The organism is Pseudarthrobacter arbutini (assembly GCF_054510915.1).
In genome coordinates, this window is the sequence record NZ_JBTNDQ010000001.1 from 57,363 (window position 1) to 114,327 (window position 56,965).

The following is a 56,965-nucleotide window of genomic DNA, read 5'->3' on the forward strand; positions in this document are numbered from 1 at the left end:
GCCCTCGAGCTGCTGGAGGCGGCGGCCTCAGACCCGCTGCAGGGACTGGTCCCACTGGCCGTTGTCAAAGACAAGATCGCCAAGATCACCGCTGGAGCCCACAGGCTCGACGCCGGGGCCCAGCAACTGCAGGCTGGCGCGGGGAAGCTCAATGACGGAGCGGCACAGTTGCACACTGGAACAGGGCGCCTCACCGCCGGCTTCGCCACCCTGGGTGAAAAGCTCAACAGCCGCGATCCCAACAACCCCGGCGTTGTGCTGGGTACCGAACTGCTGGCCGCCGGAACGTCCCAGATCCGCACCGGTATGGACGGCGTGCCTGGCAATGCCGACCGCCCGGGCCTGATCAATGCCGTCGCCAAGATCACGGAGGGCAGCTCACGGATGGCGGACGGCACGGTGGCGTTGAATGCAGGGATCAAGGGCGATCCGGCCGATCCCTCAAACCCCGGCCTGCTCCACGGCTCCCAGGCACTGGCTGCGGGCGCTTCGGAGCTGGCCACAGGCAACACCAAGCTGGCCTCGGGATCGACAGAGCTGGCCACCGGTGCCGAGAAACTTGCTGACGGCAATGCCCGGATTGCGGATGGTACGGACACCCTGTACACCAGCGCAGCGGCCATCTCGCCCACCAGTATGGTGGGGAAGTCGGATACCACCGTTGCCCTCTGCCTGGTTGCTGTGCTTGTGCTCGGATCCGTGAGCATCTACCTGGTGCTGTGGAACAGGCGAAGGCTGCAGTCTGCGGAGTAAGCGGCCGGTCAGCCCAGCAGCTGTGACAGCGAGGTGATTTTGTGACCGGTGAAATCCGGCGCAGGCTCCCCCACCCTGTTGAGCCAGACGCCTATCAGGCCCGCCGCCGTCGAACCGTCTGCGTCCAGCATTCTGTTGTCCCCAACGTAGAGCGTCTCCTCCGGGGCAGTCCCCAGCAGGCGGACTCCTTCGAGGTAGATGGCCGGCTCGGGCTTGGCAACGCCTACCGTGTCCGTGCCAACCAGGCGGCGGACGCGTTCCAGGCCGGCGCCGTCGAGCTTGGCCCGCTGGTAGTCGTGCACGTTGTTACTGACGGCACCGTAGGGGATGCCGGCAGCGTCCAGCAGGTCCAGGAGCGGCAGTACGTCCTCAAAAGCACGCACATACGTGGGCTGCAGCCGGCCGTAGGCCGAGAGCCACCCGTGCGCTTCTTCGCCGTCGGCAAGATCCACACCGAAGTGCCCCAGGGCGGCGCGTCCCCGCAGGAGGCGCTGGTCGTTGAAGGTCAGCTCCCCCGCCAGGTACCGGTCGTAGTAGTGCGTGGTCTCGTGCGTGAAGATCCTGCCGAAACGCTCCCACCCGGACTGGTCCAGACCGGGCAGGAGGTGCTCGCTGACCTCACGCAGGGCGGTGGTCATGGCGTATTCGAGGTCCACCAGGGTGTCGTCGATGTCGAAGAGGACGCCCCGGATGGACCCGAAGCGTGTGCTCAGGACTCCGTCAGCCGTGGTGCCGGTGGTAGACATCAGCCGCGGAAGGTGCGGAGCCGGCTCAGGGACGAGCCCTTGCCCAGGATCACCATGGATTCGAAGAGCGGCGGCGAGATCCGGCGCCCGGAGATGGCCGTGCGGACAGGACCGAAGGCCAGCCGCGGCTTCAGGCCGAGGTCCTCCACGAGTGCCTGCTTCAGGGCCGTCTGGATCTCCTCCGGGTTCCAGTCCTGAATGGGCTCAAGGGCGGCAAGGGCGGCGTCGAGGACTTCGGTCAGGTTGGCGGGCAGGCCCTTACGGGCGTCGTCTGCGACGTCGATCGCGTCGTCGGCCTTGAACAGGAAGGCGAGCATTTCCGGGGCTTCCCCCAGCAGGGTGATCCGCTCCTGGACGAGGGGTGCGGCCTCGGTGAGGATCTCTTCCTCCCGGCCCGTGAGGATCTCTCCGACCAGGTCCGCGGCCCTGAGGTACGGCACCAGGCGCGCACGGAAATCGGCCGCCTCAAGCAGCCGGACGTGCGTGCCGTTGATGGCCTCTGCCTTTTTCAGGTCAAAACGTGCCGGGTTGGCCAGCACATCGTGGATGTCGAAGTGCTCCACGAGCTGATTGACGGTGAAAATGTCCTCGTCGGCGCTCAGGGACCAGCCCAGGAGGGACAGGTAGTTCAGCAGGCCTTCGGGAATGAAGCCGCGTTCGCGGTGCAGGAACAGGCTGGATTCGGGGTCGCGCTTGGAGAGCTTCTTGTTGCCCTGGCCCATGACGTAGGGAAGGTGGCCGAACTCCGGCATGTACTCGGCCACGCCGATGGCGTAGAGGGCACGGTACAGGGCGATCTGGCGGGGCGTGGAGCTGAGCAGGTCTTCGCCGCGCAGCACGTGCGTGATTCCCATCAGGGCATCGTCCACCGGATTTACCAGCGTGTACAACGGCGCGCCGTTGGCACGGACCACCGCGAAGTCCGGCACGGAGCCGGCCTTGAACGTGATCTCGCCGCGGACGAGGTCCTTGAACGTGAGGTCCTCGTCCGGCATCCGCAAGCGCAGCACGGCCTGGCGGCCTTCTGCCTTGTACTGGGCCAGCTGTTCCTCGGTGATGTGACGGTCAAACCCGTCATAACCCAGCTTGGGGTCGCGGGAAGCCGCACGGTGGCGGGCTTCGATTTCGGCCGGCGTGGAGTAGGACTCGTAGATGTGGCCGCCGGCCTTCAGCCGGGCGATGACATCCTGGTACATGTCGCTGCGCTGGGACTGGCGGTACGGCTCGTGCGGGCCGCCCACCTCGACACCTTCGTCCCACGTGATGCCCAGCCACTTCAGCGCATCCAGCAGCTGGTGGTAGCTTTCCTCGCTGTCCCGCGCCGAGTCCGTGTCCTCGATGCGGAAGACCAGGGTTCCCTTGGTGTGCCGGGCATAGGCCCAGTTGAACAGCGCCGTCCGGATCAGGCCCACGTGCGGGGTGCCCGTGGGTGACGGGCAGAACCGCACCCGGACCGGGGTTTCGGCAGTGACGGACGGGATGGCGGCAGGGTTCAGCGCGGAGGCAGTAGTCATAGTGGTTCCAACTTTACCCGTCAGCGGCGGACCACCGGGTTGGACAGGCGGCCGATGCCCTCGATCTCCACGTCGTAGCGGTCCCCCGCGGTGACGAGGTCGACGCCGGCAGGGGTGCCGGTCATGATGACGTCCCCGGGGAGCAGGGTGAAGGCCTGGGACACGATGGAGACGATTTCCCGGACGCCGCGGATCATCTGGCTGGTGCTGCCGTCCTGGCGCAGTTCGCCGTTGAGCCAGCCCTTGATGGCCAGGTCTTCGGTGTCCAGCTCGGTCTCGATCCACGGTCCGAGGGGTGCCGACGTGTCGAACCCCTTGGCCCTGGCCCATTGCAGGTCCGTTTTCTGGACATCGCGGGCGGTGAGGTCGTTGCCGCAGGTGTAGCCGAAGATGACGTCGTCGACGCGGTCTTCCGGGACGTCCTTGCAGATCCGGCCGATGACCACACACAGTTCGGCCTCGAACGAAACCTCGTCTGAGAATTCCGGCAGCACAATGGGGTCGCCGGGGCCGATGACAGAGGTGTTCGGCTTCAGGAACAGCAGCGGCTGCTGCGGGACCTCATTGCCCAGCTCGGCGGCGTGCTCGGCGAAGTTGCGGCCCACGCCGATCACCTTGCTGCGGGGAATGATCGGGGCCAGGAGCCGGACGTCTTCAAGCTTGTGCTTGACGTGGGTGCGCTCCACGCCGTTGAAGAAGGGGTCGCCGTTGATGACAGTGATTTCCTCACTGCCGGGCTCACCTTCAACAACGCCGTAGAGGGGATCAGAATCGACTACAAACCTGGCAATACGCATGGTTGTTAGCCTACAGTCTTGACCGGCGGCACCTGCCCTTGCGTCACGCCGTACTGTCAGGCACCGGGGAGCCCACGCAGGTAGTCAAGCTGCGCGGCCACCGACATTTCGGCCGCCCGCCGGACGGAAGGTCCGACGTCGGCGTACACGTCGTCTGCCACATCAACCACCGTCGCGTCCCCGCCAAGCCGGACAAGTGCCGCGCGGATCTGCGCCAGCCTCTCGTGCCGGTGCTCGCGGTAGGCACGGGCAATGGCCGCTAGGGAGGGAAGCGCCGGCCCGTGGGCCGGCAGGACGGTGGCCGGGCCAAGGGCTTCGAGCCGGTCCAAGGACCGCAGGTAATCCCCCAGCCTGCCGTCCGGGTAGTCCAGCATGGTGGTGCCCCGGCCCAGGATGGTGTCGCCGGTCAGCACTGAGCCGTGCGGGCCGTCGTCGGGAAGGTGGAAGCAGGCGGAATCGGAGGTGTGGCCCGGCGTGGCCAGGACCCGGATGGAAACACCCGCCGCGTGGATGGTTTCGCCGTCCTGCAGTGGCTCGCCGCCGCCGTGGCAGTGCCGGGGATCGGCCGCGCGGACGGGGGCGCCGGTGAGCTCATGGAGGCGCTGTGAGCCTGCGGTGTGGTCGGCATGCCGATGCGTCACCAGAATGAGTTCCACGGGGCCCACATCCGCGAGGCGGCGGAGGTGGCCTTCGTCCGCAGGACCCGGATCCACCACCACGGATGTACTGGCGCCGGGGGCGGAGATGACGTACGAATTGGTGCCGTCCAGGCTCATGGGCCCGGGGTTGGGTGCCAGGAAGAAAGCCGTCAGTGGGCTGGCAGCGACTGGAATGCCGCTCGAGGTGGAGTTCACTGCACCATCTTCGCATCAGGACGGCACGGAATAACTGCACCCCCGGGGCGGGTTATGGCTGGTGAAACCACCGTCCAGAGAGAGCAGCCAGGCACCACCATGAGCACTTCACCCACCATCTCGCTGTCGGAACTGTTGTCCGGCGCCGACGCCGCGGGACACGACCACGCACTGACGGAGAAGAACAGCGGCCTGCAGCACATCCACAACCACGCGACGGGCGCAATCGTCTGGTTTCCCACGTGGCAGAAGTTCCGCGAAACCACGGACTGGCGCGAGGAAGTCGATGCTTTCGCCGAGGACCTCAAGTCGGGTTCACAGTTGGTGGAAAAAGTGGCGTCCCGTTCCGTAGCCGGAGAGTTGGAGTCACTCCTGAAGCGCGCCGCGGCGGCGAGTGATGCGAACGCCTTTGTCCAGGACAACCTGACCAGGCACCTGACCCGGACCTGGGCTATTGCCGACGCCGTGGCCGAGGTAACAGGGAAGGACCTGCCCACCGGCAGCACCACGCCGTCCATCTTTGCTGACTATCCCTATAACGTTTACGCGCAGGACGGCGGCGCCTTCGCCACCGCACTCTGGAACGACGTCATCGATGCCCGCCGCAACCGTGCCCTGGCCGACGAAGCGGCGCGGAAGGCCCTGAAGCCGGTCTCCCGCAAGGCCCTCAAGAACGCTGCGCGGAAGGCTACCCGCCGCGGAGGGTGCCTGGAAACAACAACGCGGGGTCACTTAACGCCCATTCCGATGGAGATATCGGGCGTTAAGTGACCCCGCGTTGTGGTGGCCGGGGCGCGAACGTGGTGCTTAGGCCAGGCGGGTCAGCCAGCCGTGGGTATCCGGCACGGTTCCGGTCTGGATGCCGAGGAGCTGTTCGCGGATGGCCATGGTGGTCTCCCCCGCCTTCGCGTCCTCGGAGCCGATGAATTCGGTGGTGTCCTTGAGGACACCGATCGGGGTGATCACCGCTGCTGTGCCGCAGGCGAAGACCTCGGCGATCTCACCGGAGGCCACGCCGTCGCGCCATTCATCAAGGGTGATCTTGCGCTCCGCCACCTCACGGCCCATGTCCTTGGCAACCTGCATCACGGAGGAGCGGGTCACGCCTTCCAGGATGGTCCCGCTCAGCGCGGGAGTGGCCAGTGAGCCGTCCTTCATCACGAAGAAAACGTTCATGCCGCCGAGCTCTTCCACGGCGTCATCGTTGAAGTGGTCCAGGAACAGCACCTGCTTGCAGCCGTTGGCTTCGGCTTCCTGCTGGGCGATCAGGGAGGCGGCGTAGTTGCCGCCGCACTTGGCCGCACCGGTGCCGCCGCGTCCGGCGCGGGCGTACTCGCGGGAGATCCAGATGGACACGGGCTTGAGTTCGCCGCCGAAGTAGTTGCCGGCTGGCGATGCGATCACCCGGAAGGACACCTCCCGCGCTGCGCGGACACCCAGGAACGCCTCGGTGGCGATCATGAACGGGCGCAGGTACAGGGCCTCGCCGTCACCGGCGGGAACCCATTCCTTGTCCGCCTGCACCAGTTCCCGGATGGCGCCGAGGAAGTATTCCTCAGGCAGTTCCGGAAGGGCCAGGCGTCGGGCCGACTTGTTCAGGCGGGCCGCGTTGGCCTCCGGACGGAACGTCCAGATTGAGCCGTCAGCGTGGCGGTATGCCTTGAGGCCTTCGAAGATCTCCTGGCCGTAGTGCAGCACCGCGGCAGACGGGTCCAGGGAGATGGGTCCGTAGGCCTCAACGCGGGCGTTGTGCCAGCCACCCTCGCCTTGCTCGTCCACGCTGTAGTCGACGACGGCGGTGTGGTCGGTGAAGTAATTGCCAAATCCCGGGTTGGCCAGGATGGCTGCACGCTCTTCAGCTGGCTTCGGGGTTGCCGAGAGCTGCTGCTTAAATTCGACGCCATGGGCGGTCTGAGTCATGGTTCCTCCACGATCGGCTGCCTTCTGAATGTGGTTCAGCACTGAACCGCAGGGCAGCATTTGGTGATTCGAAACTAGCTTACGCCGGTTAACCGAGTCTCAAGAGCAGGGCCTAGAGCGCTGCGGCGATGGCGTCCCCGACGGCGCTGGTACTGCGGGCGCCGCCGTCGCGGGTTTCGACGTCGGCGATCACCGCAGCTTCGATCCTGCGGGCCGCGGCCGTGTAGCCGAGGTGGTCCAGCAGGAGCACCGCCGACAGGATGGCCGCGGTGGGATCTGCCTTCTGCTGTCCGGCGATGTCCGGGGCCGAACCGTGGACCGGTTCAAACATGGACGGGGCGGTGCGGTCCATGTTGATGTTGCCCGACGCCGCCAGCCCGATGCCGCCGGTGATGGCTGCAGCGAGGTCAGTGAGGATGTCGCCGAAGAGGTTGTCGGTGACAATGACATCGAAGCGTGAGGGGTCGGTGACCATAAAGATGGTGGCCGCATCAACGTGCAGGTAATCGTGGGTGACCTCCGGGAATTCCTGGGCCACCGCCTCGACGGTGCGCTTCCACAGGTGGCCGGCGTAGACCAGGACGTTGTGCTTGTGCACCAGGGTCACATGCTTGCGTTCCCGGGCGCTGGCGCGGCGGAAGGCATCGCGGACAACGCGCTCCACGCCATATGCCGTGTTCAGTGAGACCTCGGTGGCCACCTCGTGGGGTGTGCCGGTGCGAAGCGAGCCGCCGTTGCCCACATATGGACCCTCGGTTCCCTCACGGACGACGATAAAATCGATGGTGCCGGGATTGGCCAGCGGGCTCCCGACTGTTCCGTACAGCCGCGACGGCCGCAGGTTGACGTAGTGGTCCAGGCTGAAGCGGAGCTTGAGCAGCATCTCCCGCTCGATGATGCCGGACGGAATCCGGGTGTCGCCGGGGGCGGCACCGACAGCACCGAAGAGGATCGCGTCCCGTGTACGCAGGTCGGCAAGGACCTCATCCGGAAGGGTCTCGCCGGTGGCCAGCCAGTGCTCGGCACCGAGCTGGTAGTGGGTCTGCTCGAGGACAACGCCTTCAGCGGCGACAGCCTTTTCAAGGACCTTCAGTGCCTCGGCAATGACCTCTGGGCCAATGCCGTCACCGGGAATGACAGCGAGATTGATCGTGGATACGCTCATGCTCCAAGAATATTTAGATCATCCGCATGCCGGACAATCAGTCTCATTTACTGAGACGGAGGAGTGGGTTCTCCGGTGAGGCCACCACCACCACGTTGGTGCCCCAGGCATCACCCGTATAGCAGGAAATCAGGACCAGCCTGTTGGGTGCCACCTGCCAGATGTGGCTGTCTTTGAGCCCGGATTTTTCGTAGGTAGTCACTGAATCCACCAGGTAGGCCACTTCGCCCGTGGCTGTGGCCACGGTCAGCCTGTCACCTGCCGCCGCGTGTGTACTCAGCCGGTTGAACGGCGCATCCCGGTCCGTCCAGCTATGCCCGGCAATATAGGTGGTATTGACCGAGCCCGCGCCGGGGGCACCGTAAGGCGACAGCCAGTAGCCGTCCATGGTGGGGGGCGGCACGATGGTCTGGGTGGCCTGGTCCTCGCCGGTGGGTTCGAGTGGATGGACCACCACATCGATGTCAGCGGCCGGGTACACCAGCCGCTGCGGCGGCGACGCTGCCGGACCGGCCGGGAGGGGCGTGCCGGTATCCACCGAGGGCGTGGGGGTGGACGGCGCTGGGGCCTGGGTGGTCGGCTGCACGGCAACCCCGGTCACGGTCGGCGACGCTCCCGGCCCGGCCAGGAAGGGCAGAAATGCGAACGCCAGGTAGGCCAGCACGCCGCACAGCACCACGAAGACGATGCTTTTGGTGGTAAAGGGCCTTCGATCGCTGTCCATGGTTACCCCGCTTGTGAGTCGATTTGCCCGGTTTGCCGGCAGGCGCCGTGCCCTTTGTGGCCACGGCGCCTGCCTGTGATTCAAACAGCGCCCCTGCGGGCGCCAGTAGCCGGCGTCATTCCTTCCGGGGCCGGGATACGGTACCGCTGGCTGCCAGGGTCCTGCGGGCAGCCACTCCCGCTGCAGCGAGCATCATCACGACGATGCCAGCGGCCCAGGGGGCGATGGAAACGTCAGTCGAACCTGCCACTGCAGTCTGGACATTGAAGCCAGGGTTGTTGGCCGCTACGGCACCTTGACCCGCCGGCGCACCCACAACAGCACCTCTGGGAGTTTCGCCCGGAGTCACCGGCGTAACAGCAGGCGGGACCACCGGAGGAACAACAGGCGGCACTACTGGCGGGACCGTTGTGGGCTTGCAATCGTTGTTAAAGGTTGCCTGCCCGTTAGCCGTCCAGTTCTGGCCTGCAGGCAGCACCTTGCCGTTGTTCGGCGGGATGATGTCTTCAGTGTGCTGGTGGTTGGCGTTGGCGTGGCCGTTGAGCCCCTGCAGGGCGATCGTAATCGACTCGTACGGGTTCTTGTCCGAGCCGGTGGCGTGGCAGATGGTGATCTTGTGATCGCCGTTGCCGTTACCGTTGCCGTTACCCTCGCCTGGTGCGGCGCAGCCTGCATTCCAGATACTGGCCTTGTCAAGGTTCTGGCCGCCGGGAAGAACTTTCCCGTCGTTGGCCGGAATGATGTCCTCATGGTGCTGGTGGCCCACGTGGGCGTTGAGCGCGTTGAGGCTGATGGTCTCCGACACGTAGGGATTGCTTTCCGAGCCGGTGGCGTGGCAAATGGTGATCTTTTTCTCGTCCTCAGAAGGCGACGCGGTGGCCGGCGCAGTGGCACCCAATAGCGCAAGACCCGCGACACCAAAAGCGGCAAGGATCCGTTTCATTTCCGTCTCCATCCATTGTCTGGTCCAAACTGATCAGACAGGTGGAAGAACGGCGCCATCCCCGACACGGAGGGCTAAAGGCAAACGGACAGCATCGGGGCGACGGTTCTCCCAGATGCGAATCATCAGTTTGCTAACCAGATAAGGCTAGACAGACGGACACCAGGATGTCTCCAGTACTCAGTACGCGCCTTACAGGGCGGGCCCTACTGACCGGCCCCGGAACCGTACTCAGTCCGCGTACCAGCAAGTAGCCAGCAGGGACATACCTAGGCTTCGGCCGGTTCCTCATACTTGGGGAAGACGGGCGCCGGAGCCGGCAGCGGAGTTCCGGCGACAATAGGTGTGGTGAGCGCGGAGAACTGGCGGGATCCGCCGTCGGGCTGTCCCAGGGTGTCCAACAGCGCGGCGGTGGCGGTGGGCATCACTGGCTGGGCCAGGATAGCCACGATGCGCAGCACTTCCAGCGTCACGTACAGCACGGTGTTCATGCGTTCGACGTCGGTCTTCCGCAGTACCCAGGGAGCCTGCTCGGCAAAGTAGGCGTTGGTGTCCCCCAGGACGCCCCAGATGGCCTCGAGTGCGCGGCTGAATTCCTGCTTTTCGAAGGCGGCCCGGGCAGTCTCCAGGAGTCCGTTGGCCTGTGCCAGGATCGCGGTGTCTTCAGCCGTGAAGGCACCCGGAACCGGGACCCGGCCCTCGCAGTTCTTGGCCACCATGGACAGCGAACGCTGCGCCAGGTTGCCGAAGTTGTTGGCCAGGTCCGAGTTCATGCGGCCCACGATGGCTTCGTGGTTGTAGCTGCCGTCGGCGCCGAACGGGACCTCTCGGAGGAAGAAGAACCGTACCTGGTCCAGCCCGTACTGCGCCACGAAGTCTGCCGGTGCCACCACGTTGCCGAGCGACTTGGACATCTTCACACCGTTGTTGTGCAGGAAGCCGTGGATCATGACGCGCTTGGGCAGCTCAATGCCGGCGCTCATCAGGAACGCCGGCCAGTAGATGGCGTGGAACCGTGAGATGTCCTTGCCGATCACATGCACATCGGCGGGCCAGAACTTCCTGAACGATTCCGAATCGACGTCCGGGTAGCCGACGCCGGTCAGGTAGTTGGTGAGCGCGTCCACCCAGACGTACATCACGTGCTTGTCGTTGCCGGGGACGGGGACACCCCAGTCGAACGTGGTGCGGCTGATCGACAGGTCTTCGAGGCCGCGCTTGACGAAGCTGATGACCTCGTTGAATCGGGACTGCGGTGCCCCGAACTCCGGCTGGGCCTCGTACAGCGCCAGCAGGCGGTCCTGGTAGGAGGACAGCCGGAAGAAGTAGCTCTCCTCAGCCGTCCACGTCACCTCGGTGTCCGTCTCCTTGGAGTACCGCACGCCGTCGTCCTTGACCAGGGTGTCGTCCTCCACGTAGAAGGCCTCGTCCCGGACGGAGTACCAGCCCTCGTACTTGGACAGGTAGATATCGCCGTTGGCTTCCATCTTCTTCCAGATGGCCTGCGACGCGGCGTAGTGGTCAGCGTCCGTGGTCCGGATGAAGCGGTCGTAGGTGATCCCCAGCGCGGCGTGGGCAGACTTGTAAATTTCCGCGTTGCGGTCCACCAGCTCCTTGGGCGTGAGGCCTTCCTTCTCGGCCGCCTGCGCAATCTTCATGCCGTGCTCATCCGTCCCCGTCAGGAACATCACGTCAAAGCCGTCCAGCCGCTTGAAGCGCGCCATGGCGTCGGTGGCGATGTACTCGTAGGCATGTCCGATGTGCGGAACACCGTTCGGGTAGGTGATGGCCGTGGTGATGTAGAACGGGGTTTTGGCTGTTGCGCTCACGTGCGGACGTTACCTTTGGTGCGAAGGGGCAGGGCTAGATCAGTTCAGTCAGCGTATCGCTCAGGCGGACCAGTTCGTGGTCGTGTGAAGCGACCAGTACTGCGATGCCGTCCGAGGTGGTGTCCTTGAGGATGCTGATGATGCGGTTGGCTGAGGCCCTGTCCAGGCTGGCCGTGGGCTCATCAACCACCAGGACGCGCGTACCCAGGATCAGGGCGCGGGCGATCGCCACACGCTGGCGTTCACCACCGGACAGCTGGGCCGGACGGTGCCGCATCCGGCGGCCCAGGCCCACCAGGTCCAGGAGGTCCTTGGCCATGTCGCGGCGCTGGTCCACCTCGCCGTCGGGCACGGCCGGCAGGAGGACGTTCTCGAGGGCGCTCATGCCGTCGATCAGGGCGCCGCCCTGGTCAACGTAACCGATCAGGGCCCGACGGCGGTCGGCGATTTCGTCGTCGCCCATGCTTTCGAGGGAATCCCCTTCCCAGAAGACACGGCCCGACGTCGGCAGGGTCAGTCCCGCGCCTACGGTCAGGATGCTGGTCTTGCCGGATCCGCTTCGGCCGGCCACGCAGTGCATCTCGCCGGCGTGCAGCGTGAGGTCGAAGTTCTCGACGACGCTGACGGCTTCGGCACCGCTTTTGCCGCCGCCATAGCGGATGGTGATGTCGCTCAGTTCCAGCGGGGTCTCGTGGTCCGCGGCCTTGACGATGGTGTTGGCACGGGTCTGCAGGGGCGACTCAGCCGAGCCGGACCTCCGGCTCCGGTAAACGTTCGTCTCGTTTGTCATTGGACCACTTTCGTTGCAATCGGTATCCAGCAAAGTACAGCCACGAGGCCGGCGACGCCGGCCCATAGCGCGGCATACGGGGCAAGGAGGAGCCCGATGCCCAGCGCGCCCAGGACGCCCAGCGGCAGGGCCACCGTGCCCACCAGCGCGTTTTCGAAAAGACGGACCTGGCGGAGCATGTCCGGGTTCCAGCCCATGGCCTCAAGGATGCCCAGGTACTGGCGTTTGGCGTTCAGCTCAAACCGGCCGGTGACCAGGGTCAGGACCAGCCCCACTGCGACGCCGGCGAGTGCAAGGAGCATGCTGGGCATCGCCACGCTTGCTGCGGCCAGGCCGCTGAGGGCGCTCGCTCCGGCAGCACGGGGGACGTCGATGAGCAAGGCAACCAGCCCGCCCACCGCGGCTCCGAACACTCCGACTGCGACGGCCAGGGACAGGGTGTTGAACTTGTTGGTGCTGAGCTGCCGGTTGGCAAAGGTCAGCGGGGAGTCCACCGGGATCAGCCGCTCGTCGTGCTGCGGTTCCTGGTCCACCTCATCACGGTGGCGCAGCTGTTGGGCGGCGAAGAAGGCCGCTGCCGCATACAGGACCAGGACGGAGGCTGAGACGATGGCTGTGGTTATGCTCCAGCTCACCAGGCTCAGGATGATCCCGGCTACCGCGAGCAGCGCAGCGCCGACACCGAATTCCTCAAGCACCCAGTTCCTGATGCGCACTTGGGTCCAGCCCATGGCGCGGAGGGTCCCGGCTTCACGTTTGCGTTTGCGGATGTAGCTGACGGTGGAGGCGCCGGTCAACAGCGCGGCTCCGCACAGCGTCAGGAAGAGCAGTGTCACGTTGGTCCCGGTGAGGGAGCCGGAGACTGCGTCCGCTGCATTCTGCCGGACCCAGGACTGCTGGACAGTGCCCAGCGCTGACTCCTTGCCGGCGTCGTCCTTGGAGTATCCGGGGACAAAAATGCTGGCGTCCTCACGGGCGGAACCGGCCACAACAGTAGCCTCAAGACCCATTTCGCGGATCTCGCTGGCGAGTTTTTCGACGTCGGGCTGGGCTTCCTTCCAGCTTCCGGGGGCCTTGGCCCGGACACGTACGGCATCGATCACGGCGGCGTTGTCCTTGTAACCGCGTGCTGCGGCCAGGCCGTAGAAGTCGGTGATGGCACCGGCTGACTGGCTCGCCAGTCCGGTGGCACTGAGTGAAGGCTTGAGTTCGGTATCGGTGACCGTCTTGCCTTCGGCATCCTTGGTGAGGGTAAACGGAGTGGGGTCGTAGCCACCCAGCGGGAGGCGGTTGACGTCGCCGGCGGCCTTCTCGACAGCCGCGGGGTCAAAGGTCCCGTAGACCATGGCCAAGGGAGCCGCGAGCTTCTCCCCTGTTGCCAGGTCTTCCCGGTAGGACCGTTCGTCCACGGGTTCACGCTGCGTCTGGTCCACCGGGGCGCCGTTGGCACCCTTCTCCGGCAGCCGGTTTACGGTGACCCAGTCGCCGGGAACGGCGGTCTTCTGGACTGCCCCGTTGGCCGCGGCTTCGCCGTCCGTGTACTTCGGCGCGGCAGCGAAGTCGGTGCTCCACGTGGCCGGGGTGTAGAGCCCCTGGTTGAAGTTGCCGGCGCTGCCGAGGAGACCGGAGTGGTCGGTGGAGCCGGGCCAGGACAGCGCGAACGGGTCCTTGGACACAAACGGCAGGTAGTCCTTACCGAGGGAACGCGTGGCGGTGCCGACTTCCTTGACAACCTTGCCCGCGGCGTCGATTTCCTCGATCTTGACATTGTATTTGAGGTCCAGGGACGTGCCGGAACGGACAACCAGGGGAATGGCCTGCGAGTCCGCAGTCAGCTGTCCGCTGCGCTTCGCCTGCTGGTACTGGGTCATCAACGGTGCCCAGTACTTGAGCTTGACGCCGAGGAAGTCGGGGCCCTCTTTGAGCTCTTCCTGGCTGATGCCGTTAGTGAAGAGGCTTTCGAAGTGCCGGCCGATGGCACCAGCGTTCCGCGCGTCAGCGGGCGGGGCCTTCTCCAGCGGGGCGAGGAAGTCGCCGGCTGAGCCGAGCAGGGCGCGCTCGGAGACGGGGTCGACGGCGACCACGGACTCGGTCACTTCGGGAGACAGCGGCAGTGACACCGAAAGATTGAACAGGTTGTGTTCGGAGCCGCCGGCTGGAGCGGGGAATTTGATGCCCGTCTCGCCTGCGGGAGGGGCAATCCGGATGCTGGTGCCGCCGGCCGTCTGCTCTTCGATCAGGCGGGCCTTGCCCAGGCTGCCCTCGGCGGAGGACTTGAACAAGGTCTGTTCGGAGACACCGTCGGAGCTGACGGCACTGGCGGTCAGGCGGTACTTCTTGGCGGTGTCGCCGAGCACGGACTCAGCTGCGGGCCATTTGCTGGGATCTGTGGCGCCGGCGGCCTGGTCCGTGGTCGCTGTGCCTGCCAGCCCGGAGTTGTAGCCAAGGTAGTCCATGGCGTCGAGCCGTGGCGCTTCGAGGTTCTGCGTTACGCGGGACACCAAGCTAATGGGGGCCGCCACGGACGTTCCGGAAAGCTTCCGGATTTTCTCGAGCTGGTCAAAGCCGATGCCGCCGCCGCCGTTGGCGATCTCCGGCTGCATCAGCGCCCCGGAGCCGGCCTTGGCCTGGACCAGGACGTCGTAGAGACCCCGCGAGTTCTCATCCACCGTTCGGTTGAGTGCGGCCTGCGACTGGCCTTGGACGAGGACCGACAAGCACATGGCTGCGATCAAGATGGCCGCGGTCAGCAGCAGCACTTTGCTTCTGATGAACCTCTGGACGGCGTTCATTGGGCTCCCTGAAACCTGGATTGCGTGCGCACACCGGGATCCGCAGGCGGCGGATATATAGGATTTCCTGCCTGGTGTGCAAAAAGTATTGGCCGGTCTGCCGGCGTGGTCCTGAAACAGGACCTAGCCATTGTAAGCAGACCGGCCAATCATACGTGGCCGACGTTAAGGTTCGGTCACGCGTAGTTGATGGCGGTGCGGTTCTTAGTCCTCGAGGTCCACTTCGCGGACCATTTCGGCGCCGATGCCTGCCTTGATGGCGTCAAGCACCTGCTGCGGAACGGAACTGTCGATGGTCAGCAGTGCCAGAACCTGGCCGCCTTCCGCCTGCCGTGCCACCTGCATGCCGGCAATGTTGATGTTGTTCATGCCCAGGATGTGTCCGATGGTTCCGATCACACCCGGCCGGTCGGCGTAGGCCACCACCACGAGGTGCTCGCTGATGGGGATCTCAACGTCGTAGCCGTTGACGCCGACGAGCTTCTGGATCTGCTTCGGACCCGTGAGCGTACCTGCCACGGAGATCTGGCTGCCGTCGCTCAAAGCACCCCGGATGGTGAGGACGTTGCGGTAGTCCTCCGCTTCCGCCGTCGTGATGAGGCGGACGTTGATGCCGCGCTGTTCGGCGATGACCGGGGCGTTGACGTAGGAGACCTGTTCGGTCACCACATCGGCAAAGATGCCCTTGAGCGCGGCCAGTTCCAGGACCTTGACGTCCAGCGCCGCGATCTCGCCGGCCACCTCGACGTCGATCTGGGTCAGGGAGGCGTGGGTCAGCGCGGTGAAGATCCGGCCCAGCTTTTCGATCAGCGGGATGCCCGGACGGACATCGGAGGCGATCACGCCGCCGGCCACGTTCACGGCATCCGGTACCAGTTCGCCGGCCAGTGCCAAGCGAACGGACTTGGCAACCGAGACGCCTGCCTTCTCCTGGGCTTCATCGGTGGATGCACCCAGGTGCGGGGTGACCACCACGTTGTCCAGGGCGAAGAACGGCAGGTCCGTGCTGGGTTCCTTGACGAAGACGTCCACGGCTGCGCCGGCGATCTGGCGGTCCTGCAGGGCTGCGTAGAGAGCCTCTTCGTCCACGAGGCCGCCACGGGCCACGTTGACCACGTAGGCGGTGGACTTCATCTTGGTGAACGCGTCAGCGCCGAGCATGCCGACGGTTTCCGGCGTCTTGGGCATGTGGATGGTAACGAAGTCCGACTGGCTCAGCAATTCATCGAGGGTGACGAGCTTGACGCCGAGCTGCGCGGCGCGGGCCGAGGTGATGTACGGATCGTAGGCGAGGATTTCGGTGTCGAAGCCCTGGAGGCGGGCAGCAACGAGCGCACCGATGCGGCCCAGGCCGATGATGCCGATCTTCTTCTCGAATAGTTCGATGCCGGTGTACTTGGAGCGCTTCCACTCACCGTTTTTCAGCGCGGAGCTGGCCTGCGGGATGTGGCGTGCGAGGCTCAGGATGTGGCCCACCGTCAGTTCCGCTGCCGAAATGATGTTCGACGTCGGGGCGTTGACCACCATCACGCCGGCCTGTGTGGCGGCTTTAATGTCAACGTTGTCCAGGCCAACACCAGCGCGGGCGATGACCTTGAGGTTCTTCGCGGCGGCAATGGCTTCGGCGTCCAGGTGGGTGGCGGAGCGGACCAGGATGGCGTCCACGTCCGCGATGGCGGCGAGCAGCTGGGACCGGTCGGAGCCGTCAGTCTGGCGGATCTCGAAGTCCGGGCCGAGGGCCTCGATGGTGGCGGGCGAAAGTTCTTCGGCGAGCAGTACTACGGGTTTTGACACGAGTGATCCTCTGCGTTGCAGTCCTTGGGATGGAACAAGTCTAGGCGGACGGAAAGGCCGGGCTCACATTGTTAAGTGAACCCGGCCTCATGATGGCACCCCGAGGGGCACCGGCACAGCAGACTTAGCGGGCTGCGGAGCCCTCTACGTAGTCCTCGTCCGTCTGCTGCCAGGCGAACAGGGAGCGCAACTCGCGGCCAACGGCCTCGATCGGGTGCTGCTCAGCCTTGGCACGCAGGGCCTTGAACTCTTCGCCGCCGTTGTCCTGGTCGTCGATGAAGCGCTTGGCGAACGCGCCGCTCTGGATGTCGGCGAGGACAGCCTGCATGTTTTCCTTCACCTCGGGGGTGATGACGCGCGGGCCGGAGACGTAGTCGCCGTACTCTGCGGTGTCGGAAACGCTCCAGCGCTGCTTGGCGATGCCGCCTTCCCACATGAGGTCAACGATGAGCTTGAGCTCGTGAAGGACCTCGAAGTAGGCGATCTGCGGCTGGTAGCCGGCTTCGGTCAGGGTTTCGAAGCCGTACTGGACCAGCTGGGACACGCCGCCGCAGAGGACGGACTGCTCGCCGAAGAGGTCGGTTTCGGTCTCTTCGGTGAAGGTGGTCTTGATGACGCCGGCGCGGGTGCCGCCGATGGCCTTGGCGTAGGACTTGGCCAGGTCCCAGGCTGCGCCGGTGGCGTCCTGCTCCACGGCGATGATGTCCGGGATGCCTCGGCCGGCTTCGAATTCGCGGCGCACGGTGTGTCCCGGAGCCTTCGGGGCGATCAGGATGACGTCAACGCCCTCCGGTGCCTCGATGTAGCCGAAGCGGATGTTGAAGCCGTGGGCGAAGGCCAGGGCCTTGCCCGGGGTCAGCTTGTCCTTGATGGAGTCGTTGTAGATCGAGCGCTGGTACTGGTCCGGCGCCAGGATCATGATGACGTCGGCCCATTCGGCGGCGTCGGCAACGGTCAGGGCCTTGAAGCCGGCTTCTTCGGCCTTGGCGATCGACGTCGAGCCTTCCTTGAGGGCGATGACAACCTCGACGCCGGAGTCGCGCAGGTTCAGCGCGTGGGCGTGGCCCTGGGAGCCATAGCCAACAATGGCGACCTTGCGACCCTGGATGATCGACAGATCGGCGTCGTCGTCGTAGAACATTTCAGTCACTTGGGTAACTCCTCTTGAGTGATTCACTGGGTAATTAGTCTGGGGTGTTGCGGTACTGCACGGGCATTGCGCCGCAGGTGGGGCTGTGCCCCGCCTTAACTAAGCGCTGCGCAAGGCCCTGTCACTCATGGAGCGGGATCCCCGTCCAACGGCCAGGGTGCCGGACTGCACAATTTCGCGGATGCCGAAGGGCTCAAGCACTGAGAGCAGCGCCGTGAGCTTTTCGGGGTGGCCTGTTGCTTCAATAACCACGGAGTCTGTGGAGACGTCAACCACTGAAGCACGGAACAGGTCTGCAGCCTGGGTCACCTGCAGACGAGTCGCGGCATCCGCACGTACCTTGACCAGGATGTGGTCTCGCTGTACGGAAGATTCGGAGGTCAGCTCAACAATCTTGATCACGTTGACCAGCTTATTGAGCTGCTTGGTGACCTGTTCAATCAGGTCACCATCGGCGTCGACGACGACGGTCATCCGGGACATGCCCGGAACTTCCGTCGGGCCCACGGCCAGGGAGTTGATGTTAAAGGCGCGTCGGGCGAACAGGCTCGCGACGCGGGTCAGTACACCGGGCTTGTCTTCAACCAGAACGGACAGTGTGTGGCGGGTCATATTCAGTCCTCCTCTTCCCATTCCGGGGTCATGTTGCGGGCAACCTGGATCTGGTCGTTGCTCACGCCGGCGGGCACCATCGGCCACACCATGGAGTCGGGGCTCACCACGAAGTCGATAACCACGGGGCGGTCATTGATTTCGAGGGCCTTCTGGATGGTGGCATCAATATCCTCGTCCCGCTCGCAGCGGAAGGAGGCACAGCCGTAGGCCTCCCCCAGCTTGACGAAGTCGGGGATGCGGACGGTCTCGTGGCCGGTGTTGAGGTCCGTGTTGGAGTAGCGTCCCTCGTAGAAGAGGGTCTGCCACTGGCGGACCATGCCCAGCGAGGAGTTGTTGATGATGGCAACCTTGATGGGGATCTTGTTGATGGTGCAGGTGGCCAGTTCCTGGTTGGTCATCTGGAAGCAGCCGTCGCCGTCGATGGCCCAGACCACACGGTCCGGCTCCCCCACTTTGGCGCCCATGGCAGCCGGTACGGCATAGCCCATGGTGCCTGCGCCGCCTGAGTTCAGCCAGGCGTGCGGGCGCTCGTACTTGATGAACTGTGCCGCCCACATCTGGTGCTGGCCCACGCCGGCAACGTAGATGCCTTCGGGGCCGGTCAGTGCGCCGATGCGTTCGATGACGCGCTGCGGGGCACTCAGTCCGTCCTCGGGCTCGGTCCAGCCCAGCGGGTAGGTTTCCTTAAGGTTGTTAAGGAACGCCCACCAGGTGGTGAGGTCCGGCGTGCCGGCGGATTCGAACTGTGAGCGCACAGCCTCGGTGAGCTCGGGGATGATTTCCTTGACGGATCCCACGATCGGCACGTCGGCGGTCCGGTTCTTGGAGATTTCGGCGGGATCGATATCCGCGTGGATCACCTTGGCGTTCGGGGCGAAGGACTTCAGGATGCCCGTCACCCGGTCATCGAAGCGGGCTCCAAGCGTGATCAGCAGATCGGACTGCTGCAGCGCGGTGACCGCAGAAACAGTGCCGTGCATACCCGGCATGCCCACGTGCTGCGGGTGGGAATCTGGGAACACACCACGTGCCATCAGGGTGGTGACAACGGGGGCGCCCGTGAGTTCCGCCAGTTCGCGGAGTTCCGCGGCAGCGTGTGCCTTCACCACACCGCCGCCCACGTAGAGCACCGGCTTGGTGGCCGAGGCGATCAGCTTGGCGGCTTCGCGGACCTGCTTGTTGTGGCCGCGCGTCACCGGGCGGTAACCGGGGAGGTCAATCTTCGGCGGCCAGGAGAACGTCATCTGACCCTGCTGGGCGTCTTTGGCGATGTCCACCAGGACGGGTCCCGGACGTCCGGAGGAGGCAAGGTGGAAGGCCTCCGCCATAACGTGCGGGATGTCGTTGGGGTCGGTCACCAGGAACGAATGCTTGGTGATCGGCATGGTGATGCCAACAATGTCGGCTTCCTGGAACGCGTCGGTGCCGATCACACCGCTGGACACCTGGCCGGTAATGGCCACCATCGGCACGGAATCCATGTGGGCATCCATGATGGCGGTAACGAGGTTGGTGGCACCGGGTCCCGAGGTGGCGATACAGACACCCACCCGGCCGGTAACCATGGCATAGCCTTGCGCGGCGTGGCCGGCTCCCTGTTCGTGACGGACCAGTACGTGATTCATGCTGGAGGCCATCAAGGGGTCATAGGTAGGCAGGATAGCGCCACCAGGCAAACCAAAAATATCGTCGACGCCGAGTTCTTCGAGCGATCGGACAATAGCTTGCGAGCCGGTCATCACCGTTGGGGGTACAACGTTGTTCGGCCCAAGGACAGGAGAGACAGCGGCAATATCAGCGACGACGGCGGCCTGGTCAGCCGTACGGTCGGCGCGTTCCGGAGCCTTGGGGGCTCCAGCGGACTTAGTAGCCATCAGCGAGGGGCTGATCGGCGATCCTTTGCTCATCGGACTCTTCCTTGTGGATCATCTGTGTACTTGGAAATGCGGAAATAAAAAAACCCCTCAGCCTGGCGGCTTTTCGAGGGGTTGCGCGTGACGGTTCGTTACCAGTCGGGCTAGTGAGCCACGCGCTTGGTAAGGACGACGGCTGCATCTGCAGCGGCGCAGCTTGTAACGAATGCGATCATGCGTTCAGTTTTCCCTCTGTGTGAGATACATGTCAACGAGGACTGTGCGCATCTCACAGTGTGGACTCCATTGTCCACTGGTTGGCCACGTTCCCCCAACTGGGTCGCAGTAACTGTCGTTATGAGCGCTCATAACGACAGTTGCTGCTACCTAGTTGGGCTCAACCAGCGGCCGGAGGTTGAGGAACGAAACCGTGCTACCCGCAGTATGCGCCCGTGGAGGCGCTGTGGACCAGCTTGGCGTACTTGGCGAGCACACCCTTGGTGAACTTGGCGGGGAGGGGCTCCCAGCCGATCTTGCGGGATTCGAGCTCGGCCTCATCAACCAGCAGGTCGAAGCTGCGGGCCGCGATGTCCACGCGGATCCGGTCCCCGTCCTTGACGAAGGCGATGGGGCCGCCGTCGACAGCTTCCGGTGCCACGTGGCCGATGCAGAGGCCGGTGGTTCCGCCGGAGAAGCGGCCGTCGGTGAGGAGCAGGACGTCCTTGCCCAGCCCGGCGCCCTTGATGGCGCCCGTGATGGCGAGCATCTCGCGCATGCCGGGGCCGCCCTTGGGGCCTTCGTAGCGGATGACCACAACGTCGCCGGCCTTGATCAGGCCCTCATCCAGGGCGGCCAGGGCACCCTGCTCGCGCTCGAAGACGCGGGCGGTGCCCTCGAAGACGTCGGCGTCGAAGCCGGCACTCTTCACCACAGCACCCTCGGGCGCCATGGTGCCGTGCAGGATGGTGATGCCGCCGGTCTTGTGGATTGGGTTGTCCATTGCGCGGAGGATCTTGCCGTCCAGGTCCGGTGGGTTGATCGCAGCGAGGTTCTCGGCCACGGTCTTGCCCGTGACGGTGAGGCAGTCGCCGTGCAGCAGGCCGGCGTCGAGCAGTGCGCGCATGATGACCGGCACGCCGCCGATCTTGTCAACGTCCGTCATGACGTAGCGGCCGAACGGCTTCAGGTCGCCCAGGTGCGGGATCTTGTCGCCGATGCGGTTGAAGTCCTCCAGGTTCAGCTCGACTTCAGCTTCGCGGGCGATGGCCAGGAGGTGCAGGACGGCGTTGGTGGAGCCACCGAAGGCCATGGTGACGGCGATGGCGTTTTCGAACGCCTTCTTGGTCATGATGTCCCGGGCGGTGATGCCAAGGCGGAGCAGGTTGACCACTGCCTCGCCGGACTTGCGGGCAAATTCATCACGACGGCGGTCTGCCGAGGGCGGGGCGGCGGAGCCGGGGAGGGACATGCCCAGGGCTTCGCCGATGCAGGCCATGGTGTTGGCGGTGTACATCCCACCGCAGGCGCCTTCGCCGGGGCAGATGGCCTTTTCAATACGGGTCAGGTCTTCGAGGCTCATCTTGCCCGCGGCGCATGCACCGACGGCTTCGAAGGCGTCAATCAGGGTGACTTCCTTTTCGGAGCCGTCCTCAAGCTTGACCCAGCCCGGCATGATGGAGCCGGCGTACAGGAACACACTGGCCAGGTCCAGGCGGGCGGCAGCCATCAGCATGCCGGGGAGGGACTTGTCGCAGCCGGCCAGGAGGACCGAGCCGTCGATGCGCTCGGCCTGCATGACGGTTTCCACGGAGTCGGCAATGACCTCACGGGAAACGAGCGAGAAGTGCATGCCTTCGTGGCCCATGGAGATGCCGTCGGAGACGGAGATGGTGCCGAACTGCATGGGGAAACCACCGCCTGCGTGGACACCTTCCTTGGCGCCCTGGGCCAGCCGGTTCAGGGAGAGGTTGCAGGGAGTGATTTCATTCCAGGAACTCGCAACGCCGATCTGGGGCTTCGCGAAGTCGTCATCGCCCATGCCGACGGCGCGGAACATACCGCGCGCGGGGGCGGCATGGATCCCGTCGGTGACGACCCGGCTGCGGGGTTTGATGTCGATCTTGTTCTCGGTTGCTGTTTGGGTGTCCTCACTCATGGGTCAAAGTCTATGACTCCGATCGGGACGCCAACGACCCGAACAGCCCGTTTGGCCCATTTTCAGGAATATTTCGATCAAATGGTGGACTCTCGTCTCAAATTCTGAGACGGGCCCTTACCGGTCCGCCGGAACCTAGACAGTCCCGTTCGCGCCGACGTACCGTCAGGGAACGGCAACCATGCCATCCGGACTGAAGGGCCCTGCTATGGATTTTGTCTTCTGGATTATCCTCATCGTGCTGATCGTAGGCGTTGTGTGGTGGCTACTGAACCGCAGCAGCTCCTCGAGCACCAGCGACTCCGCGCCGATCCGGACGGACGGCGGCCTCGCCGGAGGAAGCGCAGCCGCCTCGGCCGAAGCCGTCGGCACGACGGGCATCCCCAGCGCTGCGGGCTTCGGCGCCTCTGAGCCGACACCACCGACGACGGCGGACGAGGCGCCCGAGCGGTCCAGCAAGGCAGAATCCCAGGAAGCCGGCGGTGGGCACAAGGCCGGCGGTGAAGAAGTCAGCGTTGAAAAAGACACCAGCGCCGGGCAGAAGGTCGTCGCTGAACCCGACGTTGCCGGTTCCACTGTTACTGCTGGTGCCGCAGATACTGCTGGTGCCAAGGACACTACTGGTCCCGCAGATACCGCTGCAGCTGATGCACCGGAACGCCCGTCCGCCGAAGAACTGTCATCCCCCGAGTCGGCTGGCTCTGGGGTACCCGGCCGACCTGAGCAGCCGGCTGGGCAAGAGGAGCCGGCTCGCCCGGAGTCGCTAGCAGCCCAGGAACCTGGCAGCACGGAGAGTGTGAGCCGGCAGGCAGACGAAGCCGAGTGGGAAACCCAGTGGTCAGAGGCAAGCGCACCAGCCCCATCCGCCGCCAGCCACCGGTCGGCAGGCGAAGCGTCCACGGTGATTGCCGACACCCCAACGTCCGAAGCACCACCGGCCCAGGGCGCCGGATTTGTGCATCACCCGGAATACACGGAGCCCCATGCACCCACGCTGCCCGGCGCAGAAACGGCCGCTGCGGAAGCTGAAGCCGAAGCCGAAGCCGCTGGTACGCAACCCGAAATGGCCGCCGCCGATTCAGCCCCGCACACGGCAAGCGCGGCTCCCGTGCAAGCTGCAGGATCCATGGAGGCCGCGGTAGCCACAGACCCAGCAGTAGCCACAGAGGCTGCTGAAGCCCGGACCATGGAGCCGGCAGCCGTGGCGGACTACGAAGCTGCGCCGGAACCGACCGGGCATCTGGCCGCGGACCAGCCCTACGGCGCCGGTTCGGCGTCGCCCGGCCCGGACGGAAGCGGTCCGGCGGATTTCGAGGTCAAGGCCGACGCCGGAGCGATGGTCTATTACGAGGAGGGGCATCCGGACTATGAGCAGACGAAAGCCGACGTCTGGTTTGAGTCGGCGGCCCATGCGGAAGCTGCCGGCTTCCGGGCTCCCCGGCGGACGCGTATCTGACCGGACGCGAGCACCCTTTCGGGCCTCCGTGGCGGCCAAGCCCACTGCGGGCGCCTTCGCAGTGTGCCTGGCGGTGCTGCTGTCGGGCTGCACGGGGGACGCCAACGATGCCCCCACCGGCAGCATCACAGGAACCGGGACCGGAAACGGGATCGGCCCGGGTAACGCCACGCCGCCGGAGGTCGTGGCGCGGCTCGATCTCCAGCTCGACATTCCCTGGGCCGCGGTATTCCTGCCGAACGGGACCGCCATCATCTCCGAGCGAGACTCAGCTCAGCTGAAGGCTGTCCGTGATGGTAAGGCGGCCACGATCGGCCAGGTCCCCGGCGTTGCTCCTGGCGGTGAGGGAGGCTTGCTGGGACTAGCCCTCTCACCCGGCTTTCCGTCCGACAACTACCTTTACCTGTACTTCACCTCGGCACAGGACAACCGCATCGCCCGGCTGAAGCTGACGGAACAGCCTGACGGATCCCTGGACCTTGGCGACCCCGAGGTGGTCTTTTCCGGAATCCCGAAGGCATCAACCCACAATGGCGGCCGGATCCGCTTCGGCCCGGACGGGTTCCTGTACGTGGGCACAGGCGACTCCCAGCGCCGCGAACAGCCACAGGACCGCAACGCTCTGGGCGGGAAGATCCTGCGGCTGACTCCTGAGGGTGACCCCGCACCTGGCAACCCTTTCGGCAATGCCGTGTACAGCCTGGGCCACCGAAACGTCCAAGGACTGGCGTGGGACAGCGCCGGCCGGCTCTGGTCCAGCGAGTTCGGCCCGGACGTCAACGACGAGCTCAACCTCATCGAGCCGGGAGCCAACTACGGCTGGCCCGCAGTAACAGGCGCACCGCACCGGGAGGGGTACCGCGACGCGAAGGTGGTGTGGCCTTCGACGGCCGACTCCTCACCCAGCGGCCTGGAAATTGCCGGGTCGACCGCCTACCTCGGCGCCCTGCGCGGCCAACGCCTCTGGACGGTGTCCCTGTCCGGTGAGGAGGCAAGCGCTCCTGTGGCCTATTTCACACGGGAATACGGCAGGATCCGGGACGTCATCCGGACTCCCGACGGCGGCTTCTGGCTCCTGACTAACAACAAAAACCCTGATTTTGTGCTGGTTCTTGCCCCTCCCGGCTGAACCTGAGGGGCATCGGGACCTCGATTTCACATGGGTCGGAAGTTCGTGTAGAGTTTCATGTCGTTGCGGAGATCAACCGGGAAAGAAAAAGCCCGGAAGGTCACCACATAACAGATGCACCTCTAGCTCAATTGGCAGAGCAATTGACTCTTAATCAATGGGTTCCGGGTTCAAGTCCCGGGGGGTGCACCAAAGAAACCCCGTCTTCACTGGCCACAAGCCGTGAAGACGGGGTTTCCTTTTTGCCCCTCGATCGCGGTGGGTATTTACGGGCTATTTATTCCCTGCTGCTCCGGGGAAAGAGCTGGGACACGCCGACATCACAGCCGACTGCCTCGAGACTCCGAATCCAACCACCTTTGGCTTCCTTGGCACCACGTACGTCCACCAAAGAGGCACTCATTCCTTCCGGAATACGCCATTATCGCGGCCGCATCGGATCGATAGAGCAAGCCAGCACCGCAACGGTGGCCCCGAAAGCCTCACCCGGAGTGGGTCCCCGCCAAGGCCTGGGCTTCCGCAAAGCCAAGTCAGCGGACTATCTACTGGACAAGATGAAACGCAAAGAAACCATTTACACGGAACACTAGCGTGCGGAATGTGGCGGTACGTCCCTCACAGTGCCCGAACCGGCGGTGATCGGAACCGAGGAATTAGCCATGGCTTCGAGACCCGCTGTCAGTCTGCATTCCGCCAGACACGGGACGGAATTCCCACGTATAAGAGCCGTCAGCCTTGAGGCTCATTCGTAGGTGACCCCAGGTGTCGCTAAACTTCCGCTGCACATAAGAGGGGCTGCTGGTGAACGCCCGGAGGCCGACTCCACCAGTGGACACCTGAAATTGTTGCATCCCGTCCGCAACGCACTGGTCCTCGTTGTTTATCGGGCAGGTCCGCTCATAATTGTGCTGTGAGCCGGACAGCAACACACGAACGCGGTTCGCCCAGAACACGTCAATCCACGGCTTCGCCTTAGAGAAGCGGGTATGGCTCGACGTGTTGCTGGTGAAATACGGATCATGGTAGATAACCGCCAGATGTTTTCCAGCGGCCTTCGCCGCTTTCAGGTCGGCATCCATCTCCGAGGTCATCGCCTGCGCCCGCTTAGCGTTATAACGCCATGTGGCCGTAGGCGCTACAAGAAGGTGCCAGTTGCCCTTGTCGAACGAATACCATTCAAGAGCGTCCTGGAACCGTACAACATCGGAGCTAGTCGCGCTCTTCACCGTGGACACGCACTGCCCATCCATGTACCGGTCAACGTCGTCATTCTCGCCGGGTTCAGCATCATGATTCGGGCCAGCGGTCCAGTACGTCTTGGCCTTAGCCGGACCCCACAACTGGTTGTAAGCCTCGAGCGCGGTACAGGTGCCCTTGTCATACTGGAAATCGCCCAGCGCAAGGAAGTTGTCCAGCGAACCGTCGTTGAGACCGGCGATGATACTAGCCGCGTTCTTACCACTGTGCGACGTGGCCGACGTGTTACCCGCAGGGTTTATGTCCCCGGTGGCGGCGAACTCAAACGACTCATCGGATGGCGGCGGCAGGGCAGCGGGAGTTGGATCGCCAGCCGCATAGACGCGAACCCAATCCACTCGCATCTCGCCAGCGCCGTTAGCAGTGCTGTCTGGAACCCAGTCCAGTTGTAGCGTCTGGTGCATCGAACCGGGAGGCTGGTGCGCGGAGTTGTTGTCCTCAAACCACTTCACCCCATCGACGTAGCCGACCATCCCATTCGGAGACCAGTCAACCGCGTAGTTGTGGAACTGACCAACGTCCAGAGCCTTGGACGCCGACGTCACCGTGTCCGAACATCCAGAGTGGTAGAAGAACTTGATGACGTTCCAGTCACCCATCGTCTCCGCGTAGTTAACTTCGCCGTCACACGGCCACTTCCCGCTATCCGGCCACAGGAGCGCCACCATGTGGTACTCATCGTCACCCGAACCCGCCGCGCGGACCTCCCACCGGCCGTACTTCTGGCGCGCAAACTTCGCGCTCATTCCAGCAGTCGTGCCGTCCGGTGTTCCAGTCATGACCATTTGGGAACCGTCTACCGTGACCTGCTGGGGACTCCGAATGCCATTCCCCGCGTGCCCGGCACTGTTGTACACGGACCACTTCGCGGCGTCCGGTGCGCCGGTATAGTTGAACTCGTCGCCAGCGGTCGGCGTACCCCAGTTCAGATCTGTCGCGGCCGAGCCCGTCGTCGTTGGCATAGTGGGCGTCGGCGTGGCTGATGCTGATGTGGCGACCGGCGCCGCCTGCGTTTCTGCCGGTTGAGTTGAAGGGCCCGAGCAGCCGGCCAGGAAGATTGCCGCTACCCCAAGGGCGACCAATTGTTTCCGCATACGTCAGATGATAAGGGCATCGCGCGGCGAGACCAATGGCTAGATGCCGCTGGCGATGTTGGAGCAGCCCTGAAGCCTTGATACGTCTCGAGAGGACAGGGACACTCCTGTATCCAATGACGAGGATAAAGCGCTTCACCGGGCCGGGCCAGGAGGTGGGCAGAGAAAACGGCGAGTTCATCAAGGAACTCCCCCGCGTCAGCGGTTTCCAGGACAAGGTTCTGGAGGCACCTCCTGAAAGTGGGCCCTGAACCGCTGAAAAACCACGCGGCCAAGACGCCACTTCTGGACGTTTCAGGGTACAACCAAAAAAGGCACCACCACTGCGGAATTTTGCAGTAATGGTGCCAGTCAGATTTACCGGATTCCCGGGATTGCTAGCTGAGCGGGGCACCGTCCACCAGGGCGCGGGTTGACGGCGACGCGAACTGGCTGGCCAGCTCCCTGACCACAGCCTGGAGCTCCTGCCGCAGGGCGTCAGGGTCAATAGTTGCCGCGGCAAGCACCGAGCGTTCCATCTCAACGGCTGCGGCTGCGGCTTCCCGTCCGCTGTCCGTGAGGGACACCACCTGGCTGCGGCGGTCCGAGGTGCTGCGGACGCGGGCAATGTGGCCGTGGGACTCCAACCGGCTCAGGGTTTTACCCATGGTCTGGGCCTGAACGCGCACATATTGGGCGAGTTGGGCCTGTGTCATCGGCCCCTGCGCTGAGAGGACTTCAATAGCGATCACGCCGGCGTGCGTCAGTCCGATGGCGCTTAGCTTTTCGTTCCAGGAGTGTTCTACGAGGCGTGCCGCAGTGGACAATAGGCGCCCAGTGGGCCAGCGATCCATGTCAGGCATACCAGCAAGTATAGCTAAGGCTGGTTAGCACCGGTCGTGGATGCTTACTAAACTGGTGTGTTCCGCCTGCAACGAGGAGATTAACAGTGGCTGACAGACTCTTGACCGGCGACGTGGCGCCCGGCTTCACCCTGAAGGATTCGTCGGGTAAAGACGTCAACCTGGCTTCCGGCCACAGCGGCAGCACCATCGTGTATTTCTACCCAGCCGCCGCCACCCCCGGCTGCACGAAACAGGCCTGCGATTTCCGCGACAGCCTGGCATCCTTCACGTCGGCCGGTTATCGGGTCCTGGGCGTCTCCCCCGATTCCGTGGACAAACTTGCTGCCTTTGCCGCCAACGAGGACCTTAGCTTTCCGTTGCTTTCGGACGAGGACCATGCCGTGGCCGAAGCCTATGGTGCCTGGGGCGAAAAGAAGAATTACGGACGGACCTATGAGGGACTGATCCGCAGCACCGTGGTGATCGATCCCGACGGAAAAGTGGCGCTTGCCCAGTACAACGTCCGGGCCACCGGCCACGTGGCAAAACTCCGGCGCGACCTCAAAGTGGTCGCGTAACGCATTACGCGGGAAGTGGCGCCGGTACGGGCGGCAGGAACCGGCTGACCGGAACCCCGCCGGCCCGAGGCTACAATGGAAACTGGCATCCGCCGTCGTACGTTTTTATCCGTAGGCCATCTGGCCAAGGTTGAAGACAACGGCAGCAACTGCCAAGCGCGAGTGGTGAAATTGGCAGACACGCAGGATTTAGGTTCCTGTGCCTTCGGGCGTGGGGGTTCAAGTCCCCCCTTGCGCACACTTACACAGAGATCCCGGGCCCACAGGCCCGGGATCTCCGTCATTTAACTGCCCATCTACCGTGTTCTGCTGGGCTTTCCCTGCGGGCTGGCCGCGAATCTAAAAAACTCTTGGCGATCCACCCATCCGCTTCCGTGCTCCGGCCGAATACCCATTGAGACACCAGCCAAGGGCAGGTGCCCAACAGTCGGAAAAGGCCACGCGGCAGGCATCAGGTCAGCCGCAGGCAAGAAATCGGCACAAACAAGGAGAACCGAAATGCAGTCATTCAAGCGCACATCCTTCACCGTCGCAGGCGTTGCAGCTGCAGCCCTGCTGAGCCTTACCGCCTGCGGTGGAACAGCAACCACAACCCCGAGCTCCTCCGCTCCGGCCGCCACCCCGTCAGCGACGAAGATGGCCCCGTCGCCGTCCGCCAGTGCTGCTGCCATGGATCCGGCCGCAAACCTCGTTGGCGCAGGCTGCGCCGGCTACGCCGAGAAGGTCCCCACCGGGGCAGGCTCGGTTGCCGGGATGGCCCTTGACCCGGTAGCGGTCGCGGCATCCAACAACCCCATCCTGACCACCCTCACGGCAGCTGTCTCCGGCAAGCTGAACCCGAAGGTTGACCTGGTTGACACCCTTAACGGCGGCGAGTTCACGGTCTTCGCTCCGGTGGATGACGCCTTCGCCAAGATCGATGCCGCCACCATTGAGACGCTCAAGACGGACGACGCCCTGCTGAGCAAGATCCTGACCTACCACGTGGTCCCCGGCCAGATCACCCCTGACAAGATCGCCGGCACACACGCCACGGTCCAGGGCGGTTCAGTCACCGTGACCGGCAGCAAGGATGCCCTCATGGTTGATGGCGCCAGCGTGATCTGCGGCGGCGTCCAGACCAAGAACGCCACCGTTTACCTGATCGACTCGGTGCTGATGCCCAAGTAGTCGGCTTTCAAGCCCAGAGGCCTGTTCCGCACCCGGAACAGGCCTCTGGCGTGTGTCCAGGGAGCACCGGGGTGTGTCAACTAGACTGTGTCCTTGGCCCGCAGTCCGCGGCGCCGGCCAGAAGCAGCCAGAGGTGATAGACGAGTGCCCAGCAGTACTTCGCGGCGAACGGTCATCAAGACCGGCGCCGTTTTTATGGCGTTAGGCCTGACCTCCTGTACCGGCAACCCACCGCCTTCGCCCTCGGCAACGTCTCCTTCGACGGCGCCCGCCGGCGCTGAACCCACCGAAACGTTCACGTTCGGCACGGCGTCCCAGCCCCTCGGCCTGGACCCCGCGCTCTCGAGCGATGTGGAAAGCTACCGGATCACCCGGCAGATCCTCGAAGGCCTGGTGGGTGTGGACCAGACCACCGGAAAACCCACGCCGCTGCTGGCAACGGAATGGTCCGAAGAAAACGAAGGCCGCTCGTACACGTTCAAACTCCGCAGCGGCGTCTCGTTCCAGGACGGCACGCCCTTCAACGCCGACGCCGTGTGTGCCAACTTCAACCGCTGGTTCGCCTTCTCGGCGGAACTGCGGCGGCAGGCGCCGGGAAGCTCGTTCAAGAGCGTGTTCAAGGCACATTCCGACGACGCTGCGCTCTCCATTTTCAAGAGCTGCACGGCCCTTTCCGCTGACACTGTCCGGATCGACCTGACCCAGCGCTTCACCGCGTTCCTCCAGGCGCTCACCCTGCCGGCGTTCGCCATCGCATCCCCGGCCGCCCTGACAGCGGGCACGGCGGATGTCCTGGATCAGACCCGTGGCGGAAACCCGGTCTCCCGGTTCGCCACCAACCCCGTCGGCACAGGACCGTTCAGCCTGGCCGCCTGGGACGAGGCGAGTGTCCAGCTCATCAGCCACAAAAACTACTGGGGTGACCGCGGGCAGATCTCCACCATTAGTTTCGTCACGTACGACCACCCCCAGACGCGCCTTCAGGCCCTCCTGGACGGCAAGATCGACGGCTACGACGCCGTCACGGTGGGCAACTTCGATCAGCTGGTCAAGAGGGGCATGCAGATCGTCCAGCGTGATCCTTTCTCGGTGATGTACCTGGGCATCAACCAGGAAATTCCGGTCCTGCAGAACGAAAAAGTGCGGCAGGCCATTGAACTGGCCATCGATAAGGAAACCCTGATCCGCAAGTTCTTCATCGACAACACCGCCAAGGCCTCACAGTTCGTTCCTCCGAAGATCAGCGGTTTCAATAATGACGCTCCCGCGCTGGGCCACGATCCTGTCAAGGCCAAGGCCTATCTGACCGAGGCCGGCTACATCGGGGAAGAGCTCAGGTTCTACTATCCGCTTAACGCCACCCGCCCGTATCTGCCCACGCCGGAGAAAATCTACGCCGAAATCAGCAGGCAACTGACCGCCGTCGGGTTCAACATCAAACCTGTCCCGGTGGACTGGTCCGAAGGTTATCTCCAGAAAGTGCAGTCACCCGGAGACCACGGGCTCCACCTGCTCGGCTGGAATGGCGCGTATGCCGATGCCGATAACTTTGTGGGCCCGCTGTTCGGCGAAAAGAACGGCGAATTCGGCTACCAGGACCCGCAGGTCTTCTCCAAGATCAACCGCGCCCGCGGCCTCCCTGCCGGCAAGGAACGCGACGAGCAGTACCACACCATCAACGCCCAGATCGCGGCCACCGTGCCGGCGGTTCCCATCGCCTTCCCCATCTCGGCACTCGCACTCTCGGACCGCGTCAGCAGCTACCCGGCGTCCCCGGTACTGAGTGAAGTTTTCACAAAGGTACAGCTAAAGCCTTGACGGCCCGGCCCAATTTCAGTATGCGGGCCGCCCGGGGATATTCTTTGACAGCCAGAGCCGCTGCTATCGGAGACTGATTGTGACCTTCATATCCAAGACCCAACATGCCGACGTCGTACTGATTGGCGGCGGCATCATGAGCGCCACGCTCGGGGCATTCATCAAGCAGCTTGAACCGAACTGGACCATCTCCCTGTTCGAACGTCTGGACCAGCCCGGGCTGGAAAGTTCCGACCCTTGGAACAACGCAGGAACGGGCCATGCCGCCCTGTGCGAGCTGAACTACTCCCCCGCAGCCAAAGACGGCTCGGTGAACCCGGCCAAGGCCCTGCTCATCAACGAACAGTTCCAGCTGTCCCGCCAGTTCTGGTCCCATCTTGTGGAGGAATCCCTGATCGGCTCGCCGAAGGGCTTCATCAACACCGTCCCGCACATGAGCTTTGTCATCGGCGAGGACAACACCAAATTCCTCAAGACCCGCTACGAAGCGCTCAAGCCCCACACGCTGTTCCGCAGCATGGAGTACTCCGAGGACCACGCCCAGATCGCCAAATGGGCGCCGCTGATCGTCAAGGGCCGCGACGCGAAGCAGCGTATCGCCGCCACCCGGGCAACCGAGGGGACCGACGTCGACTTCGGGGCACTGACCCGTGAGCTCACCACCTACCTCGGGAACAACGGCGTCGAAATCAATTACGGCCATGACGTCAGCGGCATCTCCAAGGCGTCCGACGGTGGCTGGGACCTTTCGATCAAGCACCCGGCTTCCGGGGAACACGGCAAGATCCACGCCAAGTTTGTGTTTGTGGGCGCCGGCGGCGGGGCCCTGCACCTCCTCCAGGCCTCCGGCATCCCGGAGAGCAAGGGCTTCGGCGGATTCCCCGTGTCCGGCCAGTTCTTCCGCTGCACCGACGAGAAACTTGCCGCCCAGCACAGCGCCAAGGTCTATGGCCAGGCTTCTGTGGGCGCGCCGCCCATGTCGGTCCCGCACCTTGACACCCGGTACGTCGACGGGAAGCGTTCGCTCCTGTTCGGCCCCTATGCCGGCTTCTCCACCAATTTCCTGAAGAACGGCTCGTACCTTGACTTGCCGCTGTCCATCCGGCCCAGCAACATCATCCCGATGCTTGCAGTCGCCAAGGACAACATGGACCTCACCGCGTACCTCGTCAAGGAAGTTGCCAAGCGCCACGGGGACAAGGTGGAAGCGCTGCGCGAATACTATCCCGAAGCCAAGGACGGCGACTGGGAGTTGATCACCGCCGGCCAGCGTGTGCAGATCATCAAGAAGGACCCGAAGCGCGGCGGCGTGCTGCAGTTCGGCACGGAAGTCATCGCCGGCCGCGACGGCACCATCGGGGCGCTTTTGGGTGCGTCGCCCGGCGCATCCACAGCGGTGCCCATCATGATTGAGCTGCTGCAGAAGTCCTTCCCCAAGGACTTCAAGGGCTGGCAGGGCAAGCTTAAGGACATGATGCCGGGCTACGGTGTAAAGCTGGATGAGAATCCGGATCTGGCTGCCGAACTCGAGACGGCAACAGCCAAGGCATTGCAGCTGGAGAGCATTTCCGCCAACCACTGACGCCCGGCATCCGTCCGGCCGGCAGGCCCGGCTGGACGGTCCGGACCGCAGGAGTCCGTCAACACCACAGGAGAGACCCGCGATGTTCCGGCTGGCACAACTTTCATTGGCAAACCGGGCGCTGATCGCGCTGATCACCGTCTTCGCGACGGTGTTCGGCGTGATCACCATGTCATCGCTGAAACAGGAACTCATCCCCTCCATTGAGTTCCCGCAGATCACGGTCCTCTCCGCCATGCCCGGCGCGTCACCCGAGGTGGTGGACAAGCAGGTCAGCGCACCGCTGGAAACCGCCCTGAACGGCGTCGAAGGCCTGGAGTCCACCTCCTCGACGTCACGCAACGGCGTCTCGCAGATCTCCATGGTGTTCACCTACGGGACAAACCTCGACCGCGCCCGGAACCAGATCGACCGCGCCATCTCCAACGCCAAGCGCTCCCTGCCGGAGGACGTGCAGCCGCAGGCCATCGCGGGCAGCATCAGCGACTTCCCCATCGTGTTCCTGGCAGTGTCCTCGGACAAGCCCCTCAGCGAACTGAACGGCGACCTGGCACGCCTCTCCGTTCCCCGGCTCCAGAAGATCGACGGCGTCCGGGGAGCCGACGTGACCGGCGGCGCCACCCAGCACATCGAGATCATCCCCCGGCCCGAGGCGATGGCCGCCAAGGGCACTACGATCGAGTCCATCCGGAACGCCCTCTCCAACAACGGCGCGCTGATCCCGGCCGGGACCATCCAGGATCAGGGCAAGACGCTATCCCTCCAGATCGGCAGCCCGGTTGATTCCCTGGACGCCATCAAGGCACTCCCCCTTGGCGGAGCCAAGGATGCCGCGACGATCGGCACGGTGGCCGACGTTAGCCTGCAGGATGACGAACGGACCTCCATCACCCGGACCAACGGCCAGGAAACGCTGGCGGTGTCCGTGACCAAGAAGCCCGAGGGCGACACCGTGGGAATCTCCCACGCCGTGAACGACTCGTTGGCGGCCCTTGAGGCCGAGCTGGGGTCCAACGCAAAGTTCACCGCCGTGTTCGACCAGGCCCCGTTCATCGAGAAGTCCATCAAGGACCTCACCACCGAGGGCCTGCTCGGGCTGGGCTTCGCTGTCGCCGTCATCCTTGTTTTCCTGATGTCAGCCCGCTCCACCCTTGTTACCGCGGTCTCCATTCCGCTGTCGCTGCTGATCACGTTCATTGGCCTGTCCGCGACGGGCTATTCACTGAACATCCTGACCCTGGGCGCGCTGACCATTGCGATCGGCCGGGTGGTGGACGACTCGATTGTGGTGATCGAAAACATCAAACGCCACCTCAGCTACGGGGAGGAGAAAGTCCCCGCGATCCTCACCGCAATCCGGGAGGTGGCCGGCGCAATCACCGCCTCCACCTTGACCACCGTGGCGGTATTCCTGCCCATTGCCTTCGTGGGCGAGCTCGCCGGCGAACTCTTCCGGCCCTTCGCCCTGACAGTCACCATGGCGCTGCTGGCATCCCTGCTGGTATCGCTGACCATCGTTCCGGTCCTGGCCTACTGGTTCCTCAAGAGCCCTGCCGGTTCCGCCGCCGGTTCGGCCGCCGCTGGTTCGCCCGATGCCCGCGAAACTGCCGCCCGGCTTGCTGCCGCCGCCAGTGCCCAGGCCCAGGAGTCCGAACAGAAGAGCCGGCTGCAGCGTGCCTACCTGCCCGTCCTCAGCAAGACTCAGAAGCACCCGGTGCTGACCCTGGTCGCCGCCGTTCTGGTGCTCGGCGCCACGGCCGCCATGACGCCGCTGCTGTCCACCAACATCCTCGGCGATTCCGGCCAGAACAGCCTAACTGTCCGCCAACTGATGCCAGCGGGCACAAGCCTGGCCGACACCAGCGCAGCCGCCATCAAGGTCGAGGACGTCCTCCGCGGCATCGAAGGTGTCAAGAATGTCCAGCTCACCTCCGGAAATGCGCAGGCAGGTTTTGCCGCCCTGACGTCTTCCGGAGCCGCCAACTCCACGTTCACGGTGGTGACGGATGAAAAGGCCAATCAGGCAAAGCTCCAGGAAACCGTCCGGACCGAAGTGGGCAAGGTAGCCGGTTCCGGGAAAATTACCGTCGGCACGCAGGGGGGTGGCTTCGGGACATCCTCCACGGTGGACATCACCATCAAGGCGGCAACGTCCGAGGACCTCCGGACGGCCAGTGACGCCATGGTTCAGGCCATGACCGGCGTGCCGGAGACCAGCGAGGTGACAACCAACCTCGCGGCCAGCCAGCCGGTGGTCCAGGTCAAGGTTGACCGGGCCAAGACCGCGGCAGCCGGACTGAACGAGGAACAGGTAGCCGGCGTCCTGGCTGCCACCATCAGCCCCCTCCCCGCCGGTACGGTCCGGATCGACACCAACGATTTTCCGGTCCAGATCGGCAAGGGCACCCGGTTCACCAGCATCGACGCGGTGCGCAACATCGCACTCCCTGCATCCGGCGCCCCTGTCACCCTGGGCAGCATTGCGTCCGTGGAACAGGTGGACGTGCCGGTCTCCATTACCGCCAGCAACGGCCAGCGGACCGCCAAAGTGTCAGTCACGCCGTCGGGCTCCAACCTTGGTGCGGTGAACGCGGAGGTGCAGAAGCGCCTCACGGAGGTCAGCCTCCCCGCTGGCGTCACCGCGGAACTCGGCGGCGCCACCACCCAGCAGGCCGAGTCCTTCCAGCAGCTGGGCCTGGCGCTCCTCGCGGCGATCGCGATTGTCTACGTCATTATGGTGGCCACGTTCAAGTCGCTGATCCAGCCCCTGATCCTGCTGGTATCCGTCCCGTTCGCCGCGACAGGCGCCGTCGCGCTGCTGCTGGCCACGGGCGTTCCGCTGGGCCTGCCGTCGCTGATCGGCATGCTGATGCTGGTGGGCATTGTGGTTACCAACGCCATTGTGCTTATCGACCTCATCAACCAGTACAGGCAGCCACGGGACGGCCGCGGCGGGATGAGCGTGGCGGACGCAATCACCCATGGCGCGAGGCAGCGGCTCCGCCCCATCCTGATGACCGCGCTGGCCACCGTTTTCGCCCTGACACCCCTGGCGCTTGGCCTGACCGGGGGCGGCGGCTTCATTTCCCAGCCGCTGGCCGTGGTGGTGATCGGCGGCCTGGTTTCTTCCACGGCGCTGACGCTGGTGCTGGTTCCCGTGCTGTACCGGCTCGTGGAGGGACGGCGGGAGACAAAAGCACTGCTCCGTGCCATGCAGCAGCGCCCGGAGTTTGCGGCGGCCGACGACGTCGATGCCGAGTTCCGCGACTGGACCACCGGCATGGTGCCCCGCGTCAGTGGCCGCCGTGCCGCTCCGGGCGACCCCCTGTAACACCTGGAATATTCTGGCCGGGGAGGCGTTATAGCCGTCGATACATGCAAACGCATGAAAATCGGGTATAGTGGAAGCAAGCCCAGAGAAGCCCAGGAAACGGAAGGCACACCATGCAGATCGGCGTATTCAGCGTCAGTGACATCACCACTGACCCCACCACCGGCCGGACCCCCACGGAGAACGAACGCATCAAGGCGGCCGTGGCGATCGCCAAAAAAGTCGAGGAAATCGGCATGGATGTCTTCGCCCTCGGCGAGCACCACAACCGCCCGTTCTTCTCGTCCTCGCCCACCACCACGCTCGCGTACATCGCAGCGCAGACCGAGCGGATCACCCTCTCCACTGCCACCACGCTGATCACCACCAACGATCCGGTCAAGATCGCCGAAGACTTCGCCATGCTGCAGCACCTGGCCGACGGCCGCGTGGATCTGGTCCTGGGCCGCGGCAACACCGCTCCGGTGTACCCGTGGTTCGGCAAGAACATCCAGGACGGCGTGGAACTGGCCATCGAGAACTACAGCCTGCTGCGCCGGCTGTGGGACGAGGACACAGTGAACTGGTCCGGCAAGTTCCGGACCCCGCTGCAGAACTTCACGTCCACCCCACGCCCGCTCGATGGCGTGGCCCCCTTTGTGTGGCACGGCTCCATCCGCACGCCGCAGATCGCCGAAGTGGCCGCCTACTACGGCGACGGCTTCTTCGCGAACAACATCTTCTGGCCCAAGGAGCACTACCAGCAGCTGATCAGCCTCTACCGTGAGCGCTACGAGCACTACGGCCACGGCAAGGCGGACCAGGCCATCGTGGGCCTCGGCGGCCAGTTCTTTATGCGGAAGAACTCCCAGGACGCCGTGAAGGAATTCCGGCCCTACTTCGACAACGCGCCCGTCTACGGCCACGGCCCGTCGCTGGAGGACTTCACCTCCCAGACACCGCTCACCGTGGGCAGCCCGCAGGAAGTCATCGAAAAGACCCTGACGTTCCGCGAGTACTTCGGCGACTACCAGCGCCAACTGTTCCTGATCGACCACGCAGGCCTGCCCCTGAAGACAGTGCTGGAGCAGCTTGACCTGTTCGGCGAGGAAGTCCTCCCGGTCCTCCGCAAGGAATACGCGGCCCTCAAGCCCGCCCACGTCCCGGATCCGCCCACGCATGCCGGCCGCGTGGCCGCGCTGATGGCTGCACCGGCGCCTGAGACTGCCCCTTCGGAGGCGTGATGGCTGCCGACGGAAACGAATCACCCATCCGCCTGGCGGCGGAAACCTGGGAATCCCTGTTCCGGGCGCAGGTTGCCGTCATGCGCAGGCTGCAGGCCGGAGCTGCCTTCCGAAAGGTGGCCATCAACGAGTACGACGTCCTGTTCACGCTGTCCCGGTGTCCGTCCGGCTGGCTCCGGCTCAATGAACTCAATGACCATGTCCTGCTGAGCCAGTCGAGCCTCAGCAGGCTGGTTGAGAGGCTGGAGAAGCGCGGGCTCGTGGTCCGGATGGCTGCCCCGGACGACGGCCGCGGCGTGCTGCTGAAGCTCACCGAGGAAGGGTCCGCCCTCCAGAAGGAGATCGGCCGGGAGCACGTGCGGGACATCTCCAGTCTGGTGGGGCCGGCCCTGACGGCTGCCGAGCAGAGGGAACTCCAGCGACTGACCGAGAAACTCCGGCATTCCGTGGGAGCGCGGCCGGCAAAGTGACTGCCTGGGGAAATATCTGGCCGGGAAGTAACTGCCCGCCAGTAACCGGGCCGTGCGGGAATCTCAGCCCAGCATGACCAGCTTGGCCGGATCTTCCGGCGGCAACTGGCCGTTGACCACGGCGCTGACGCGCAGCTCGTTCAGTGTCAGGCGCCCGCCAACGGTGGACAGGAACGCGGTGTCGGACGAGTCCCGGCCGGCGGTGATCCGCAGCATCGACTCCCGCGGGGCCAGCCCCGTGGGGTCGATGACGTGCCAGGCGCCATTGACATGGGCCTCGGCTACCGCGTGAAAATCCATGGGGCTCAGCCCCGGCGCGTACACGGCGGTGAGCCGGGCGGGGACGTCCTTGGAACGCAGCAGGGCGATGGCCAGGTGCGCGAAGTCCCGGCACACTCCCCTGCGGTGCAGGAGGGTTTCCACGGCGCCGTCAGTTCCCCTGGAGGAACCGCTGATGTACCGCAATTCCCCGAAGACCCAACTCCGCACGGCCTGGAGCAGTTCGGCACCGTGCAGGCCGCCGAATTCGGCATAGGCCGTGGGCAGGAGCCGGTCCGACTCCGCGTAGCGGCTTGGCCGCACGTAGCGGATGAGCTCAGTCAGGGTGGCTTCTTCCGGGACGGCCTGCCCGGCCACCGTCGCTGAGTACTCAACGGTGACCTCGGCGGGTTCAGTGAATTCCATGTAGTGCAGGCGGCCGCCATGATGGTCCGCGAGTTCCTGCAACGGAACCGGCTGACCGTCGGCCGTGACAGTCAGGGATTCATCAAACGAGGTATAGCCGGGATTCCTGGCTACAGCGATGGCCAGGGCTGCCTTCGTGTCGGCGATGGTCCTGAAAACCATACGTGCTGAAACGGTGCGTTCCATGTATCTCCGGGGTGTGAGGTAGTGGCAGAACTTCCCGCGCTGGCCCGGGGTTGAGGGGCAAGGGGCAGGACTAGTTTTTGATCTCCAGAGACATTAGCATCCGTTGGACGTTCGCGAATTCCGAGCTCTCGTCCACGTACTTTTCGGCCTGGCCCAGGGTGTCAAACGCCTTCGCCGGGGCCACCTTCTCATCCGGGGCGAAGGCCTTCAGGACTCCGAGGTCACCGAACGAGTAGTCCCCTTTTTCTGCCGGGCCACGGACCACATTCCGCAGTTCGCAGGCCTGGCCGTCAGCCCCGCCCACAATGTTGGTGATGCCGTAGGAACCGAAGTAGCGGTAGCCCTGGATGACGCGGAACACCACGTGCGGGGCGATGGTGCCTTCCCCCGTCAGGCTGGGAAGCTCCACCGGCACGCTGCTGATCACAACGTACGGTTTCCGGGCAGACTCGGGGCACTCGGACGACGACGGCGGCAGTCCTGTCCGCAGCGTGGCCACCACCGTGCCGTCCTGCTTTTTCACTTCGATCTTCAGGGCACCCGGCAATGTCCCGTCCTCGGGCGTGACGGACTGGGCGATTAATTCCTCCGGCAGGTCGAAGCTGACGGTCTTCGCCGGATCGGTAAAGGTCTTCCAGGCAGCAGCTGTTGCAGCCGGGCCGGGTGCTGCGGACGTCGAGGCGCCCGCTGTGGCAGAAGGATCCGATGACGGGGACCCCGTAGCGCCGGCGGTTGAGCTCGTGCTGGCGCCAGAGCTGGCCGATGTGTCCGGCTGCGCCGTCCACGCTGAACCGCTGTTACCAGGCGCGCTGCAGCCGGCCGCCAGTCCACCGGCCATCAGCAGCGCTACCGTCCGCACTCCCCACATTGCCGCCTTGTGTGTCATGCAGCCAGCCTATCGGCGCGCGACGGTGGACAAGGGCCGGAGCCTCGTGTCGCCGTCGGACATTCCCCGCGCGCAAGGGACTAGGCTGGTGCCTATGGCGGATGAGCAGTACGGCGCGGACCTTGAGAGCCTGGCGGACATCTCCGCCATCGACATTGCGGACTGGCGGCTGCGGACGTTTGCGCTGTACGACACGGTACGGAAGGTTGCCGCTGAAGATCCGGCGGAGGCCCATTCCCTGTGGCGGCATGAACGCGACCGGATGTTCGCAACGCATCCGGCCTCGGCCCTCAGCGCTAGGGACAAATCGCAGTTCTCCGGCCTGAAGACGGCCGATTACGATCCCATCTACCGCTTCTATGTGCCGCTGACCCTTGAGGGAGCCGGCCGGGAAATGACCGTGGAAACCGCCACCGACGGCGTGGTCCGGTTTGTCCGGCTGGGCACGTTCGATCTTCCCGAACTGGGCCAGCTCGGCGTGTGGAAGCTGCACGGCTACGGCGGCGGGATCTTCGTTCCGTTCCGGGACGCCACGGCTGGCCAGCCCGGCGGAACATATGGCGCCGGCCGGTACCTCCTGGACACCATCAAGGGCGCGTTCCATGGGGTCCATGGCTCGGGGGCGGGCGCGGAGTTTGTCCTGGACTTCAACTTTGCCTACAACCCGTCCTGCGCCTACAACGAGGCCTGGGCCTGCCCGCTGCCCGGCCCGTCCAACCGCCTGGCCGTGGAGATCCCGGTGGGCGAGCTGTACTGAGCCTGCCGGAGCCGGCCACCGGCCACCGGCCGCCGGAGGACGTAGGATGTCATCATGACTGCCAGCGCTCCCCGCCGCCTTGCCCGTGTCCGCCCCCTGTCCCCGGCTGTTGCCGACGAGCACTTCTTCGTGGCCAATGACGCCCCAGACTTCGGCTCCGACGCCGGCCGATCCTGGACAGTCGTTGAATCCCCTTTCGGGGCGTCCCGTCCAAACGCCAACCCCCCGGCCCGGCCCGGCTGGGAAACCGGCACTGTAGTGGACCAGGACTCGTTCACGTTCCTGGCGCCGTCGGTCCCCCTCAACGTCTTCGGCATGGCGCACAACACCGGCCAGGCCGGCCGGGACCTCCCGCCGCAGGCCTTTCACAAGGCGGCATCGAGCGTGATCGGCCCGGATGACGCCATTGAACTGAGCTCAACGGTGGGCTACGTGGACCCGGAAGCGGAACTGACCGTCGTCGTCGGGCGCACCGTCCGTGGCCTGACGCTGGAAACCGCCCGGAGCGCCATCCTTGGATTCACCATCGGCAACGATGTCTCGGCCCGCGATCTGCAGAAGTCGGACGAGCTGTGGATCAGCGCCAAGAGCCAGGACACCTTCACTCCAGTGGGCCCCTGGATTGTGACGGACCTCGACGACTCGGACCGGTCCATCAGCATCGTCCACAACGGCACCGAACTGAAGGCCGCCAGCAGCACCGAGCTCGGCTGGAAGGTGGACGAAATCCTCGTGTACCTGACGTCCTTCATGACCCTGCATGCCGGCGATCTGGTCCTGACCGGCTTCCCGGCGGAGTGTGCCCGCATCCACCCCGGAGACACAGTGGTGTGCTGCGTGGAGGGCATCGGCGAGCTCAGCAACCCGGTCAAGGCGGCATCCTGGGAGGAACCACCGGCCTGATATGTCAGGCTTGACCCATGGAGACCCCTGCTGCGCCCGCCGCCCAGCTGACGCAGCAGCCCACGCGCGGTGCGCCGGCCACCAAGCATTACCGCGGAATCTTCAGGTTTCCGCTGGTGCGGCAGCTCCTCCGCTTCACGGGCGTCGGCATCATCTGCACCGCCACCTCCCTGGCGCTCTATGCGTTGCTGCGCCCCTGGCTGGGACCGCAGCTGGCCAACGCGGCCGCCCTGGTCCTGACGTCTTTGATGAACACGGCATTGAACCGCAGGCTGACGTTCAAGATCTCCGGGCAGCGCCGGATGGCCCGCGACCACCTGAACGGCGTGATCGTCATCGCCGTGGCGCTGGTCATCACAGGCGGCAGCTTGGGCGTGCTGCATTGGCTGCACCCGGACGCCACCGTGTCCGATGAGCTGTGGACCACCACTCTGTCGGGCTTCGTGGCCACCGCCGTGCGGTTCACGATGCTGCGGCACTGGATCTTCCGCCGCGCCCGCCACATCTAGCGACCGAGGGTCCGGACGCTCCCGACGGCGGTGCCCACGGCTGCCGCTGCCTGCTCCAGTTCCTCGGATGTCACCGTTGAGGTGAAGCTGAACCGCACAGCCGTCTGCGCCACTTCGGCGTCAAAGCCCAGCGCGGTCAGCACCGGCGACGGCGCATCCGAGCCAGCGGCGCATGCCGAACCACTCGAGCACACCACACCCTGCCGCTCCAGCTCCAACAGCACGGATTCTCCGCTGGTACCGGGGAAACAAAACGACGCTACTGACGGCAGCCGTTCCGTGCGGTGCCCGGTGAGCAGGGCACCGGGCACCGTGTCCAGGATGGTGGCGATGAAGCGTTCGCGGAGCCCTGCCACTCGAGCCGCCAGCTCCGGCCGTTCAGCGTGCGCGAGCGTCAGGGCGGTGGCCAGCGCCACAGCACCGGCCACGTTTTCGGTTCCCGACCGCCGGCCGCGTTCTTGGCCGCCGCCGTGCACCAGGGGCTCCACACGGGTCCGGCCGCGGAGGTACAGCACGCCGCAGCCCTTGGGTGCGCCGAGCTTGTGGCCGGAAATGCTCAGGGCATCCACGCCCAGCGCCTTGACATCCAGGCGCAGCCAGCCGGCGGCCTGGACGGCGTCGGTATGGAACGGGATGCCCATCGCGGTGGCCACTGCAGCCAGTTCCGCAACCGGCTGGATGGTGCCTACTTCGTTGTTCGCGTACATAATGCTGACGGCGGCGGTCTCCGCCCGGAGCACGGCGGCGAGCGCCGCGGGCGCCACCCGGCCGGCGCTGTCCACGGGAACCACCTCAACGGCGAAGCCGTGGAACCGCTCCAGGTACCGGGCGGACTCTTCCACGGCGGGATGTTCGACGGCGCTGATCACCACGCGGTTCACCGACGGATCCGCAGCCTGCCGGGCCAGGGCGATGCCCTTCACGGCCAGGTTGTCCGCCTCCGTACCGCCCGAGGTGAAGGTGACCTCACCCGGCCGGCAGCCGAGCACCTTGGCCACGGCGGCGCGGGCGCCTGCGAGCGCCGACGCAGCGGCCTCGCCCAGGGTGTGGTGGCTGGAGGGGTTGCCGAACTCGCCGCTTAGGTAGGGCCACATGGCCTCGAGGACTTCGCGGCGGACGGGCGTGGTGGCGGCGGCGTCGAGGAAGATCATGGCCGAATCAGCCGGCCCTCAGTTCGACGTCAAGGCCCAGGTCCAGGGCAGCCACGCTGTGCGTGAGGCCACCGATGGAGATGACGTCCACGCCCGCGGCCGCGATGTCCGCCACGGTGCCGAGGTTGACGTTGCCACTGGCTTCCACAATGGCCCGCCCGGCCACCTGCCGCACGCCGGCCCGGAGCTCATCGATGGTGAAGTTGTCCAGCATGATGGTGTCAACGCCGGCGGCGAGGACAGGCTCGATCTGCTCGGCGCTGTCCACCTCCACCTCGAAGTGCGTGGTGTGCCCCAGCTGGGCCTTGGCCGCGACAAGCAGGGCGGTGAGCTTGGCGGGGTCGCCGCCGGTCATGACGGCCAGGTGGTTGTCCTTGGCCAGCACGGCGTCGGACAGGCTGTAGCGGTGGTTGGCTCCCCCGCCGCAGCGCACCGCGTAGCGCTCCAGCACCCGCAGGCCGGGGGTGGTCTTGCGGGTATCGGTGATGCGCGCTTTGGTACCTTCGACAAGCTCCACGAATTCCGCGGTCTTGGTGGCGATGGCGCTCATGCGCTGGACCAGGTTCAGCGCGACCCGTTCGGCCAGAAGCACGGAGCGGGCGCTGCCCCTCACCCGCGCGAGATGAGTGCCGGCGTCGAACGCTTCACCGTCTACAAGCAACAACTTCACGTCCGTCTCCGGATCAATGAGCTTCATGGCGTCGCGGAAGACGGTTCCGCCGCTGAACACGCCGGGCCCGCGGGCGTTGAGCACGGCGGTGGCCCGGGCCTCCGCCGGGATCAGCAGCTGGGAGGTGATGTCACCGCTGGGCGCGTCCTCGGCGAAGGCCCGCTCCAGGATGTCCCGGACGGGTGCTGCGGGGAGGGTCAGGCTAGTCATTAACGAGGCTCGCTTTCCGGCTCATGGTGTAACGCTTGTCAAAATGTTCGACGGCGGCATCCGCGGGCACGCTGTCGCTGCGGTAATGCGCCCCCAAGGATTCCCGCCGCTCCCGCGCGGCATGCACCAGCAGCTGCGCAGCCAACAAAAGATTGGCATCCTCATGCTCCCGAGGATCGAGGGAATCAGGAACATTCTCAGAGGGTTCGACGACGGCCCAGGAGCCAAGAGCTGCCCCCGCCTCCCGCAGCAACCACCCATCCCGCAAAACCCCAGCGTTAGCAGTCATCAACCGCCGAAGCGCCACCCGAGAAAACGGCCCCGCATCAGCAAAGGATGTTTCCATGGGCCCAGCCGACGGAACCATTTCAAGCTGCCAGGAAATGGACGCTGACGCGTCGTTAAGCATCACCGGCAGTTCCGGAGGTCCCGATAGCGCCGTTGTTGCGTGAGCGGCCGGACCGGCCGCCGAGCTTGCGAGGCGATCGCCGGTGCGAGGCGAGAGCGCAGGCGCCGAGGGATCTGTGGAACTGCCGGCCAGGAACGCAACAACAGCCCGCCGCCCAAAAACAAGTCCCTCGAGTAGGGAGTTGCTGGCCAACCGGTTAGCCCCCTGGACGCCGGTGCAAGCAACCTCGCCGGCGGCAAGCAACCCAGGCACCGAGGTCCGCCCGTAGAGGTCGGTAAGGACCCCACCCATCCAGTAGTGCGCGGCTGGGGCCACGGGGACGAGTTCGCGGGTCCAGTCGACGCCGGCTTCGCGGGTGCGTTGGGTGATGGTGGGGAACCGCTTGGCCAGGTAGCCCACGCCCCGCCGGGCTTCGACCACCATGGCGTCAAGGAACACGTGCCCGTTGGGATCACCGAGGGTGGCCAGGTGCAGGGCGATACTGCGGGAGACGACGTCGCGCGGGGCAAGTTCTGCGTCGGCGTGGTAGGCGGGCATAAAACGTTCGCCGAGTGCGTCCAGCAGGATGGCGCCTTCGCCGCGGACGGCTTCGGAAATCAGGAGCGGTTCGGTGCCGTTGCCGGCCGCCTCAAGGGCATCGGCCGGCAGCACCATGCAGGTGGGGTGGAACTGGAAGAACTCCAGGTCCGCCACGGCGGCTCCGGCCCGCCAGGCGAGCGCCAGCCCGTCGGCAGTTGCCACGGCAGGGTTGGTGGTCTGGGCGAACAGCTGGCCCGCTCCCCCAGTGGCCAGGAGCACGGCATCACCGTGGACGCCGAGTTCCCGCCCGTCGTGGAGGAAATTCACGCCTGCCACACGGCCTTCGCTCTGCGACAGGGAGATGACCTGGGCGTGCCCGATGACCTGGATCCGGCCAGCGGCCTGCGCATCCAGGACAGTCCTGATGAGCGCTCTGGCCACGCCGGCACCGGTTGCGTCGCCGCCGGCGTGCAGGATCCGCGGCGCGGAATGGGCGGCCTCGAGACCCAGTGAGGGGTCGCCGTCGTCGTCCATGTCGAAACGCACGCCGAAGCGTTCCAAGCCGGCGATATCCAGCCGGGCCTCCGTGCAGAGCACGCGGACGGCCTCCTCGTCGCAGTGCCCGGCTCCGGCCTTCAGTGTGTCTGCGATGTGCGCGGCCACAGTGTCCCCGGGCGCGGGCTCGTCGAGGACGGCGGAGATGCCGCCTTGGGCGTAGTACGTGTTGCTGTCCGCGAGCGCGCCCTTGGTCAGCAGCACCACCTCGGCGCCGGCATCGGCGGCAAGCAACGCGGCGTACAGTCCCGCAATGCCGCTCCCGACGACGATCAGCCGCCGGGGTGCCGGACCACCGGCTGGGCTCTCTGCGCTCATGTGGGGCTCGTTTCGATTTCCGGTGTTACAGGAGTTGGACTACAGCGGACGGGCTACAGCGGACGCGATGCGAGCATGCGCTCGAGCGCGGTCTTGGCGTTGTCCTGGACGGAATCGTCCACGCTGATGCGGTTGACGATGCGGCCTTCGACGAGTTCCTCCAGGACCCAGGCGAGGTAGCCGGGGTGGATGCGGTACATCGTGGAGCAAGGGCAGATCACCGGGTCCAGGCAGAAGATGGTGTGCTGGGGGTACTCGGCCGCGAGCCGGTTCACCATGTTCACCTCCGTACCGATCGCGAAAGTGGTCGGTTCGGTGGCGGCTGCGATGGCCTTCTTGATGAAGTCGGTGGAGCCGGCGGAATCGGCGGCGTCCACCACCTCCATGGGGCACTCGGGGTGCACAATCACGTTGACGCCGGGGAACTCGGCGCGGGCCTTTTCGATCTGCCCGACGTTGAAGCGCTTGTGGACCGAGCAGAAGCCGTGCCAGAGGATCACGCGGGAATCGAGCAGGGCCTGTTCGTCGTTGCCGCCCAGTTCCTTGCGCGGGTTCCACATGGGCATCTGCTCCAGCGGCACACCCATGGCTTTGGCGGTGTTGCGGCCCAGGTGCTGGTCGGGGAAGAAGAGGACCCGCTGGCCCCGTTCGAAGGCCCATTCCAGGACCACTTTGGCGTTGGAGGAGGTGCAGACGATGCCGCCGTTCCGGCCGCAGAAAGCCTTCAGGGCGGCGGAGGAATTCATGTAGGTGACCGGAATGACCGGAACCCGCCCCTCGGCGTCGGCCTCGGTACCGAAAATCTCTTCGAGCTGTTCCCAGCACTCCTCCACGGAGTCGGTGTCCGCCATGTCCGCCATGGAGCAGCCGGCAGCGAGGTTGGGCAGGATGACGGCCTGTTCCGGGGTGGAGAGGATGTCCGCGGTCTCGGCCATGAAGTGCACGCCGCAGAAGATGATGGCCTCAGCGTCGGGCCGAGTGAGGGCGGCGTTGGCCAGCTGGAAGGAGTCGCCCACAAAGTCGGCGTACTGGATGACTTCGTCGCGCTGGTAGAAGTGGCCCAGGATCACTGCCCGGTCCCCGAGCTTTTTCTTGGCCGCGCGGATACGGACATCGAGCTCGGCATCGCTGGCGAGCTTGTATTCCTCCGGAAGCTGGCCCTGGCGCGGCGTGGCGGCCGGGGCAACGTCCGCGCTGGAGGCGCCGGGTCCGTAGGCAGGGGCACCCGCGAGGGCTTCGGCAAGGTCGTATTCCCACGGGCCCTTGGCGAGCGCGGGGCTGCAGGTGGCCGCTGTTTTGCCTGCTGCCGCGCTTCGGGCCGCGCTTTCGGCTTGTTCGCGCGTGATCAGCTGGATGGCTGTGTTGACGCTGCTCATGGTGTGCTCCTGTTATCGGGGTCAAGGCCGGGACGGCCGGTGAAGCGGTAAAGACGTGGCGGGCGGTGCTTGCCGCCCTGGAGGTATTCGCCGGTTTCTTCGATCTCCGGCGTGGATTTGAGCTGGCGGCGGAAGTTGGCCGGGTCCAGCCGAGTGTCCAGGACGGCTTCATAAACTTCCCGGACCTGGGCGAGCGTGAAGTACTCCCCCAGGAAGTGGTAGGCCACCGAGCCGTAGGCCAGCTTGTTCCGCAGGCGCCGGAGCGCGTACTCAACAATGGCGTTGTGGTCAAAGGCCAGGTCCCCCACCTTGTCTGCCCTGAACCACTTCACGTTCTCCGATTCGTCGGCCAGGGCGGCCTCGGTGGGCTGGACCAGCGCCCAGTACACGATCGACACCACGCGCTGCGTGGGTGAGCGGTGCAGCCCGCCGAACGCGTAGAGCTGCTCCAGGTAGCTGGGCGTGAGTCCGGTGGTTTCCCGGAGGTTCCGGGACGCGGCATCCTGCAGGGATTCAACATGCGTCAGCGGTCCGCCGGGAAGGGCCCAAAGGTCCTTGTACGGCTCACGGATCCTGCGGACCAGGGGAAGCCAGAGCGTAGGCCGGCCCGAGGACTCGCTGGGCCGCAGGGCGAAGATGACGGTGGAGATCGCGAGCGAGGGTGCAGCGCTGGCCCGTTCGGAGACGTTCGCTGAGCTGCTGTACACGGTCACTCACCCGCTCTCTGCATCTGGGCTTCATTGCCATCACTTAGTTATAGTCATTTTGACTCTAACTGATTCTACGGCCACCTTCCTCTGATTCAAAATGTTTCGCCGCCCCGTGCGACTGGACGAAGGCTCCTTGGGCGGGTCCCCGGAGACCTTACTCCGGCTGCCTGGCGGCCGCGGCTTCGAGCAGGTTCAGCGTCCTGCCCTGGAAATGAGTGTTGAAGACAATCACGGACGACGCGCGGAGCACGGTCCTGGTGGCGATCATCGCATCCAGAACACACTGCAGGTCCGGATTGGACCGCGCGGCGATCCTCGCCATAAGGTCCGAACTGCCGGAAACGGTGTGGACCTCGATCAGTTCCGGGATCGCGGCCAGCGCCTCGGCCACCGCACCGTGGCCCAGGTCCTGGTTGATGGTCAGCGAGCAGAAGGCCACCACAGGGAAGCCGAACTTGGCGGGATCAGGCCGGGGCACCCACGAACTGATCACGCCGGCCTCCGTCATCCTGTCAAGCCTCGACTGGACGGTGGCGCGGGCAACGCCCAGAACCCTCGAGGCCTCCAGCACCGAGCCCCGCGGACTGTCGGTAAAGAATCGGACAATTTTGGCATCCAGGGTATCCACGTTCATACAAACTCCTTCATGCACCGCCATGGGGTAAGCAAGTTGCTAGCCAATAGTCGTCCTAGTGATTCAAAGTGCCACCGTCGCTCCACAACCGTTGCCCGCGGGCCAGCGACTTAGGCGGTAAATTCAAGTGGTCCCCGCGGGGGGCACCAATCCCAACCCCAAGAAGGTTCACAGGCATGACATCGAAGTCCACGGCAGTGCGGCCGGAATCCCACCTCGGCCACACCATGAAACCCCGGCAGCTCACCATGATGGGACTGGGCAGCGCCATCGGCGCCGGCCTGTTCCTGGGTTCGGGGGCCGGCATCCAGGCCGCGGGGCCCGCCGTGCTGATCTCGTACCTGGTCGCCGGGACGCTCATCATCCTGGTGATGTGGGCGCTGGGCGAAATGGCCGCTGCGAATCCCACCAGCGGCGCGTTCTCCGTCTACGCCGAGCGGGCGCTCGGAAAAACCGCCGGCGCCACCGTGGGCTGGCTGTGGTGGCTCCAGCTGGTGGTGGTCATCGCCGCGGAAGCACTCGGCGCCGCGGGCCTGCTGTTCTCCGTCTGGCCGGTTATCGCCGTCTGGGCCCTGGCACTCATCTTTATGGTTGTGTTTACGGCCATCAACCTGACGGGCGTCAAGAACTTCGGCGAGTTCGAATTCTGGTTCGCCATCCTAAAGGTTGCCGCCATTGTGGCGTTCCTGGCCGTGGGGGCCGCCCTGCTGCTGGGTCTCCTGCCCGACGTAGCTTCGCCTGGACTCGCAAACATCACCACTGATTTTGCCCCCGCCGGGCTTGGCGGAATCGCCACGGCATTGTTCGTGGTGATCTTTGCCTTCGGCGGAACCGAGATCGTGGCCGTGGCCGCCGCGGAAACGGAGGACCCGGAGCACAGCGTGGGCAAGGCCATCCGGACGGTGTTGTGGCGCATCCTGGTCTTCTACATCGGGTCGGTTTTTGTCATCGCGGCCGTCCTGCCGGTCTCCTCCGAAGGACTCGCCTCGCCATTTGCCGGCGTGCTCGACGCGGCCCGGATCCCGGGCGCCGGCACGGCGATCACCCTGGTTGCCGTCGTCGCACTTCTCTCTGCACTGAACGCCAACCTCTACGGCGCGTCCCGCATGGCGTACTCGCTCGCCGAACGCGGCGAGGCTCCCCGGTTCCTGGCCAGGCTCAGCGGCGCCAGCGTGCCCATGGTGGCGGTGGGCGTGTCCGTGGCGTTCGGTTTCTTTGCCACGGTTCTGGAGCTGCTGTTCCCGGACCGGATCCTGCCGGCCCTGTTCCAGCTGGTCGGATCCACGTGCCTGGTGGTCTGGGGCACGGCCCTTGTTTCGCAGCTGATCCTCCGGCGCCGGGCGGACCGGGAAGGTGCCGACCTTCCGCTGCGGATGAAGGGTTTCCCGGGCCTGACCATCTTCGGGCTGGTCCTCCTGGGCCTGATCTTCGCCGTCGGCTTCAGCGCGGAAAGCAGCCGCGGCCAGCTGCTGAGCACGTTTGTCCTGGTTGCCTGCCTCGCGGCGGCCTGCTGGATCGGTGCCCGGCTCACCACCCGCGATCGCCAACCAATGTAAGTGGCAGCAGATGTCGTCATGAGACCTCAAATCCGCTGTTGAACTGCCCAGTCCGCAGGCAGGTAAAGTGGTCCGTATCTTCGGTGGGGCAGGCGACAGGATCAATGTCGGCGAACCCCTGATCGTGTTCGAGGTGCCGGACAACACCGCCGGAATCGTGGGCACGGTCCCGAAGGACGAGGCACCGACGCGCCGGGTCCGCCTGAGCGCCGTACTTGATGAGGACTGACACCATGAGCGGCAGGCACACCGGCGAGATGCATTCCCACACCGTTGAGGGCACGGACCCCCAACTTTTTGTGGAGGTGCACGACCCCCAGAACGACGCCGGACTGCGCCCTGTGCTGCTGCTGCACGGCTTCTCGTCCTCCAGCAAACTCAACTGGCATGACACCGGCTGGGTGGCCGCCCTGCTGGAGGCTGGCCGCCGCGTCATCACCGTGGACCTGCCAGGACACGGCCGCAGCGGCGCCCCCGAAGACATGGACTCCTACTCCCCCAGCCGGATCCGCGCAGATCTGCTGCAGATAGCGTTCGACGCCGGCGTGCGGCCATTGCACAACGGTGACCCCACCAGCGGGATGGACGTTGTGGGCTATTCCTTGGGCGCCCGGCTCGCCTGGGAATTCGGCGCCACCCAGCCCGAGATCGTCCACCGCCTGGTCCTGGGCGGACCGAACATCGCCGATCCGCTGGCGGCCTTTGACCTCATCGCCGCCCAGAACTACCTCGCAGACGGAACCCCCATCGCGGACGAGTCAACGGCCGGCCTGCTCAAGATGGCCATGCTCCTGCCGAGCAACAACATCTTCGCGCTGCTGTCCCTTGTGGATGCCATCAAGGCCGAGCCCTTCGATCCGGCCGAAGCCGTCCCCCACATGCCCATGCTCCTTGTGGCCGGCGACCAGGATGAACGCGCGGCCACCATGCCGCAGCTTGCGGAACTCGGCATCCGGGCTGGTTCCATGGCTGAACAGCTGACGCTACCCGGGCGGAACCACACCAACGCCATCACCAGCCGGGCATTCAAACAAGGCGCCATCGCTTTCCTGGGGGTCTGAGCACTGCGCGGCTGACCCCTGGGCGGCTGATTCCTGACAGGGATTTCATAGCTCCCGCATAGGCTCCGCTGCTTGGATCGTCAGATGCACGATCCTTCCCAGCCACGCGCCCGCCGCAAGGTCGCCGCCCTGCGCCGCCGCTCCGTCCTGGTGGCTGCCGCCGGGTTCCTCGCCGTGGCCCTGATCGCCGCCCTCTACATCCTGGCGCCTGCCCGGCCCGTGCAGGGTGCGGCATCGCGCACATCAATTGCCATCGACACCTTTGCAAGCTCCGCCCCGATTGACGCGGGCCTGGACGCAGCCATCGATGCCATCATCGGCGCCAACAGCCAGTACCAGATGGGTGTTGCGCTGATGGCTACAGACGGCGGGGACGTGCACCAGTACGGCGTAGAGGAACCGTTCGAGGCAAGCGAGCACGGCCAAGATCCTGACCGCCGCGGCCTATTACCACCTCGTGGAGGAGGGTTCGGCGTCCCTCGTTGATCGGCTGGGCGCGTTCACTTCGGAGTTCCAGATCCAGGCGATGGTCCAGGACAGCAACTGTTCGAGGGCCGGCTCCTGGACCAGGATCATACGGAGCAGCTGCTGTCCTACATGCAGGACACCAACTACGAAAACCTCATTCCGGCCGCAGTCCCGGACGGCGTCACCGTCTTCCACAAATACGGGCTGCTCGATGACGAACTCCACGACGCCGCCATCCTCTCGATGTCCTCCGGTAGCTCCGTGCTGGTGGTTTTCACGAAGGGTGCCGACCTGAGCGACATCCCTGAACGGACGGTGGTGATCCACGAAATCACCAAGGCTGTTACCGCCACCCTCTCGTAACTGAGCAGCGGTGGGAGGAAGTATCCCCCGGTTCCCGGCGCGGCAGCAGAAGGTAGGCTGGAAGCGGGGCGGAGACAGCCGGAGAGGGAACAATGAGCACGCGTTTTGAAGACCGCACCGATGCCGGTGAACGGCTGGCGGCGGTGCTCACCCAGTTCCGGGAACGCCCCGACACCATCGTCCTGGGGCTGGCCCGCGGCGGCATCCCCGTCGCCGCCGCGGCCGCCAAGGCCCTGTACCTGCCACTCGGCGCCGTTCTGGTCCGGAAACTCGGCATCCCCGGCCACGACGAAACAGCGTTCGGTGCGCTGGCCTGGTCGGGAGGCCGGATAGTGCGCCTGCTCAACCGCCCCCTGATCACCCGCATTCTGGACCACGGCGTCCGCCAGGAGTGGCTGGACGAAGTGGAGAAACGCGAGAGGGCCGAGCTGCTCCGCCGGGCCGCGACTTACCCGGGGACCAACAACGACCTCACCGGTCAAACAGTTCTACTGCTCGACGACGGCCTGGCCACCGGAGCCACCATGCGCGCTGCCGCCGAGGCAGCCCGTTCCGGTGGTGCGGCACGCGTCGTCGCCGCAGCGCCGGTGGGTTCGGTGGAAGCCTACACGGCCGTGTCCCGCGTGTGCGACGCCGTGCTGTGCCTGCATCTGCCGGGCAAGTTCCGCGCCGTGGGCAGCTTCTACCGGCACTTCGAACAATTGGCCGATGAGGACGCCATCAGCCTGCTGAACCAGTAGGCGTCGGCGGCAACACCGGGCCCGAAAAGCCAAACGGCGGGTCCAGGCCAGATGGCCCGAACCCGCCGTTCCGCGATGCGTACAACTTTAGTGGTGGCTGCTGACGCCCAGCGGGTTGCCCTTCGTCTCCTTGGCAAGCAAAACCCCGACAGCCGAAATCACGCACAGGATCATGATGTAGATGCCGATGGATCCGGTCCATTTGGTGCTCTGCAGCAGAGTCTCGGCAATGGTTGCGGCGAAAGCACCACCCAGGATCGCACCGAACGCGTACCCGATGGAGATGCCCGAGTAGCGGACATTGGCCGGGAACATCTCGGCGTACATCGCCGACATAGGGCCGTAGGAGAGACCGAGTCCGATGGTCAGGACGAAGAGCGCCACGCCGTAAAGCCAGATGTTCCTGGTGTCGATCAGGGCAAACATCGGGATCATCCAGACGAAGATGATCGCATACCCGATCAGGAACGTCTTGACCCGGCCGATCCGGTCTGAGAGCCAGCCGCCGGCGAGCGTGAAGATCAGCCAGCCGAAGGAGGCGAGGGTGGTGGCGAGCAGGATTTCCGGGACCGGCATCTTCAGCGTCCTGGTGGCGTAGGAGATGAAGAAAGCGATCAACAGGTAGCCAGCGGCATTGTTGGCGATGAAGATCATGGTCGAGTAGAGGACTGGCCTCTTGTGGCTACGAATGAGCTCGCTGAGCGGCGCCCTGCTTTCGGCCTTTCGGGCCGCCATCTCCTGGAAGACGGGGCTCTCGGCCACGGCCCGCCGGATCAGGTATCCCACCACAATCAGCACAATGGACAGCAGGAACGGAACCCGCCAGCCCCACGAAGCAAAATCTTCCTTGGACATGTTCGAGTTGAGTATGAAGAGCAGGCCGGTGGCCAGGATCATGCCGACCGGGACGCCGATCTGCGGGTACGCGCCGAACACGCCGCGCCGGCTCCTGGGGGCGTGCTCCACTGCCATCAGGGCAGCGCCGCCCCATTCACCGCCGGCGGAGAAGCCCTGGGCAATGCGGAGGATGATCAGCAGGATGGGGGCCCAGACGCCGATCTGCGCGTAGGTCGGCAGCATGCCGATCAGAGAGGTGGCTGCGCCCATCATCAGGAGGGTGAAGACCAGCATGGCCTTGCGTCCGAGCCGGTCACCAAGGTGGCCGGCAACCACTGCACCCAGCGGGCGGAACAGGAAGCTGATGCCGATCAGCGCGAAGGACAGGATCTGGGCCAGGCCCGGATTGGATTCGTTCAGCGGAGCCAGGAACAGCGGGGACAGCAGGGTACCCGTCAGTTGCGCGAAGATGAAGAAGTCGTACCACTCGATGGTGGTGCCGACCAGCGTTGCTGCGAGGACCTTGCGTTCCTCGTGCTTGCTGCTCGGGCCCGCCTCGGAATCGACGCGTGAAGTTTCGGTCATTGGAACTCCGTGGCTTGGGGCAGCCTGGTTGGGGATAACGGCTGCCGACGGTGGATTTAGGCCGTCCGATTTACTGATCGAACGGTCAGTTAGTATGACGTTACGCGAAGATGTGACGAAACGCACTATTTTTCTTGATTCTCCGCGCGGATCAGTTCCATAGTTGATGCGAGTCAGTTCGATAGTTGAACTTCCTTTTCGGAATCAGCACAGAGCTTTTCGAAATCCGCACGCAGTCCGAATGAGGGAAGCACCGTCACGGCACCCGGGCAGCGCCCGTGCAGCCGCCTAGGATGGGACCCATGACGCCCACCGCAGTCCCCGCCGGAGCAGCTCAGGCTTCGCCGTCCCAGACCCTGTCGCGCGGAATCCGTGCGCTGGAAATCCTGGCGGCCGCGGAGACTCCCTTGACCATTGCGGAACTTGCCGACGCCATGGGGGTTCACCGTTCCGTGGCCTACCGGATCCTGCGGACCCTGGAGGATCACTCCTTGCTGGTGCGCGATGACGCGGGCAGAGTCCAGCCGGGGCCCGGGCTGGCAGTCCTGGCGCGGGGGGTTGCCCGCAACCTGCAGACGGCGGCGCTGCCGGAACTGACGCAACTCGCGAACTCCCTGACCATGAGTGCCTTTGTGGCCGTCTGGGACCGCGATGACTGTGTCACGCTGGTCACCGTGGACCCGCGGCATACCGGGGCCGCCATCGTCCAGCACCCTGGCTCCCGGCATCCCATCAGCGCCGGTGCCCCTGGAATTGCGATCCAGTCCGCCTATTCAGAAGCTGAGTGGCATACGGCAGCCCCGGGAATCCCCTATCGGCCCGAGGCGGGAACCGCGCGGCAGCTGCGCTATGCCGCCAGCCACGATGAAGTCATCGCCGGAGTATCCTCCGTGGCAGTTCCGATCATGGTCCCTGCCGGCCGGCCAGCCGCGCTGGCCGTCGTCTATATCCGGGCAGCCCAGAATCCGGACGAAATCGCCGCTGCGCTAATGGCGGGTGCCGCGCGCATTGAGGCCCAGCTGGGCTGACCATTGCACACGCCGCCTGGCCGTGACCAGCGCACGGCGTCGATCAGTGGCGTTTGCGGAGAATGACGGCGGCCGCGGCACCAAGCACCAGCAGGCCGCCGGCGGCAATCACAGGCACAATGAATGCGGCATGATAGCCGTGGGCCTGCGCCAGCTGGCCACCAACGGCGGCCCCCAGTGCGGTACCCGCCACGATCCCGCTTGCCAGAGCTGTCATCACAGTGCCCAGCCTTTCCACCGGCGCCACCAGGCCTCCGATCGCGAAGACTGTGACCATCACGGGGCCCACGGGCAATCCCAGGACCAGAAGCACCGCAATCATGCCGCCCAACGATCCGGGCACCAGCAGCAGCAACGCGAGCACCGTCATGAGTGCCGCGCTGACCAGCCACCGGGCGGCGGGAGTGAAGCGCTGGGGCCAGTACGCCACGGACAGGGCTGCGGCGGCCGAACTCAGTCCCATGACCGCATACAGCAGTCCGGCGATTTCCGAGGTGGCGAAACTGGCGGAGAAGGAGCTCAAAGCCGTCTGGGCGGACCCGAAGAAAGTGCCCATGGCCACCATCGCCAGGACGGGCAGTGCGACGACGGCGGGAATCCTCGCAGCCTTGCGCGAAGCTGTCGAGCCCCGGTTCAGGGGAACCGCCTTGTGCGTGGAGTGCACGGCAAAGGCGGGCACCAGCGTGATGGTCATGGCTGCGGCCAAGGCCAACGGCAGCCAAGGGGCCACCAGGCTGGCCAGGATACCCACCAGAGCCGGTCCCAGCACGAACGTCAGCTCATCAGCCGTGCCTTCGTACGACAGTGCCGTGTCCAGATCCCTGCCGCCCTTCGCTCCCTTGCCCCGCGAGGTGAGCGCCATCCAGCGCACCCTGGCCAGCGGCCCTACCTGCGGGCAGCTGGCCCCAGAAAGGAATGCGGCGGCGATCACGGCCACGGGAAAAGACTCGGCTTCGGGCGCAGCCCAAGCCGTCCCGATCAGGGCCAGGACAGCCAAAGTGTTGAGCACCGCCGCCACCAGGAGTACGGGCCGCTGCCCCCTGCGGTCTGCGAGGGCACCGAAAACCGGGGCGCCGAGGGCCGAGCCGATCCCCACAGCACCAGCGGCAGTGCCACCGAGCGCGTAGGAGCCGGTCACGGAGGTAACAAGCGTCAGGGCGCCGACACTAAGCATGGCCAAGGGCAGCCGGGCGAACAGGCCCAGGGGGATAAAGCTGCGGCCTGCGAGGTGCGGGAGCCTGGCGAACCGCCCGGTGGGCGGAGCCAGCGCAGCGGAGGCTGGCGCAGTGTCAGGAGAGAGAGGGGCTTCCAGGGAAGCGGGCAGGGAGGACATTGTTGAAGAGTTCAAGGTTCCGGGCTCGTTCAGTAATGCGCATCGTCCCTCCTCCCGATGCGCGCGACCCGGTAACTATCCAATTATAGAGGCCGGCTGGGGCCAGTCCAGCCCGCCATGGCCGCCGTCACACCAGCGCCTCGGCGGCGTCGGAAATGCGGAGGGTGGAACCGTTCCGGCCCTTGAGGACC

General features: G+C 65.1%; 50 protein-coding genes, 2 tRNA genes and 1 pseudogene (2 of these 53 only partly in view). 24 read left to right on the forward strand and 29 right to left on the reverse strand.

The features are described from left to right. Nucleotides 1–753, forward strand: partial view of a hypothetical protein gene (locus ACX80V_RS00280; RefSeq protein WP_485841526.1) — the 3' portion only. The gene continues 642 nt to the left of window position 1, outside the view; 753 of the gene's 1,395 nt are visible here — the last part of the coding sequence; the start codon falls outside the window, past its left edge; its stop codon occupies nt 751–753. A gap of 8 nt (nt 754–761) precedes the next feature. Here the strand turns inward: ACX80V_RS00280 and ACX80V_RS00285 are convergent, their stop codons facing one another. Genes ACX80V_RS00285 through ACX80V_RS00300 form a run of 4 tightly spaced genes read right to left on the reverse strand, consistent with a single transcriptional unit; the run spans nt 762 to nt 4,664 of the window. Beyond that, entirely contained in the window at nt 762–1,499 is a 738-nt protein-coding gene (locus ACX80V_RS00285) for an HAD family hydrolase (protein ID WP_485841527.1), read from the reverse strand. Further along, a complete protein-coding gene (gene gltX, locus ACX80V_RS00290) occupies nt 1,499–3,013 on the reverse strand; it encodes a glutamate--tRNA ligase (protein WP_485841528.1) in 1,515 nt (504 codons plus the stop codon). The genes ACX80V_RS00285 and gltX overlap by 1 nt, the downstream gene beginning before the upstream one ends. Nucleotides 3,014–3,033: 20 nt before the next feature. After that, nucleotides 3,034–3,810 carry a fumarylacetoacetate hydrolase family protein gene (locus ACX80V_RS00295; RefSeq protein WP_058932084.1) on the reverse strand — a complete coding sequence of 259 codons (777 nt, stop codon included), beginning with the start codon at nt 3,808–3,810 and terminating at the stop codon, nt 3,034–3,036. 56 nt (nt 3,811–3,866) lie between these two features. Continuing rightward, the gene (locus ACX80V_RS00300) at nt 3,867–4,664 is read right to left on the reverse strand and encodes an MBL fold metallo-hydrolase (RefSeq protein ID WP_485841529.1); all 798 of its coding nucleotides are present in this window, start codon (nt 4,662–4,664) and stop codon (nt 3,867–3,869) included. Between the two features lie 99 nt (nt 4,665–4,763). Between ACX80V_RS00300 and ACX80V_RS00305 the strand changes: the two genes are divergently transcribed. After that, nucleotides 4,764–5,435 (forward strand): hypothetical protein, encoded by a 672-nt coding sequence (locus tag ACX80V_RS00305; RefSeq protein ID WP_485841530.1) that lies wholly within the window; start codon nt 4,764–4,766, stop codon nt 5,433–5,435. Between the two features lie 36 nt (nt 5,436–5,471). Here the strand turns inward: ACX80V_RS00305 and ACX80V_RS00310 are convergent, their stop codons facing one another. The 12 genes from ACX80V_RS00310 to ilvD all read right to left on the reverse strand — a co-directional run bounded on the left by ACX80V_RS00310 (nt 5,472) and on the right by ilvD (nt 22,394). After that, the gene (locus ACX80V_RS00310) at nt 5,472–6,584 is read right to left on the reverse strand and encodes a branched-chain amino acid aminotransferase (RefSeq protein WP_485841531.1); all 1,113 of its coding nucleotides are present in this window, start codon (nt 6,582–6,584) and stop codon (nt 5,472–5,474) included. Between the two features lie 112 nt (nt 6,585–6,696). Further along, on the reverse strand, nt 6,697–7,749 hold the full coding sequence (locus ACX80V_RS00315) for a 3-isopropylmalate dehydrogenase (RefSeq protein WP_485841532.1): 1,053 nt from the start codon (nt 7,747–7,749) through the stop codon (nt 6,697–6,699). Between the two features lie 43 nt (nt 7,750–7,792). Further along, the gene (locus ACX80V_RS00320; RefSeq protein WP_485841533.1) at nt 7,793–8,473 is read right to left on the reverse strand and encodes a class F sortase; all 681 of its coding nucleotides are present in this window, start codon (nt 8,471–8,473) and stop codon (nt 7,793–7,795) included. Nucleotides 8,474–8,588: 115 nt separating this feature from the next. Beyond that, complete coding sequence (locus ACX80V_RS00325) at nt 8,589–9,416, reverse strand: hypothetical protein (protein ID WP_485841534.1); 828 nt, start codon at nt 9,414–9,416, stop codon at nt 8,589–8,591. 269 nt (nt 9,417–9,685) lie between these two features. Then, nucleotides 9,686–11,245, reverse strand: coding sequence for a methionine--tRNA ligase (metG, locus tag ACX80V_RS00330; RefSeq protein WP_485841535.1), 1,560 nt, complete (start codon nt 11,243–11,245; stop codon nt 9,686–9,688). 34 nt (nt 11,246–11,279) lie between these two features. Further along, the gene (locus ACX80V_RS00335) at nt 11,280–12,035 is read right to left on the reverse strand and encodes an ABC transporter ATP-binding protein (RefSeq protein WP_485841536.1); all 756 of its coding nucleotides are present in this window, start codon (nt 12,033–12,035) and stop codon (nt 11,280–11,282) included. Further along, nucleotides 12,032–14,827 carry an ABC transporter permease gene (locus ACX80V_RS00340; protein WP_485841537.1) on the reverse strand — a complete coding sequence of 932 codons (2,796 nt, stop codon included), beginning with the start codon at nt 14,825–14,827 and terminating at the stop codon, nt 12,032–12,034. The genes ACX80V_RS00335 and ACX80V_RS00340 overlap by 4 nt, the downstream gene beginning before the upstream one ends. A gap of 204 nt (nt 14,828–15,031) precedes the next feature. After that, nucleotides 15,032–16,621 (reverse strand): phosphoglycerate dehydrogenase, encoded by a 1,590-nt coding sequence (gene serA, locus ACX80V_RS00345; protein ID WP_056349234.1) that lies wholly within the window; start codon nt 16,619–16,621, stop codon nt 15,032–15,034. Between the two features lie 124 nt (nt 16,622–16,745). Further along, nucleotides 16,746–17,771, reverse strand: a complete 1,026-nt coding sequence (gene ilvC / locus ACX80V_RS00350; protein WP_485841538.1) for a ketol-acid reductoisomerase — start codon at nt 17,769–17,771, stop codon at nt 16,746–16,748. 99 nt (nt 17,772–17,870) lie between these two features. Continuing rightward, nucleotides 17,871–18,383 (reverse strand): acetolactate synthase small subunit, encoded by a 513-nt coding sequence (gene ilvN / locus ACX80V_RS00355; RefSeq protein WP_028271611.1) that lies wholly within the window; start codon nt 18,381–18,383, stop codon nt 17,871–17,873. Between the two features lie 2 nt (nt 18,384–18,385). Further along, a complete protein-coding gene (locus tag ACX80V_RS00360) occupies nt 18,386–20,293 on the reverse strand; it encodes an acetolactate synthase large subunit (RefSeq protein ID WP_485841539.1) in 1,908 nt (635 codons plus the stop codon). 379 nt (nt 20,294–20,672) lie between these two features. Next, nucleotides 20,673–22,394 (reverse strand): dihydroxy-acid dehydratase, encoded by a 1,722-nt coding sequence (gene ilvD / locus ACX80V_RS00365; RefSeq protein WP_058932073.1) that lies wholly within the window; start codon nt 22,392–22,394, stop codon nt 20,673–20,675. Nucleotides 22,395–22,602: 208 nt separating this feature from the next. On the opposite strand from ilvD, the gene ACX80V_RS00370 reads away from it, so the two are divergent. The 3 genes from ACX80V_RS00370 to ACX80V_RS00380 all read left to right on the forward strand — a co-directional run bounded on the left by ACX80V_RS00370 (nt 22,603) and on the right by ACX80V_RS00380 (nt 25,171). Further along, nucleotides 22,603–23,850 (forward strand): sunset domain-containing protein, encoded by a 1,248-nt coding sequence (locus ACX80V_RS00370; RefSeq protein WP_485841540.1) that lies wholly within the window; start codon nt 22,603–22,605, stop codon nt 23,848–23,850. A 28-nt stretch (nt 23,851–23,878) separates the two neighbouring features. Then, nucleotides 23,879–24,979: a PQQ-dependent sugar dehydrogenase gene (locus tag ACX80V_RS00375; RefSeq protein ID WP_485841541.1), complete on the forward strand. Its 1,101-nt coding sequence runs from the start codon at nt 23,879–23,881 to the stop codon at nt 24,977–24,979. Nucleotides 24,980–25,095: 116 nt separating this feature from the next. Beyond that, nucleotides 25,096–25,171: transfer RNA gene (locus ACX80V_RS00380), tRNA-Lys, on the forward strand. 461 nt (nt 25,172–25,632) lie between these two features. Here the strand turns inward: ACX80V_RS00380 and ACX80V_RS00385 are convergent. After that, the gene (locus ACX80V_RS00385) at nt 25,633–27,330 is read right to left on the reverse strand and encodes a family 16 glycosylhydrolase (RefSeq protein WP_485841542.1); all 1,698 of its coding nucleotides are present in this window, start codon (nt 27,328–27,330) and stop codon (nt 25,633–25,635) included. 116 nt (nt 27,331–27,446) lie between these two features. Between ACX80V_RS00385 and ACX80V_RS00390 the strand changes: the two genes are divergently transcribed. After that, the gene (locus ACX80V_RS00390; protein WP_485841543.1) at nt 27,447–27,581 is read left to right on the forward strand and encodes a hypothetical protein; all 135 of its coding nucleotides are present in this window, start codon (nt 27,447–27,449) and stop codon (nt 27,579–27,581) included. Between the two features lie 126 nt (nt 27,582–27,707). Here the strand turns inward: ACX80V_RS00390 and ACX80V_RS00395 are convergent, their stop codons facing one another. After that, nucleotides 27,708–28,163 (reverse strand): MarR family winged helix-turn-helix transcriptional regulator, encoded by a 456-nt coding sequence (locus tag ACX80V_RS00395; protein ID WP_058932071.1) that lies wholly within the window; start codon nt 28,161–28,163, stop codon nt 27,708–27,710. A gap of 95 nt (nt 28,164–28,258) precedes the next feature. On the opposite strand from ACX80V_RS00395, the gene bcp reads away from it, so the two are divergent. The 8 genes from bcp to ACX80V_RS00435 all read left to right on the forward strand — a co-directional run bounded on the left by bcp (nt 28,259) and on the right by ACX80V_RS00435 (nt 38,326). Beyond that, nucleotides 28,259–28,732 carry a thioredoxin-dependent thiol peroxidase gene (gene bcp / locus ACX80V_RS00400; RefSeq protein ID WP_485841544.1) on the forward strand — a complete coding sequence of 158 codons (474 nt, stop codon included), beginning with the start codon at nt 28,259–28,261 and terminating at the stop codon, nt 28,730–28,732. Nucleotides 28,733–28,888: 156 nt separating this feature from the next. Then, nucleotides 28,889–28,970, forward strand: a tRNA-Leu gene (locus ACX80V_RS00405). 260 nt (nt 28,971–29,230) lie between these two features. Beyond that, nucleotides 29,231–29,902 (forward strand): fasciclin domain-containing protein, encoded by a 672-nt coding sequence (locus ACX80V_RS00410; protein ID WP_058932069.1) that lies wholly within the window; start codon nt 29,231–29,233, stop codon nt 29,900–29,902. Nucleotides 29,903–30,097: 195 nt separating this feature from the next. Beyond that, on the forward strand, nt 30,098–31,720 hold the full coding sequence (locus ACX80V_RS00415; protein WP_485841756.1) for an ABC transporter substrate-binding protein: 1,623 nt from the start codon (nt 30,098–30,100) through the stop codon (nt 31,718–31,720). Between the two features lie 79 nt (nt 31,721–31,799). Continuing rightward, nucleotides 31,800–33,302, forward strand: coding sequence for a malate:quinone oxidoreductase (locus ACX80V_RS00420; RefSeq protein ID WP_485841545.1), 1,503 nt, complete (start codon nt 31,800–31,802; stop codon nt 33,300–33,302). 82 nt (nt 33,303–33,384) lie between these two features. Further along, complete coding sequence (locus ACX80V_RS00425; protein WP_485841546.1) at nt 33,385–36,633, forward strand: efflux RND transporter permease subunit; 3,249 nt, start codon at nt 33,385–33,387, stop codon at nt 36,631–36,633. Between the two features lie 113 nt (nt 36,634–36,746). Then, entirely contained in the window at nt 36,747–37,856 is a 1,110-nt protein-coding gene (locus ACX80V_RS00430; protein ID WP_485835125.1) for an LLM class flavin-dependent oxidoreductase, read from the forward strand. Beyond that, nucleotides 37,856–38,326: a MarR family winged helix-turn-helix transcriptional regulator gene (locus ACX80V_RS00435; RefSeq protein WP_058932065.1), complete on the forward strand. Its 471-nt coding sequence runs from the start codon at nt 37,856–37,858 to the stop codon at nt 38,324–38,326. The genes ACX80V_RS00430 and ACX80V_RS00435 overlap by 1 nt, the downstream gene beginning before the upstream one ends. Before the next feature lie 63 nt (nt 38,327–38,389). Here the strand turns inward: ACX80V_RS00435 and ACX80V_RS00440 are convergent, their stop codons facing one another. After that, nucleotides 38,390–39,196, reverse strand: a complete 807-nt coding sequence (locus tag ACX80V_RS00440) for a transglutaminase-like domain-containing protein (protein ID WP_485841547.1) — start codon at nt 39,194–39,196, stop codon at nt 38,390–38,392. Between the two features lie 70 nt (nt 39,197–39,266). Further along, entirely contained in the window at nt 39,267–40,082 is an 816-nt protein-coding gene (locus ACX80V_RS00445) for a hypothetical protein (RefSeq protein WP_485841548.1), read from the reverse strand. A 94-nt stretch (nt 40,083–40,176) separates the two neighbouring features. On the opposite strand from ACX80V_RS00445, the gene ACX80V_RS00450 reads away from it, so the two are divergent. Genes ACX80V_RS00450 through ACX80V_RS00460 form a run of 3 tightly spaced genes read left to right on the forward strand, consistent with a single transcriptional unit; the run spans nt 40,177 to nt 42,251 of the window. Continuing rightward, nucleotides 40,177–40,839 (forward strand): DUF1684 domain-containing protein, encoded by a 663-nt coding sequence (locus ACX80V_RS00450; protein ID WP_058932062.1) that lies wholly within the window; start codon nt 40,177–40,179, stop codon nt 40,837–40,839. Between the two features lie 54 nt (nt 40,840–40,893). Beyond that, the gene (locus ACX80V_RS00455) at nt 40,894–41,742 is read left to right on the forward strand and encodes a fumarylacetoacetate hydrolase family protein (RefSeq protein WP_485841549.1); all 849 of its coding nucleotides are present in this window, start codon (nt 40,894–40,896) and stop codon (nt 41,740–41,742) included. A gap of 17 nt (nt 41,743–41,759) precedes the next feature. Beyond that, nucleotides 41,760–42,251, forward strand: coding sequence for a GtrA family protein (locus ACX80V_RS00460; protein ID WP_485841550.1), 492 nt, complete (start codon nt 41,760–41,762; stop codon nt 42,249–42,251). On the opposite strand, the gene ACX80V_RS00465 is transcribed toward ACX80V_RS00460, so the two are convergent. The 6 genes from ACX80V_RS00465 to ACX80V_RS00490 form a co-directional block, all read right to left on the reverse strand. Continuing rightward, complete coding sequence (locus ACX80V_RS00465) at nt 42,248–43,402, reverse strand: cysteine desulfurase family protein (RefSeq protein WP_485841551.1); 1,155 nt, start codon at nt 43,400–43,402, stop codon at nt 42,248–42,250. The two genes, ACX80V_RS00460 and ACX80V_RS00465, sit on opposite strands and share 4 nt — an antisense overlap. Nucleotides 43,403–43,409: 7 nt before the next feature. Then, nucleotides 43,410–44,282 carry a carboxylating nicotinate-nucleotide diphosphorylase gene (gene nadC, locus ACX80V_RS00470; RefSeq protein ID WP_485841552.1) on the reverse strand — a complete coding sequence of 291 codons (873 nt, stop codon included), beginning with the start codon at nt 44,280–44,282 and terminating at the stop codon, nt 43,410–43,412. Beyond that, entirely contained in the window at nt 44,275–46,083 is a 1,809-nt protein-coding gene (locus ACX80V_RS00475) for an L-aspartate oxidase (RefSeq protein WP_485841553.1), read from the reverse strand. Before ACX80V_RS00475 ends, nadC begins: the two co-directional genes overlap by 8 nt. Before the next feature lie 53 nt (nt 46,084–46,136). Then, complete coding sequence (gene nadA / locus ACX80V_RS00480; RefSeq protein WP_248760060.1) at nt 46,137–47,459, reverse strand: quinolinate synthase NadA; 1,323 nt, start codon at nt 47,457–47,459, stop codon at nt 46,137–46,139. Further along, the gene (locus ACX80V_RS00485) at nt 47,456–48,166 is read right to left on the reverse strand and encodes an NUDIX hydrolase (RefSeq protein ID WP_248764125.1); all 711 of its coding nucleotides are present in this window, start codon (nt 48,164–48,166) and stop codon (nt 47,456–47,458) included. The genes nadA and ACX80V_RS00485 overlap by 4 nt, the downstream gene beginning before the upstream one ends. 157 nt (nt 48,167–48,323) lie before the next feature. Further along, entirely contained in the window at nt 48,324–48,803 is a 480-nt protein-coding gene (locus tag ACX80V_RS00490) for an Lrp/AsnC family transcriptional regulator (RefSeq protein ID WP_485841554.1), read from the reverse strand. Between the two features lie 176 nt (nt 48,804–48,979). On the opposite strand from ACX80V_RS00490, the gene ACX80V_RS00495 reads away from it, so the two are divergent. The 6 genes and pseudogenes from ACX80V_RS00495 (at nt 48,980) to ACX80V_RS00520 (ending at nt 52,991) form a co-directional block, all read left to right on the forward strand. Beyond that, nucleotides 48,980–50,359 carry an amino acid permease gene (locus ACX80V_RS00495; protein ID WP_485841555.1) on the forward strand — a complete coding sequence of 460 codons (1,380 nt, stop codon included), beginning with the start codon at nt 48,980–48,982 and terminating at the stop codon, nt 50,357–50,359. A gap of 28 nt (nt 50,360–50,387) precedes the next feature. Further along, nucleotides 50,388–50,588 (forward strand): annotated as a pseudogene (locus ACX80V_RS00500) (biotin/lipoyl-containing protein); the annotation flags it as partial. A 4-nt stretch (nt 50,589–50,592) separates the two neighbouring features. Further along, nucleotides 50,593–51,420, forward strand: a complete 828-nt coding sequence (locus tag ACX80V_RS00505) for an alpha/beta fold hydrolase (RefSeq protein ID WP_485841556.1) — start codon at nt 50,593–50,595, stop codon at nt 51,418–51,420. An 84-nt stretch (nt 51,421–51,504) separates the two neighbouring features. Beyond that, complete coding sequence (locus ACX80V_RS00510; protein ID WP_485841557.1) at nt 51,505–51,906, forward strand: hypothetical protein; 402 nt, start codon at nt 51,505–51,507, stop codon at nt 51,904–51,906. Between the two features lie 57 nt (nt 51,907–51,963). Next, nucleotides 51,964–52,251 carry a serine hydrolase gene (locus tag ACX80V_RS00515; protein ID WP_485841757.1) on the forward strand — a complete coding sequence of 96 codons (288 nt, stop codon included), beginning with the start codon at nt 51,964–51,966 and terminating at the stop codon, nt 52,249–52,251. Nucleotides 52,252–52,343: 92 nt separating this feature from the next. Beyond that, a complete protein-coding gene (locus ACX80V_RS00520; RefSeq protein WP_485841558.1) occupies nt 52,344–52,991 on the forward strand; it encodes a phosphoribosyltransferase in 648 nt (215 codons plus the stop codon). An 87-nt stretch (nt 52,992–53,078) separates the two neighbouring features. Here ACX80V_RS00520 and ACX80V_RS00525 read toward each other — a convergent pair whose 3' ends face one another. After that, nucleotides 53,079–54,413, reverse strand: a complete 1,335-nt coding sequence (locus ACX80V_RS00525; protein ID WP_485841559.1) for an MFS transporter — start codon at nt 54,411–54,413, stop codon at nt 53,079–53,081. A 302-nt stretch (nt 54,414–54,715) separates the two neighbouring features. On the opposite strand from ACX80V_RS00525, the gene ACX80V_RS00530 reads away from it, so the two are divergent. Next, entirely contained in the window at nt 54,716–55,441 is a 726-nt protein-coding gene (locus tag ACX80V_RS00530; protein ID WP_485841560.1) for an IclR family transcriptional regulator, read from the forward strand. 43 nt (nt 55,442–55,484) lie between these two features. Here ACX80V_RS00530 and ACX80V_RS00535 read toward each other — a convergent pair whose 3' ends face one another. Together ACX80V_RS00535 and ACX80V_RS00540 are read right to left on the reverse strand one after the other, a co-directional pair. Further along, entirely contained in the window at nt 55,485–56,774 is a 1,290-nt protein-coding gene (locus ACX80V_RS00535) for an MFS transporter (protein WP_485841561.1), read from the reverse strand. A 127-nt stretch (nt 56,775–56,901) separates the two neighbouring features. Beyond that, nucleotides 56,902–56,965, reverse strand: partial view of an AAA family ATPase gene (locus ACX80V_RS00540; protein ID WP_485841562.1) — the end only. 3,014 nt of this gene lie beyond the right edge of the window; only the last 64 of its 3,078 coding nucleotides appear in the window; its start codon lies off the right edge, out of view — the gene reads right to left on this strand; the stop codon is at nt 56,902–56,904.

Excerpts from the sequence above, each read along its gene's own strand:
- ACX80V_RS00505 (WP_485841556.1), top strand. The coding sequence starts at position 50,593 with ATGAGCGGCAGGCACACCGGCGAGATGCATTCCCACACCGTTGAGGGC.
- ACX80V_RS00510 (WP_485841557.1), top strand. The coding sequence starts at position 51,505 with ATGCACGATCCTTCCCAGCCACGCGCCCGCCGCAAGGTCGCCGCCCTG.
- ACX80V_RS00390 (WP_485841543.1), top strand. The coding sequence starts at position 27,447 with ATGACGAGGATAAAGCGCTTCACCGGGCCGGGCCAGGAGGTGGGCAGA.
- ACX80V_RS00325 (WP_485841534.1), bottom strand. The coding sequence starts at position 9,416 with ATGAAACGGATCCTTGCCGCTTTTGGTGTCGCGGGTCTTGCGCTATTG.
- ACX80V_RS00415 (WP_485841756.1), top strand. The coding sequence starts at position 30,098 with ATGGCGTTAGGCCTGACCTCCTGTACCGGCAACCCACCGCCTTCGCCC.
- ACX80V_RS00305 (WP_485841530.1), top strand. The coding sequence starts at position 4,764 with ATGAGCACTTCACCCACCATCTCGCTGTCGGAACTGTTGTCCGGCGCC.
- ACX80V_RS00315 (WP_485841532.1), bottom strand. The coding sequence starts at position 7,749 with ATGAGCGTATCCACGATCAATCTCGCTGTCATTCCCGGTGACGGCATT.
- ACX80V_RS00385 (WP_485841542.1), bottom strand. The coding sequence starts at position 27,330 with ATGCGGAAACAATTGGTCGCCCTTGGGGTAGCGGCAATCTTCCTGGCC.
- ACX80V_RS00455 (WP_485841549.1), top strand. The coding sequence starts at position 40,894 with ATGACTGCCAGCGCTCCCCGCCGCCTTGCCCGTGTCCGCCCCCTGTCC.
- ACX80V_RS00530 (WP_485841560.1), top strand. The coding sequence starts at position 54,716 with ATGACGCCCACCGCAGTCCCCGCCGGAGCAGCTCAGGCTTCGCCGTCC.
- ilvN (WP_028271611.1), bottom strand. The coding sequence starts at position 18,383 with ATGACCCGCCACACACTGTCCGTTCTGGTTGAAGACAAGCCCGGTGTA.
- ACX80V_RS00460 (WP_485841550.1), top strand. The coding sequence starts at position 41,760 with ATGGAGACCCCTGCTGCGCCCGCCGCCCAGCTGACGCAGCAGCCCACG.
- ACX80V_RS00520 (WP_485841558.1), top strand. The coding sequence starts at position 52,344 with ATGAGCACGCGTTTTGAAGACCGCACCGATGCCGGTGAACGGCTGGCG.
- ACX80V_RS00525 (WP_485841559.1), bottom strand. The coding sequence starts at position 54,413 with ATGACCGAAACTTCACGCGTCGATTCCGAGGCGGGCCCGAGCAGCAAG.
- ACX80V_RS00395 (WP_058932071.1), bottom strand. The coding sequence starts at position 28,163 with ATGGATCGCTGGCCCACTGGGCGCCTATTGTCCACTGCGGCACGCCTC.
- nadC (WP_485841552.1), bottom strand. The coding sequence starts at position 44,282 with ATGACTAGCCTGACCCTCCCCGCAGCACCCGTCCGGGACATCCTGGAG.
- ACX80V_RS00410 (WP_058932069.1), top strand. The coding sequence starts at position 29,231 with ATGCAGTCATTCAAGCGCACATCCTTCACCGTCGCAGGCGTTGCAGCT.
- ACX80V_RS00475 (WP_485841553.1), bottom strand. The coding sequence starts at position 46,083 with ATGAGCGCAGAGAGCCCAGCCGGTGGTCCGGCACCCCGGCGGCTGATC.
- ACX80V_RS00295 (WP_058932084.1), bottom strand. The coding sequence starts at position 3,810 with ATGCGTATTGCCAGGTTTGTAGTCGATTCTGATCCCCTCTACGGCGTT.
- nadA (WP_248760060.1), bottom strand. The coding sequence starts at position 47,459 with ATGAGCAGCGTCAACACAGCCATCCAGCTGATCACGCGCGAACAAGCC.
- gltX (WP_485841528.1), bottom strand. The coding sequence starts at position 3,013 with ATGACTACTGCCTCCGCGCTGAACCCTGCCGCCATCCCGTCCGTCACT.
- ACX80V_RS00310 (WP_485841531.1), bottom strand. The coding sequence starts at position 6,584 with ATGACTCAGACCGCCCATGGCGTCGAATTTAAGCAGCAGCTCTCGGCA.
- ACX80V_RS00430 (WP_485835125.1), top strand. The coding sequence starts at position 36,747 with ATGCAGATCGGCGTATTCAGCGTCAGTGACATCACCACTGACCCCACC.
- ilvD (WP_058932073.1), bottom strand. The coding sequence starts at position 22,394 with ATGAGTGAGGACACCCAAACAGCAACCGAGAACAAGATCGACATCAAA.
- ACX80V_RS00425 (WP_485841546.1), top strand. The coding sequence starts at position 33,385 with ATGTTCCGGCTGGCACAACTTTCATTGGCAAACCGGGCGCTGATCGCG.
- ACX80V_RS00335 (WP_485841536.1), bottom strand. The coding sequence starts at position 12,035 with ATGACAAACGAGACGAACGTTTACCGGAGCCGGAGGTCCGGCTCGGCT.
- ACX80V_RS00450 (WP_058932062.1), top strand. The coding sequence starts at position 40,177 with ATGGCGGATGAGCAGTACGGCGCGGACCTTGAGAGCCTGGCGGACATC.
- ACX80V_RS00495 (WP_485841555.1), top strand. The coding sequence starts at position 48,980 with ATGACATCGAAGTCCACGGCAGTGCGGCCGGAATCCCACCTCGGCCAC.
- ACX80V_RS00435 (WP_058932065.1), top strand. The coding sequence starts at position 37,856 with ATGGCTGCCGACGGAAACGAATCACCCATCCGCCTGGCGGCGGAAACC.
- ACX80V_RS00440 (WP_485841547.1), bottom strand. The coding sequence starts at position 39,196 with ATGGAACGCACCGTTTCAGCACGTATGGTTTTCAGGACCATCGCCGAC.
- ACX80V_RS00360 (WP_485841539.1), bottom strand. The coding sequence starts at position 20,293 with ATGAGCAAAGGATCGCCGATCAGCCCCTCGCTGATGGCTACTAAGTCC.
- ACX80V_RS00535 (WP_485841561.1), bottom strand. The coding sequence starts at position 56,774 with ATGTCCTCCCTGCCCGCTTCCCTGGAAGCCCCTCTCTCTCCTGACACT.
- ACX80V_RS00490 (WP_485841554.1), bottom strand. The coding sequence starts at position 48,803 with ATGAACGTGGATACCCTGGATGCCAAAATTGTCCGATTCTTTACCGAC.
- ACX80V_RS00340 (WP_485841537.1), bottom strand. The coding sequence starts at position 14,827 with ATGAACGCCGTCCAGAGGTTCATCAGAAGCAAAGTGCTGCTGCTGACC.
- ACX80V_RS00320 (WP_485841533.1), bottom strand. The coding sequence starts at position 8,473 with ATGGACAGCGATCGAAGGCCCTTTACCACCAAAAGCATCGTCTTCGTG.
- ACX80V_RS00465 (WP_485841551.1), bottom strand. The coding sequence starts at position 43,402 with ATGATCTTCCTCGACGCCGCCGCCACCACGCCCGTCCGCCGCGAAGTC.
- ACX80V_RS00370 (WP_485841540.1), top strand. The coding sequence starts at position 22,603 with ATGGATTTTGTCTTCTGGATTATCCTCATCGTGCTGATCGTAGGCGTT.
- ACX80V_RS00445 (WP_485841548.1), bottom strand. The coding sequence starts at position 40,082 with ATGACACACAAGGCGGCAATGTGGGGAGTGCGGACGGTAGCGCTGCTG.
- ACX80V_RS00285 (WP_485841527.1), bottom strand. The coding sequence starts at position 1,499 with ATGTCTACCACCGGCACCACGGCTGACGGAGTCCTGAGCACACGCTTC.